Genomic DNA, 56,910 nt, shown 5'->3' on the forward strand with positions numbered 1-56,910 from the left:
CCGGGACACACCAACGCGCCGTTCAGGTGCCGACGGCATGAGGAGCAGTAGTCCATCTGGGTCTTCCTGGTTGACTGCGCCGTCGGCCTCGCTCGGCCCCGGCCTGGTCCCGCTCGTACAGGGGATCGAGCGGCCAGCAACGCTAGCGAGGCTTTCGAGATGCTGTATGTAGCTTGTGTGATGCTCCTGCATGGATTTCGACTGGGTCGTGACAGTTGCAAGCGCACACCTTCACGATGGTGTTGATCTTGCGGTCATCTCTGCACACTGTCGGGACGGGACGACCACTGAGACCCCACCGGGACCAGCCGAGTCGTTTGCTGTGACAAATCTGCGGGTCTGCGCGCAGAAGTACGCGGTAAGTGCGTGGAGTGCGGATTCCGGATCGAGTGTGCCGCTCCACCGGACCGAGGGGGAGGCGCGTGACAGCAGTCAGGTACCGAAGGTTGCGGCATTCCGGGGCGCGCCGGCAGGAATTCACCGACGCGGTGGCTGGCGCGCGCAACGGGAACGAGGAAGACTTCAGGACCCTCTACCGCACGCTGCACCCCGCGCTGCTGGGCTACCTGACCGCCCGGCTGGGAAGCAGCGAGGCAGCCGAGGAGGCGGCCTCTGCGGTATGGCGGGAGATCGCCAACGGAGTGTTCTCCTTCCACGGCGACGGAACCGACTTCCGCATCTGGGCCGCGTCCCTCACCCGAAGGCAGACAGCGCACTGCCCGCGGCCGGACCGCGCCGATGCTCACGCGGGCAGTCCCGATGACGTGTGGCGCCCACTGTCTGCCCTGCCTCCGGACTTGGCGGATGCGCTGCTGCTGCGCCAGGTCGTCGGTCTGGACGACACGGCAGCCGCGCAGGTCCTCAGCACCACCGCCGAGTCCGTGCAGGCCGCAAGCCAGCGCGCCCGGTGGCTCGTGGCCGACTGCCTCGCTTCCCGCCCCACGCCCGGCGACCCCCGCACGGAGTGGGCGTGCACGTGGTGCTGACACCCTTCGGCGAGGCCGCGCCCTCGCCGAGGGGTGTGACATGCGCGGCACCTGTGGCGCTGAAAAACGTGGGCCCTCCGACCGGCCGGCGACGTCCCCCGCGCCTGCCCCCTGCGCCGGGCGGCGTCTGCGCGTCATCAGGATCTCTGTACGCTGGGCGTCTGCTTGGGCAATCGCGTTGATACCGGCAGATTCCAGGGCAGGACGACTGCCTTGTTGCCGGGTCGAAGGGGGATGTGGTCGTGCTGGTGGCGGATCGGTATCGCCTGGACTCCGCGCTGGGACGCGGCGCGATGGGCGAGGTGTGGCGTGCCACCGACGAGACCCTGGGCCGGGACGTGGCGGTGAAGCTGCTGCGCACGGACGAAGCCGCGGAGACGGACGGCGAGCGCTTCCGGCAGGAGGCGCAGACCGCGGCCCGGCTCAACCATCCCCACGTGGTCAGCGTCTACGACTTCGGCTCCCACTACGGGCAGCTCTACTTGGTCATGGAACTGGTCGACGGCTGGAGCCTGGCCCAGGAACGGTCCCTGCGCGGCATCCTGGACGCGCAGGAGACGGCGAGGATCGGAGCGCAGATGGCCGCGGGCCTGGCCGCCGCGCACCGCCAGGGCGTGATCCACCGGGACATCAAGCCCGCCAACGTGATGCTGACGGCCGACCGCGCCGTGAAGATCGCCGACTTCGGGATCGCCCGCTTCGCCGACGACGCCGCCGCCACGCTGACCGCCACCGGGGCGATCCTCGGCACGAGCGCCTACCTGGCGCCCGAGCGCGCCCTGGGCCGGCCCGCCCAGCCCGCCTCGGACATGTACGCGCTGGGCTGCGTGCTGTACGAACTGCTCACCGGCCGCCCCCCCCCCGTTCACCGGCGACACCACCCTGGCCGTGGTTCATCAGCACGTCGACGCCGCGCCCGTCCCGCCCTCCCGGCTGCGCCCCGAGACACCCGGGCCGATCGACGACTACATCCTCGGTCTGCTGGCGAAGGACCCGGCGCAACGCCCCACCGCCGACCAGGCCGCCGCCTGGCTGGCCAACCCACCCGAGCACACACCCTGGGCCCCGCACGACGAGCCCGGCACGGTCGCCATGCCGGTGCCCCCTCCCGCGGCACGTCCCCCGCGCGCCGAAGGCCACCGCACGGCACGGCCGCGTCCTGGCAGGCGCTCCGGAGCCTCACCCAGAGTGCTGCTCGCCGCCGGCGGCATCGTCTTGTTCGCCGTGTCGACGCTCATCGGGACGGCACTGGCATCGGGTGACGAGGGCGGCACCGCTCCTGCCCCCGCCGGCACCCCACCCTCCACGTCCTCCTCACCGGCTGCCGAGCCCACCACACCTGCGCCCGTCACCCCTGCGTCCTCCTCACCGTCAGTCGACGCGGAACAGGCGCGGAGAGAGGCGAAAGCGCAGCGCAAGGCGGCCGAGGAGGAACGCAGGCGACTTGAGGAAGAGCGCCAGGAGAAGCAGGAAGAGGACGACGACTGAGCACTCTGTTCGTGACTTTCAAACGGCGGGACCGGTTCTAGGTTCCGCGTGGGCTCTTGTGCCCGCCCTCGCCCTGCGCGGCCTTGAGGTCGGCGAGGAGTTCGGCCTGGCCGGCCAGGACTCCGGAGAGGATGGTGCGGGCGATCCGGAGCAGTTCCGCGACGTGCGGGCTGGTCAGCGAGTAGTACACGGTCGAGCCCTCCTTGCGGGTCACGACCAGGTTCGCCCGGCGCAGCACCGCGAGCTGCTGGGAGAGGTGGGCGGGTTCGATGCCCACCTCGGGCAGCATCTCGGCGACCGCGTGCTCGCGCTCGCTCAGCAGCTCCAGGACCCGGATGCGGGCCGGGTGACCGAGGGTCTTGAAGAACTCGGCCTTCAGTTGGTACAGCGGCGTACTCACCTTGCCGCCTCCCCCGAACAGCGCGGCCCCGTCGGCCCGCCCTCGGCCCCTCGCATCCACCCATTCGTCAAGAACATGCGGCCCATCTTCGCCTGTGGCTCCGGCGGCACCGAATCCGCACCGGGAATTCGGCAGAGGGCTCAGTTCACGGCCTTCGCCACGAGCTCCCCGATTCGTGCCTCGTCCGCGGCCGTGAGGCGGGTGAGGGCGAAGGCGGTCGGCCACATGGTGCCCTCGTCGAGGTCGGCGGAGTCGTTGAAGCCGAAGGTCGCGTACCGGGCGTTGAACTTCTGCGCGCTCTGGAAGAAACAGACGACCTTGCCGTTCTTGGCGTAGGCGGGCATGCCGTACCAGAGCTTCGGCGCGAGCTCGGGGGCGTGGGCCTTGACGACGGCGTGGATGCGCTCGGCCATGACCCGGTCCGAGTCCCGCATCTCGGCGATCTTCGCGACCACGGCTGCCTCGTCCTGGGCGGCCTTGTCGGCGCGCGATCCGCGGCGGGCGGACGCCTTGACCTCCTGGGCGCGCTCCTTCATCGCGGCGCGCTCCTCGTCCGTCCACTGCTCGGACGTCGTGGTGTTCTTCGTGGACTGCTGTGCCTTCGTCATGGCAGGTTCCTTCCGGGGGTGTACGTCGTCGGGGTGGGGCTCTGTCGGGTCGTGGCGCCGAGCCGGTTCAGCAGATTGGTGACGCCGGTCATCAGGACGATCGCGGCGAGCCGGGTCTCGTCGTAGTGGGTGGCGGCCCTGTCCCAGATCTCATCGCTGACGGCGTCGGGACGGTCGGCCATCCGGGTGGCGGCCTCGGCCAGCTCCAGGGCCGCCCGCTGCGCGGGGGTGAAGTACGGGGTGTCCCGCCAGGCGGCGAGGGCGAGCAGCCGTTGGTCGCTCACTCCGGCCTCGCGGGCCGTCCGGGCGCCTTCGTCGACGTCGGCCGCGCACCCGTTTATCTGGCTGATCCTCAGGTGCACCAGCTCCAGCGTCTGAATGTCCACGCCCGCGGAGTGCACGGCCTTGAGGATCTCCTGGAGGGGCTGGGCCGCGTCGGACAGGACGACGGTGGGGTTCCGCATACGGGGCCGCACTGCGCTCTCCTTCGCTTCCGGTTCGGTGCCCCGTTCCGTCGGGGCGTGACTCCATGACAGCCCGGCCCGGCTGCCCGGGCCATGGCGATGGGACGGCCTGGGACAGCGGAACAGGCCTTGACCTGCGGCGACCGCGCTGGGAAGACTTCTTTCGCCGTGGGACGGAAAGACGGGGGACAACGATGGACGCGTCCAAGGCTGATCCACAGGAGGAGCTGGCGGCCCGGCTGCGCATGCTCCAGGAGCTCTCCGGGCTCGGCGTACGGGCCCTCGCGCGGGACGCCGGGCTGAGCTCCTCCTCGCTGTCGCGCTACCTCAACGGCCAAACGATGCCGCCCTGGCCCGCGGTGGTCGCGCTCTGCCGCCTCGTCAAGCGCGACCCCCGGCCGCTGCGCCCGCTGTGGGAGCGGACCTCCAACCCGCTGCCGGCACCCCCGAAGAGCAGCCGCTTGGCCCGGCCTGCGCCCCGGAACGATCTGCCGCGTGACGTGCCCGACTTCACCGGGCGCGAGGAGGCGCTGGCCGCCGTGTTCGCGGCGGTCGACAGCCATCGGGCGGTCTCCGTCGACGGCATGGCGGGCGTCGGCAAGACCTCCCTGGCCGTGCACGCGGCGCACCGGCTCGCCGCCGACTTCCCGGATGCTCAGCTCTATGTGGATCTGCACGGGTTCACCGAGGGCCGGCCCCCGCTGGACCCCGACTCGGCGCTGCGGATGCTGCTCGGCGCGCTGGACGTCCCCTCCGAGCGGGTTCCGCAGGAGGGTCTTGAGCAACTGGCCGCCTGCTGGCGGGCGGAGCTGGCCGGGCGGCGCGTCGTCGTGGTCCTCGACAACGCCGTCGACGCGGAACAGGTCCGCCCGCTGCTGCCCGGCGCCGGCGCGTCCGTCGCCCTGATCACCAGCCGCAACCGCCTGCTCGGCCTGGACGAGGTGCCCCCGGTCTCGCTCGATGTGCTGAGCGCCGAGGAGAGCGCGCAACTGCTGGCCCGGGCCAGCGGCGACCCGGGCGGCCCGGAGGGCAGGCTGGCCCGCGATCCGGACTCTGCCGCCGAGGTACTGCGGCTGTGCGGAAGGCTGCCGCTGGCCCTGCGTCTCGCCGGGGCCCGGCTGCGGCACCGGCCGGGCTGGACCGTGGGCATCCTGGTCGAGCGGCTGGCCGAGGGCACGGACGAGTTCGACACCGCGTTCGCCATGTCGGTACGGCAGTTGGACCGGCGGCATGCCCGGCTGTTCCGGATGCTGGGGCTGCTGCCCGGGGAGTCCTTCGACGAGTACCTGGTGGCGGCGCTGGCGGAGGTTCCGGTGCGCGGCGCCCGGGCGATGCTGGAGGACCTGGTCGACGCGCACCTCGTCCAGCAGCCGACGCCGGGCGGCTACCGCCTGCACGACCTGGTGCATCAGCACGCGCGCCGGGCCTCGGCCGACCAGGACCCGGCGGCCGAGCGGGAACGGGCCCTGGTCCGGGTGCTGGACTACTACGTCCACGCGGCGGCCGCCGCCGACGCCGCGATGCCGTTCGTCTCCCCCGCCCGCCCGGTCTCGGCGGGCCCCGCCCCGGCGGAACTGCCCCGGTTCGCGGACAAGAACGCGGCGATGAGCTGGCTCGCCTCGCACTACGGCGACCTCATCGCCGCGTTCGAGACGGCTGCCACCATCGGCGCCGACGTCCATGTGTGCGAGCTGCCGCGGTTCCTGCGGGCGTACTTCGCGCGCCGCTGCGGCACGACGCATCTCAACGTCCTCTTCGAACGGTCGCTGGCCGCCGCCGAGCGCCTCGGCGACCCGCTGCTGGTGGCGGAGGCGTACAGCGATCTGGGCTTCGCGCGCTACAACGCGGGCCGGGCGGCGGAGGCCACCGAGGCCTACGAGGCGGCCGCAGCGCGGGTGGCCGAGGCGGGGGACGCCCGGGTGGAGGCCGAGCTGACCCTGCGCCGCGGCTACCTCGGCTGGGACGCCGGGCAGGTCGAGGAGCCGCTGGAACTCTTCCGGCTGGCGGGGAAGTTGTACGCGAACGCCCACTGCCCCGAGGGCTCGGCCCACGCCGCCGCCTCGGAGGCCTGGGCCCTGCTGCAACTGGGCCACCGCGAGGAGGCGGCGCGGCTGGCCCGGGAGGTGCTGGACGTTCCGCACTCCGACCCCGCGTGGCCGCCCGCGCTGACGGCCCGGATCACCCTCGGCGTGGCCCTGGCCCGCGAGACCCCCGACGAGGCGGCGGAACACCTGCGCCGGGCACTGGAGTCGGCCCGCGAGGACGGGCATCTGCACAACCAGGCCTGGTGCCTGAACTGCCTGGGCGTCGCGCTGCGGCAGATGGGCCGCTACGACGAGGCCCTGGCCGGCCACAGGGCGGCGTTCGCACTCCTCGACGAACTCTTCGAGGAGCACTGGAAGATCCATTTCCTCAACGGCTACGCCGAGACCTGCCGCCTCGCGGGCCTGCCCGACGAGGCCCTACGACTGCACCGGCGGGCCCTGGAACTGGGCCCGAGGCTGGGCAACCGGCACGAGGAGGCGCTGGCGCACGAAGGCATCGCGGAGTTGCTGGACGAGACGGACCCGGCAGGTGCCGCCGAGCATCGCGCCGCGGGCAGGGCCCTGCTTCAGGGACTCGCGAACTGACTACCGTGCCGCCGTCGTCTCGGACTCGGCGGGTGTGTCGCGTCGGGGCCGTCCCAGGAGGGCCGCCGCGACCACCGCTCCGACCACGGCCGTCGCCGCGCAGACCCAGAAGGAGACGGCCAGGGCGTCCGTGAACCCGTCGAAGGCGGCCTCGCGCAGCCGGTCGGACAGGGGCGGGTCCAGTCGGGCGGCCACCGCGGCGGCACCGGCGACCGAGTCCGAGGCGACCTGGCCCGCCTCGCCGCCGAGTCGGTCGGTGACCGAGGAGACGCGGTCGTCGTGGACGGAATCGTGAAGGACACCGCCGTCGCCACCGAAGTGACGCCCGTGAAGAGGTGGTCGCGGAACAGTCCCAGGTCGATCAGCGGCTGGGCCGTGCGGGCCTCCCCTGCGAATTCGAGCCTGCAGGGGCCGCCGAGCATCGAGCCGCGGGCAGACCTGGGCGTCGCGCTACGGCAGATGGGCCTGACATCCCAATTCAGCCAGCGGCCGGAAAACCATCGATAAACCGGGAATGAAAGGCGTCGACCGACCCACTATACACCGGATGTATACACTCCATGTATAGTCTCGGCATGCCTTCTCCGACCAAGAAGATGAAGAAAACGGGGGCCGCGTTCCTCGCCGCCATGACCTTGTCCGCCGCCCTGGCGCTGACGGGGTGCACACGTCTCGACACCACCTCGCCTGCCGACGCCCGCGCCGGCGCCGCCATCGACGTCCAGGCCCGGGCGGCCGGAACCGTCGACTGCGAGGAGGTCAAGTGCATAGCGCTGACCTTCGACGCCGGGCCGAGCGAGAACTCGCCGCGGCTGCTGGACATCCTGAAGGAGGAACAGGTCCCGGCGACCTTCTTCCTGCTCGGCAAGCGGCACATCGAGAAGTACCCGGAGCTCGTGAAGCGGATGGCGGACGAGGGGCACGAGGTGGCCAGCCACACCTGGGACCACAAGATCCTCACCGAGCTCGGACCGGAGGAGATACGCGAGGAGTTGGAGCGGCCGAACAAGGAGATAGAGCGCCTGACAGGGCGTCGCCCGACGCTCATGCGCCCGCCCCAGGGCCGTACGAACGACACCGTGCACAAGATCTGCCGTGAGCTGGGGGTCGCGGAGGTGCTGTGGAGCGTGACCGCGAAGGACTACAAGACCAATGACTCGGCCCTGATCCACCAGCGGGTCCTCGAACAGTCGTCGAGGGACGGGATCATCCTGCTGCACGACATCTATCCGGGCACGGTGCCCGCGGTGCCCGGCATCATCAAGGCCCTCAAGAAGCAGGGGTATGTGTTCGTGACCGTGCCGCAGTTGCTCGCCCCGGGGAAGGCCGAGCCCGGGAAGGTCTACCGGCCCTGAGAGCCTGAGTCACCAGGTGGGCCAGGTGTGTGAGCCGTATACGAGCACGCGGTTGAGCAGGCCGGATTCCCTAGGATCGTACGGTGGTCAACTTTCAGCTCGAACGCACGGCGCCGCTCTCCCCCGACGAGGCCTGGCGCCGCCTGACCGAGTGGCCCCGCCATGGGGACGTGGTCCCGCTGACCCGCGTCACCGTGGTCACGCCCGGGCCGAACCGGGAGGGCACGGTCTTCGTGGCGCGTTCGGGCCTCGGTCCGCTCGCCTTCGACGACCGGATGGAGGTCACCGTGTGGCGTCCACCCGCCGAGGACACCCCTGGTCTGTGCCGACTGGAGAAGCGGGGGCGGGTGGTGTTCGGTTGGGCGGAGATCGAGGTGCGCCCGGGTCCGGGCGGGCGGGCGCGTGTGGTGTGGCGCGAGGAGCTGCGGGTCCGGCTGCTTCCGCGGCTCTTCGACGGGCCGCTGCGGACGGCGGCGCGGTATGTCTTCGGGCGGGCGGTGAACCGCCTGCTGCGCCGGGCTTGAGACCTGCCTGACAGACTGGGCGTCATGATCTCAAACCAAGCCGCGGGACCGGCAGTTGACGAGGTCGAGTCGCTCGCGGCGGACGCGCTGCGCTGGCTGCTCGCACAGGCGCGGGACGTCGGGGACGGCGGCCTCGGCTGGCCCGTGCGTCCCTCCGACGAGGCGCCGGACCCGATGTTCTACAACGGCACGGCCGGGGTCGTCCCGGTGCTGCTGGAGGCGTGGCGGTTCTTCGACGACGACGCCTACGCCGACACCGCCCTGCGCGCGGCCCATGGTCTCGCCGCCGCCGTCGAGGACACGGAGGACTGCTCCCTGTACTTCGGGCTCACCGGCATGGCGCTAGCGCTGCGGGCCGTCGACGAAGAACTGGGCGACCGTGCCGCCGCTGCCGCCGCGGACCGGGCCATGGCTCTCGTGCGGTCACGTTTCGACGGGACGCGCTGGGGCGAGCTGTTCGAGCTGATGGGCGGCAACGCCGGGATCGGCCTCGGCGCGCTGGTGCTCGGCGACACGGAGTTCGCCGTACGGGCCGTGGAGCCGTATCTCGACGCGGCGGAGCCCACCCCGGCGGGCGTGCGGTGGGCCTTCCGGCCCGGTGTGACCGGGCGGATGCATCACCTCTCGCACGGCACGCTCGGCATCGTTCCGGCGCTGGCCGCGATCGGGGTCGCGTCCGGCCGCGCGGACCTCGTCGAGCTGGCGCTTGCGGGTGCTGCGGACGTCGTCTCCCGGGACGAGGCGGGGCCCGACGGCTTCCTGGTCCCGCACTCCGACCCGCGGCACGGCGGTGAGCGGGCCGCACGCTACAACTACGGCTGGTGCCACGGCCCGGCCGGTGACGCCCAGGTGTTCCGGCTGCTGCGGGACGCCCTCGACGACTCCGCCTGGTCGGCGCTGGCCGACCGCTGCTGGCACACCGTCACCCGCTCCGGGCTGCCGGCGCGGCTGAGCCCCGGTTTCTGGGACAACAACGGCCGCTGCTGCGGCACGGCCGGCGTCCTGGCCCTCGCCTGCGACCGGATCGCCGAGCAGGACGACGCCCCGGACTTCGCCGGGATCCTGGTCACGGACCTCGCCGCGCGGGCCACCCGGGACGCGGACGGCGCCCGCTGGTCGAACGTGGAGCACCGGGCCACCCCGAGCGAGCTGGAACCGGAGACCGGCTGGGCGATGGGCAACGCGGGCATCGCGCGTGAACTGCTGCGCTGGGTACGGCTGAGCCGGGGCGGCGCCCCGGACTACGCCTTCGCCTGGCCCGATCAGCCCGCAGTGCGGTGGGACGTCGCTCAGGCCACCGAGCCGATGCGCCCGGCCGGTACGAAGGCCTCGTCGTGATGGATCGGTGTGTGGGCGCCGGTCAGTGACACCCCGCTGCCGCCACGGCGGCTCGCGACGATCTCGGAGGCGATCGACAGGGCGGTCTCCTCGGGCGTACGGGCGCCGAGGTCGAGGCCGATCGGGGACCTCAGGCGCGTCAGCTCCAGCTCGGTGACGCCGACTTCGCGCAGGCGTTCGTTACGGTCCAGGTGGGTGCGGCGCGAGCCCATCGCGCCGACGTAGGCGACGGGCAGGCGCAGGGCGAGCCGGAGCAGGGGTACGTCGAACTTGGCATCGTGGGTGAGCACGCACAGGACCGTGCGGGCGTCGACCTGGGTGCGCTCCAGGTACTGGTGCGGCCACTCGACGACGATCTCGTCGGCCTCGGGGAAGCGGGCCTTGGTCGCGAAGACGGGCCGGGCGTCGCACACCGTCACGCGGTAGCCCAGGAACTTGCCGATCCGCACCAGCGCCGACGCGAAGTCGATCGCGCCGAAGACGATCATCCGGGGCGGCGGCACCGAGGACTCGACCAGCACCGTGAGCGGTGCTCCGCAGCGAGAGCCCTGCTCTCCGATCTCCAGGGTGCCGGTGCGCCCGGCGTCCAGGAAGGCGCCCGTCTCGGCGGCGACCGTGCGGTCCAGCTCGGGATGGGCGCCGAAGCCGCCGTCGTAGGAGCCGTCGGGGCGTACGACGAGCGCACGGCCCGTCAGTTCCCGCGGTCCGGAGACGATCCGCGCGACCGCCGCCGTCTCCCCACGTGCGGCGGCGGCCAGCGCCGCCATGATCACCGGGCGGGCCGGATCGGCGGCCCGTACCGGGGTGACCAGGATGTCGATGACGCCACCGCAGGTCAGGCCCACGGCGAAGGCGTCCTCGTCGCTGTAGCCGAAGCGCTCCAGGACGGTTTCGCCGTCCACCAGCGCCTGTTGGCACAGCTCGTACACCGCGCCCTCCACACAGCCGCCGGAGACCGAGCCGATCGCCGTGCCCTCGGTGTCCACCGCGAGCGCGGCGCCGGGTCGGCGGGGCGCGCTGCCGCCGACCGCGACCACGGTCGCCACGGCGAAGTCACGCCCCTGCTCGACCCACCGGTGCAGCTCTTCGGCGATGTCCAGCATCTCTCGGTCTCCTTAAGGCAGTTGTGTGGAGGGCTCTCGGCTAGTGCACGCCGAGCCAGCTCTCGATCGGGTTGAGGGCGAAGAACACCAGGAAGATCACCGTCAGGGCCCACATGAACGCCCCGATCTCGCGGACCTTGCCCTGGGCGGTCTTGATGGCGACGTACGAGATGACGCCGGCCGCGACGCCCGCGGTGATGGAGTAGGTGAACGGCATGATCACGACGGTCAGGAAGACCGGGATCGCGGTGGCGCGGTTGCCCCAGTCCACGTGCCGGGCGTTCATCATCATCATGGCGCCGATGACGACCAGGGCCGCCGCCGCGACCTCGCCGGGCACGATCGCCGTGAGCGGGGTGAAGAAGAGACAGGCCGCGAAGAACAGACCGGTGACGACCGAGGACAGGCCCGTACGGGCGCCCTCGCCGACGCCGGTCGCCGATTCGACGAAGACGGTCTGGCCGGAGGCGCCGGAGACGCCGCCGATCGCGCCGCCCGCGCCGTCGATGAACAGCGCCTTGGACAGGCCCGGCATCCGGCCCTTGTCGTCGGCGAGCCTGGCCTCGGTGCCGACGCCGATGATCGTGGCCATCGCGTCGAAGAACCCGGCGAGCACCAGCGTGAACACGATCATGCCGACCGTCATCGCGCCGACCTCGCCCCAGCCGCCGAACTCGACGTCACCGAAGATCGAGAAGTCCGGCATGGACACCGCGCTGCCCTGCAGCTCGGGAGCGCCGCTCGCCCACTGCTTGGGGTCGATGACGTCGAACGCGTTGAGGGCGACGGCCAGTACGGTGCCGCCGACGATGCCGATCAGAATCGCGCCGGGGACGCCACGGGCCTGGAGCATGAAGATGGCCAGCAGGGTCGCGGCGAACAACAGCACGGGCCAGCCGGCCAGTTCGCCCGTAGGTCCGAGGGTGACCGGGGTGCCCTCGCCCTGGTGCACGAAGCCGGCCTTGTAGAAGCCGATCAGGGCGATGAACAGGCCGATGCCCATGGTGATCGCGTGCTTGAGCGCGAGCGGGATCGCGTTCATGATCATCTCGCGCAGGCCGGTGACGACCAGCAGCATGATGACCACGCCGTACATCACGCACATGCCCATGGCCTGCGGCCAGGTCATCTGCGGGGCGACCTGCGAGGCGAGGACGCCGGAGACGGAGAGGCCGGCGGCGAGGGCGAGCGGCACCTTGCCGAAGAAGCCCATCAGCAGCGTGGTGAAGGCCGCCGCGAACGCGGTCGCGGTGATCAGGGCCTTCTGGGCGAGCGTGTCCCCTGCCGCGTCCTTGCCGGACAGGATCAGGGGGTTGAGCAGGAGGATGTACGCCATCGCCATGAAGGTAGTGACGCCGCCGCGCACTTCGCGCGCGACCGTGGAGCCTCGCTTGGATATGTGAAAGTACCGGTCGAGCCAAGACCGTCCGGCCGGGACGAGGGTGCCTTCACCCGCGTCTTCGGCGACGGTCTTCGGCTCCAGTGACTGCTGGGTCATGTGGGCCTACTCCCAAGGTTCACAGGGGCACCCGTATGGGGAACCGCAGGCGCGGCTACGGGATTTGGGAAGGTGCTTCGGCCGCACGACCCGGGGGACGGCCCGAGACGAACGATCTGGTTACTCCGGGCGGCGCGGCGAAGTGTGACGTTCCCGGTGCCGCCCGGAGGGACTTGCGGTATTTCGCTACGCCTGACCGGTGAGGTGTTCCGGTCGTACCGGCGTCCTGTTCAGCTCCAGTCCCGTCGCGTTGCGGATCGCCGCGAGGACGGCCGGAGTCGAGGACAGCGTGGGGGCCTCGCCGATGCCGCGGAGCCCGTATGGGGCGTGCTCGTCGGCGAGTTCGAGCACGTCGACCGGGATGATCGGCGTGTCGAGAATCGTGGGAAGCAGATAGTCCGTGAAGGACGGGTTCCTGACCTTCGCGGTCTTGGGATCGACGACGATCTCCTCCATCACCGCGATGCCCATGCCCTGCAGAGTGCCGCCCTGGATCTGGCCGAGGACGGACAGCGGGTTGAGGGCCTTGCCGACGTCCTGGGCGCAGGCCAGCTCGATGACCTTGACCAGGCCGAGCTCGGTGTCGACCTCGACGACCGCGCGGTGCGCCGCGAAGGAGTACTGGACGTGGCCGTTGCCCTGGCCGGTGCGCAGGTCGAAGGCCTCGGTCGGCCGGTGCCGCCACTCCTCCTCGACCTCGACGGACTCGTTCTCCAGCACGTCCACCAGGTCGGCGAGGACCTCGCCGCCATCGGTGACGACCTTGCCGCCCTCCAGAAGCAGCTCCGCCGTCGCCCAAGCCGGGTGGTAGGAGCCGAACTTGCGGCGCCCGATCTCCAGGACCCGCTCGCGCACCAGCTCGCAGGCGTTCTTCACGGCGCCGCCGGTGACGTACGTCTGACGCGAGGCCGACGTGGAACCCGCCGAGCCCACCTGCGTATCCGCCGGGTGAATGGTCACCTGGGTGACGCCCAGCTCGGTGCGGGCGATCTGCGCGTGGACGGTGACACCGCCCTGGCCCACCTCCGCCATCGCGGTGTGCACGGTCGCGACGGGCTCGCCGCCCACGACCTCCATGCGCACCTTGGCGGTGGAGTAGTCGTCGAAGCCCTCGGAGAAGCCGACGTTCTTGATGCCGACCGCGTAGCCGATCCCGCGCACGACGCCTTCACCGTGCGTGGTGTTGGACAGACCGCCGGGCAGCTGGCGTACGTCCGCGCCCTCGCTGGACTCCCACTGACGCTCCGGAGGGAGCGGCATCGCCTTGACGCGGCGCAGGAGTTCGGCGACCGGGGCCGGAGAGTCGACGGGCTGGCCCGTCGGCATGATGGTGCCCTGCTCCATGGCGTTGAGCTGCCGGAACTCCACCGGGTCCATGCCCAGCTTCGCCGCCAGCTTGTCCATCTGCGCCTCGTAGGCGAAGCACGCCTGGACCGCGCCGAAGCCGCGCATGGCGCCGCAGGGCGGGTTGTTGGTGTAGAGGGCGATGGCCTCGATGTCGACGTCGTCGATGACGTACGGACCGACGGACAGGGACGAGGCGTTGCCGACCACCGCCGGGGAGGCGGAGGCGTAGGCGCCGCCGTCCAGGACGATCCGGCACTTCATGTGCGTGATCTTGCCGTCCTTGGTGGCGCCGTGCTCGTAGTAGAGCTTCGCCGGGTGGCGGTGGACGTGTCCGAAGAAGGACTCGAAGCGGTTGTAGACGATCTTGACGGGCTTGCCGGTGCGCAGCGCCAGCAGACAGGCGTGGATCTGCATCGACAGGTCCTCGCGGCCGCCGAACGCGCCGCCGACGCCGGCCAGCGTCATGCGCACCTTCTTCTCGGGCAGGCCGAGGACGGGCGCGATCTGGCGCAGGTCGGAGTGAAGCCACTGGGTGGCGATGTAGAGGTGGACGCCGCCGTCCTCCTCCGGCACGGCGAGGCCGGACTCCGGGCCGAGGAAGGCCTGGTCCTGCATGCCGAAGGTGTACTCGCCCCTGACGATGACGTCGGCCTTCCTGGCGGCCTCGTCGGCGTTGCCGCGGACGATCGGCTGGCGGTGCACGATGTTCGGGTGCGGGACGTGGCCGGCGTGGTGGTCGTCGCGGCCCTCGTGGACGAGGATCGCGTCCGGCGCGGTCGCGGAGGCCTCATCAGTGATGACCGGCAGGTCGCGGTACTCGACGTGGATCTTCGCGGCGGCGCGGCGCGCGGTCTCCGGGTGGTCGGCGGCGACGATCGCCACCGGCTCGCCGTGGTGACGTACCTTGCCGTGGGCGAGAACCGGGGTGTCCTGGATCTCCAGGCCGTAGTTCTTCACCTCGGTGGGCAGGTCGTCGTAGGTCATGACGGCGTAGACGCCGGGCATGGCGAGGGCTTCGCTCGTGTCGATGGACACGATCTCGGCGTGGGCGACCGTCGATCTCAGGATCTGGCCCCAGAGCATGTCCTCGTGCCACATGTCGGACGAGTACGCGAACTCGCCGGTGACCTTGAGGGTGCCGTCCGGGCGGAGCGTGGACTCACCGATGCCGCCCTTGGTCTGGGACCCCTGGGTGATCTTCGTGGGAGTGCCGGTGGGGGCACCGCCCGCTTGAGCGAATTCGAAAGTGGGGGAGGGCATCGGGCTCAGACCGCCTCTCCCTGCCGGGCGGCCGCGAGGCGGACCGCGTCCATGATCTTCTCGTAGCCGGTGCAGCGGCACAGGTTGCCCGAGAGCGCCTCGCGGATGTCCGCGTCGCTCGGGTTGGGGTTGCGCTCCAGCATCTCGTCGGCCGCGACCAGCAGACCCGGGGTGCAGAAGCCGCACTGGACGGCGCCGGCGTCGATGAACGCCTGCTGGATCGGAGAGAGCGCTGCGCGCGGGGATGAGCCGGTGCCCTCGCCGGTCTGCGAGTCCTGGCCCTCGGCGGTGCCGCAGGCACCCGTACCGCAGGAACGCTGCTTGGCGAAGTCCGCGAGCCCCTCGACGGTCACGACCTCACGGCCCTCGACCTGACCGGCGGCGACCAGACAGGAACACACCGGGACGCCGTCGAGGCGGACCGTGCAGGAACCGCACTCGCCCTGCTCACAGGCGTTCTTGGAACCGGGAAGGCCCAGCCGCTCGCGCAGCACGTACAGCAGGGACTCGCCCTCCCACACGTCGTCGGCTTCCTGCGGACGTCCGTTGACAGTGAAGTTGACACGCATCAGGCGACTCCCTCCGTGTGGGCGGCGGTGCCGCGGTAGGACTCCCAGGTCCAGGTCAGCGTGCGGCGTGCCATGATGCCGACGGCGTGGCGGCGGTAGCTCGCGGTACCCCGGACGTCGTCGATCGGGTTGCAGGCGGCGGAGCACAGGTCCGCGAACTGCTTGGCTACCGACGGGGTGATGATCTCGCCGTTGTCCCAGAAGCCGCCCTCTTCCAGCGCGGCGTTCAGGAACTCCTCGGCGGCCTTGGCCCGCACGGGCGTGGGCGCGGCCGAGCCGATGCCGGTACGCACGGTCCGCGTCCCGGGGTGCAGCGCGAGCCCGAAGGCGCACACGGCGATGACCATGGCGTTGCGCGTGCCCACCTTCGAGAACTGCTGGGGCCCGTCCGCCTTGTCGATGTGCACCGCGCGGATCAGCTCGTCGGGCGCGAGCGCGTTGCGCTTCACGCCGGTGTAGAACTCGTCGATCGGGATACGGCGGCTGCCGCGCACCGACTCGACCTCGACCTCGGCACCGGCCGCGAGGAGCGCGGGGTGGGCGTCGCCGGCCGGGGAGGCGGTGCCGAGGTTGCCGCCGACGCCGCCGCGGTTACGGATCTGCGGGGAGGCGACCGTGTGCGAGGCGAGGGCGAGACCCGGCAGCTCGGCGCGCAGGTTCTCCATGATCTGGGTGTACGGGACGGAGGCGCCGAGCCGCACACTCTCCTCGCCGACCTCCCACTCGTAGAGGTCGCCGATGCGGTTGAGGTCCAGGAGGTACTCGGGCCGGCGGTGGTCGAAGTTGATCTCGACCATCACATCGGTGCCACCCGCAATCGGCACAGCGGTGGGGTGCTCGGCCTTCGCGGCGAGCGCCTCCTCCCAGCTGGCGGGGCGAAGGAAGTCCATGACCGGCTCTCTTCTTCGTCTCGTGGGTCGTACAGATTGAGCCAATCCGTGTGCGGCGGGCCCGGCTCGTTCATGTGCTGTTAACGCGGAGTGAGGTCAGTACACAGCGCCGTCCTCCACCGGGGTCAGTCACGGAAACCATGAAGGAGTTGGCTGGCCAGGCCGGTCATCTTGTAGATTCGTATGAACGGAGGTCATCAGTAACCTCCTGGTTTTCCTCTGGAAACGTGCGACGCACACCACGTGACCTGGGACACAGCCGAAACGCGACCCACGCGTCGGCGAGCATGGCTCACCGGCCCGCCGGACGGACCCGGGACCTCAACCATCCACCTAGATCCATCGTAGATTTCGAGACAAAGAACGGCGGCGACGAGAATGCGGCTGCGCGCACTGCTCGACACGGACGCGCTGGGCCTCAAGCTGCTCGGCGGCGAAGAGGAGCTCGACCGCACCGTCCGTGGCGTGATGACCACGGATCTGCGGGACCCCAGCCGCTATCTGTCGGGCGGCGAGCTGGTGCTCACGGGCCTGGCCTGGCGCCGGGACGCCGACGACTCGGAGCCGTTCGTACGGATCCTCGCGCAGGCCGGGGTGGCCGCCCTCGCGGCCGGTGAGGCCGAGCTCGGCGATGTCCCCGAGGACCTGGTCCTGGCCTGCGCCCGGCACCGCCTGCCGCTGTTCGCCGTGCACGAGTCGGTGGCCTTCGCGACGGTCACCGAGCATGTCGTACGGCAGGTCTCCGGCGAGCGCGCGGGGGACCTCGCGGCGGTCGTGGACCGGCACCGCCGCATGATGACCTCGGGCCCGGCGGGCGGCGGCCCGGACGTCGTCCTCGACCTCCTGGGCTCGGACCTGGATCTGCGCGCCTGGGTGCTCTCCCCCACCGGACGGCTGATCGCCGGTTCGAAGGTCGGCGGCCCGGCCCTGCCCGCCGACATGTGCGCCGAGCTCGCCGCCGAGCATCTGGCGGCAGCCCGCACCGGCCGACGCGGCCCGCACCGGGTCACGCTCGACTCCGCGCCGTACTCCCTGTTCCCGATCCGCAGCACCGGCCGCTCCCCGCAGGCCTCGCGGGATGTGCGCGAGACGGTGCTGTCGGACTGGCTGCTGGCCGTGGAGGCGGACGCCGGGGACTGGCCCGAGGAGCGGCTCGACCTGCTCCAGGGCGTCACCCAGCTGATCGCGGTCGAGCGGGACCGCCGGGACGCGGCCCGCACGGTGCGCCGCCGTCTCGCGCAGGAGGTCCTGGAGCTGGTCCAGACGGGCGCCGCGCCCGCCGAGATCGCCGCCCGCCTCAGGGTGGCCGCGCCGGTCCTGCTGCCCGGTCTGGGCGCGGCCCCGCACTGGCAGGTCGTGGTGGCCCGCGTCGAATGGGAGGGCGGCGAGGTGGAGGGCGGTCCGGTGGCCCAGTCGCTGCTGGAGGAGATCCTGGTCGACCCGCTGACCACGGGCCCGGAGCCCTCGGACCGTATCGCGGTGGCGCACACGGGCGACGAGGCCATCGCGCTGGTCCCGCTGCCCGCGGTGTCGTCCGAGCACGACGGCTCGGAGGAGGGCATCCTCGCCGACCGTCTCCTGGAGTCGGTCCGGGACCCGCTCTCGGCCGGCCTCGACGGCGACGGCCGGGTCACGCTCGGCGTCAGCGCGGCGGTGCACTCCGCGGAGGGACTGCGCGGGGCGCTGGAGGAGGCGCGGCACGCCCGAAGAGTGGCGGCGGCGCGACCGGGGCGGGTGTGCGCGGCGGGCCACCAGGAGCTGGCCTCGCACGTGCTGCTGCTGCCGTTCGTCCCGGACGACGTCCGCCGGGCCTTCACCGCACGCCTGTTGGACCCGCTGCGGGACTACGACCGCCGCCACCGGGCCGAGTTGATCCCGACGCTGGAGGCGTTCCTGGACTGCGACGGCTCGTGGACGCGCTGTGCGACCCGGCTGCACCTCCACGTCAACACACTGCGCTACCGGGTGGGGAGAATCGAGCAGTTGACGAGCCGGGACCTGTCCCGGCTCGAGGACAAGCTCGATTTCTTCCTGGCGTTGCGGATGAGCTGAGGTCATCACGGGCATGCTTCGACCGGGGCCGCTGTCCCACGACTTTGTGAAATCCTTCACCTACCCCCTTGGCCTGCGTGGGCCGCAGATGCTGAAATGCGGCCACCACTCAAAGCTCAAGGGCGTGCTCGGGGAGGGCAACGTGGCGCATACCGCCATGTCTGGTAACGGAACGACCGCCGGTGACGATCCACTCCAGACCGCGGTATGGCGGCTGCGCTCGCGGGCCTGCTGGGCCGACGCGGCGGCGCTGCTACGGCCGGACACTCCCGCGGCGTCCCTGCAACGGGCGTCGCTGCTGGTGGAGCGGTGTCTGTACACCGAGCAGGGCTGGGAGGACGCGGAGGACGCGCTGCGTACGGCGGAGGCCGTGGCGCACAGCGACGAGGAGCGGGGGGCGGCCGCTTGTGAACGCGGGCAACTTGCCTATGCGGCCACGCTGCACACGGTCCGGGACCGGGCGGACGAGGCGCGGGCGGCGCTGGGGCGGGCGGCGGCGCTGATCCCTCCGGGGGCGCCGGGCCGGGCACTGCTGGACTTCCGCCGGGGGCTGCTGGCGGAGAACCTGGCGCACTCCCCGCAGGCGGCACGGGCGGCCTACCGCCGGGCGCACGCGGCGGCGACGGCCCATGCGGATCCGCTGCTGCTGTCCTTCACCTGGCGCCATCTGGCCGGACTGGCGCTGCGGGACGGCGAGTTGGCGGAGGCACGGCACGGCTTCGCGGAGTCCCTGCGGATCCGGGAGGAGTTGGGCTACCTGGTCGGCACGGCCCCCGCGCTGGCATCGCTGGCGGACGCGGAGCCGGAACCGGAGGCCTCCCGTCTGCGAGAGGAAGCGCGCCGCCTGTTCCGGCTGCTGGGCGGCGTACCGACGTGGCTCGCCCGGCACTTGGCGCAGGGACCGCCGGCCACGGGAGCGGCGACGGCGTGAACCAGGGGGCCTACGAGGCCCCCGTGAAGTGCTCCCCCACCAAGGCCCGGACCACTTCCAGGTCCCGGGCGATCAGTGCGTCCAGCAGCGCCGTGTGCTCGGCCGCGTCCGCGATGAGGTCCGCGCGGCCGCGGCCGGGCTGGGCGCCCACCAGGGGCCACTGGGAGCGGCGGTGCAGGTCCTCGGCGATGTGGACCAGTTGTTCGTTGCCGGACAGCGACAGCACCGCCGCGTGGAAGGCACGGTCCGATTCGGCGTACGTCGCCCGGCAGCCGCTGGAGGCGGCCCGTACCGTCGCCTCCGCCAGCGGGCGCAGGGCGGCCCAGCGTTCGGGCGGAACCGTTCGCACCAGGCGCAGCATCACCGGGACCTCGATCAGGGCGCGCACCTCGGCCAGTTCCGCCAGTTCACGGGCGCCGCGCTCCACCACCCGGAAGCCCCGGTTCGGTACGACCTCCACGGCGCCTTCGAGGGCCAGTTGCTGCATGGCCTCACGGACCGGGGTCGCGGAGACACCGAAGCGTTCGCCGAGCACGGGAGCCGAGTAGACCTCGCCGGGGGCCAACTCCCCCGTCACCAGCGCCGTACGGAGTGCGTCGAGGATCTGACCGCGCACCGAGGAACGCTGGACGGCCGCCCGAGGGCGTGGAATCGGCGTTTCGCTGTGGGTGTGTTCGCCGCGGACCCGGGCCACCTCCGCGGCGCCGGGCTGGGCCGGCACCCTGGCCTCGCCCCGGAGCTGCGAAACCCCCGGTATCTCGGCGGCCCGCGCCTCGGCGGAGCCCTGCGCACCCTGGTTCACGGGCTCCTCCTGCGGACGTGTCGGTCTTGGGGTCATTACGGCGGGTTGTTACTCGTCCGTCAAGCACCATAAGCGCACAGGGCGTCAGTTCAAATCCAATCGATCTTGGGTAAGGTAAGGCTTACCTGAAAACCGCACTGAATCGGGAGTCCCGTATGCCTGTGCCCCGTTCGGCCACCACGGACGCGTACATACGGCTCACCGAGGTCCTCCCGTCACTCGCGGTGACCGAACTCGGCCCCACGGACCCCACCCCCAGCGGCCCCGGCTGGGTCTCCGCGGCCGAGCTCGCCGCCGGAGGCACCCCCCTCGACGCCTTCCTGGCCTGGGACGACGAGCAGGTCCAGCGCGACTACGACCAGCGGGCCCGCCCGGACGTCACCGCCGGCTTCGGCCTGCACCGCTACACCTGGCCCGCCTGCCTCCTGATCACCGCCCCCTGGTTCCTGCACCGCCGCGTCCCCCGCCTCCCCGTGACGCATGTCTCCTACGACCGCACGGCACCCGGCCTCCCCATCGGCCGGATGGCGGTCCGCCCGACCGCCGGCTTCGCCTGTCTGCCCGGCGACCCGGCGGCCGACCTCCCCGGCGCCCGCGTGGTCCCCGACGAGGAGGCCCTGCGCGCCGAGGTCCGCAGCGCCGTCGCCGAGCACCTCGAACCCGTCCTCGCCGGCTTCGGGCCGCGTATGCGCCGCCGCGGGCGCGCCCTGTGGGGCATGGTGACCGACGAGATCGTCGAGAGCCTGTGGTACGTCGCCCAGCTCCTCGGCGAGGAGGAGCGCGCGATGCGCGAGCTGGAGCTGCTGCTGCCGGGCTCGACCAAGCCGTACGCCGGTTCCGCCGCCTTCCGCGTGCTGACGGGACCGGACGGCGAGCCGCTGGCCACCCGGGAGCGGGTGAGCTGCTGCATGTTCTACACCCTGCGCCCCGAGGACGCCTGCGCCACCTGCCCGCGCACCTGCGAGGCCGAGCGCGTCAGCAAGCCGCTGGCGACGGCGAGTTGAGCCACGCGCGCGGGCACGAGCACTCCGCGCACTCCCGTAGGATCGACCCCAGGGGACCGCCCGCACGGTTACAGGGGTTTCACAACTTCCTCACTCGTCGCAGGAACTTTCCGTGGAACCGCCCGTACGGGTAGTCTTATTCGAACTCAACTCCCGCCCCTCAAGCGGCAGTTCGAGCAGAACGCCGCCCTGGGCATCCCCTTGCACCTCCTTGGCGGCCTCTTGCCCCGAAACCCCCTGAGGGCCGGAGGGATTGGGCCACTATGGCGGGCGTTACGCCCTATCCCAATGCAAGGGACCCCAGATGAGACTGACCGACATATCGCTGAACTGGCTGCTTCCGGGCGCCGTACTGCTCCTGGGCACGCTGGCGGCGGTGGCGGTGCTCGCGCGCGGAAAGCGCTCCTCGGGGAAGGACACGAGTGCCGACGACTCGTGGGAGCGCAGCGAAGAGCGCCGCAGGCGCAAGGAGGCCATATACGGCACGGTCTCCTATGTGCTCCTGTTCTGCTGTGCCGCGGTGGCCGCGGCGCTCTCCTTCCATGGCCTGGTCGGATTCGGCGAGCAGAACCTCGGCCTCACGAACGGCTGGCAGTACCTGGTCCCGTTCGGCCTGGACGGGGCGGCGATGTTCTGCTCCGTGCTCGCGGTGCGCGAGGCGAGCCACGGTGACGCGGCACTCGGCTCCCGGATACTCGTATGGACGTTCGCGTTCGCCGCGGCCTGGTTCAACTGGGTGCACGCGCCCAGGGGTATCGGCCACGACGGCGCCCCGCACTTCTTCGCCGGCATGTCCCTGTCCGCGGCGGTGCTCTTCGACCGGGCGCTGAAGCAGACCCGCCGGGCCGCCCTGCGCGAGCAGGGTCTGGTGCCGAGGCCGCTGCCGCAGATCCGTATCGTCCGCTGGCTGCGGGCGCCCCGGGAGACCTACAAGGCCTGGTCCCTCATGCTCCTGGAGGGTGTGCGCAGCCTGGACGAGGCGGTCGAGGAAGTGCGCGAGGACAAGATCAAGAAGGACGAGCAGCGACTGCGGCGGCGCGACCAGCAGCGCGTGGAGCGCGCTCAGCTGAAGGCGATCAGCCGCGGCCACCGCGGGCTCGTCGGCCGTGGCGGCGGACGGCAGGTGGAGGTCGAGGTGCAGGCGGTGGAGCGCGGCTCCGACCGGGTCACCGCGGAGCCTGCCATATCGTCGCCGGAGCAGCTGCCCGTACGTACGCGTCCCTCACTTCAGCCCGTACGCAAAGGTTCTGACCCGGTGACGGTCGATCTCACCGCGGAGGACGACACCATGGCCCTGCCGCGCCTGGACTCCCTGGAGCGCAAGCTCAAGGACCTGGAGCAGCAGTTCGGCTGAAAACCGCTCTCCTCGGACGAACCACGGGAGGGGGTACGGCGTCAGGTCGTACCCCCTCCCGTCGTCATGCGGCCTCCGCGTCCAGTTCGAACCACACCGCCTTGCCCACCCCGTGCGGCCGTACGCCCCACGCGTCCGCCAGGGACTCCACCAGCACCAGGCCCCTGCCGTGCGTACCGTCGTCGGCGTTCGGTACGCACATCCTGGGCCTGCGGGCCACGAAGTCCCGTACCTCCACCCGCAGTCCGCTCGGTCCCACGGTCGCGGTGAGGACCGCGTCGTGGTCGGTGTGGACCAGGGCGTTGGTGACGAGCTCGCTGGTCAGCAGCTCCGCTATCTCGGATCGTCCGGGCCTGCCCCAGTGCTGTAAGAGCTTCCTCAGTTCCCTGCGTGTCTCGGGCACCGCCCTGAGGTCGGCGCGCCCGAGCCTGCGCCTGAGACGGCTCGTCGGCGCCGGTTCTCCGGTCCCGTCGGCCCTGTCCCCCGTCGTGTCCGTCGAGAAGGCCCCGATCGCGATGGGACCGCCCCCTCGTACCTGCCTCTTCATGACCCCCGCCCCCGTGCCGATGTCGTTCCCCTCCTGCTCGAACACGTTCACGGGAACCATGCCCCGTCGGGCACGCGACAGTCATGTCGAATCGTCAACGACCAGGCGTTCGGCCACGAAGGGGTCACACCGGGGTGAACGGCGGGGTGCCGACGCGCCGAAGCGGACCTCTCGGGCGGCACGGGACGAGGACACATCGGCCGAACTGTCCACCACCGCCTGCCGATCCGGCCGTACGCGACCCCTAAGGCCGGGGCACGTTGCGGAGGTTGGAGCGAGCCATCTGGAGCATGCGGCCCACTCCGCCGTCGAGGACGATCTTCGAGGCGGACAGGGCGAAGCCGGTGACCATCTCGGCGCTGATCTTCGGCGGGATGGACAGGGCGTTGGGGTCGGTGACGATGTCGACGAGGGCCGGGCCCTTGTGCTCGAAGGCGTCCTTCAGGGCCCCCGCGAGCTGCTTGGGCTTCTCCACGCGTACGCCGTAGGCACCGCAGGCCTGGGCGACGGCCGCGAAGTCGGGGTTCTTGTTCGTGATGCCGTACGACGGCAGTCCTGCGACCAGCATCTCCAACTCGACCATGCTGAGCGAGGAGTTGTTGAAGAGGACCACCTTCACGGGCAGATCGTGCTGCACCAGTGTGAGGAAGTCGCCCATCAGCATGGAGAATCCGCCGTCGCCGGACATCGACACCACCTGACGGCGACGGTCGGTGAACTGGGCGCCGATCGCCATGGGCAGCGCGTTCGCCATCGAACCGTGGGAGAAGGAGCCGATGACCCGGCGGCGGCCGTTCGGGGTGATGTAACGGGCGGCCCAGACGTTGCACATACCGGTGTCTACCGTGAACACCGCGTCCTCGGCGGCGAGTTCGTCCAGCACCGAGGCGACGTACTCGGGGTGGATCGGGACGTGCTTCTCGACCTTCCTGGTGTACGCCTTGACGACGCCCTCCAGCGCGTCGGCGTGCTTCTTGAGCATCTTGTCGAGGAAGCGCCGGTTCTCCTTGATCCGCACCCGGGGGATGAGACAGCGCAGGGTCTCGCGTACGTCGCCCCACACGGCCAGGTCCAACTTGGAGCGGCGGCCGAGGTGTTCGGGCCGGACGTCGACCTGGGCGATCTTGACGTCGTCGGGCAGGAAGGCGTTATACGGGAAGTCGGTGCCGAGCAGGATCAGCAGATCGCACTCGTGGGTGGCCTCGTAGGCGGCGCCGTAGCCGAGGAGACCGCTCATGCCGACGTCGAACTTGTTGTCGTACTGGATGTGTTCCTTCCCCCGCAGGGCGTGCCCCACCGGGGACTTGATCTTCTCCGCGAACTCCATGACCTCCGCGTGCGCGCCCGCCGTGCCGCTGCCGCAGAACAGGGTGACCTTGTCGGCCGCGTCGATCATCCGGACGAGCCGGTCGATCTCCTCGTCGCCGGGGCGGACCGTGGGCCGGGTGGTGACGAGGGCGGTCTCGACGGGCTTGTCGGGGGCGGGCTGGTCGGCGATGTCGCCGGGCAGGGAGACCACGCTGACGCCGGAGCGGCCGACCGCGTGCTGGATGGCGGTCTGGAGCAGCCGGGGCATCTGCTTGGGGCTGGAGATCAGCTCGCTGTAGTGGCTGCACTCGCCGAACAGCTGGTCCGGATGGGTCTCCTGGAAATAGCCGAGGCCGATCTCGCTGGAGGGGATGTGTGAGGCGAGCGCGAGGACGGGGGCCATGGAGCGGTGGGCGTCGTAGAGGCCGTTGATCAGGTGCAGGTTGCCGGGTCCGCAGGAGCCCGCGCAGGCCGTCAGCTTGCCCGTGATCTGGGCCTCCGCGCCGGCGGCGAAGGCGGCGGTCTCCTCGTGCCGTACGTGCACCCAGTCGATGCCGGAGTTACGGCGTACGGCGTCCACGACGGGGTTGAGGCTGTCGCCGACGACGCCGTAGAGGCGCTCGACCCCGGCGCGGACGAGGATGTCGACGAACTGCTCCGCGACGTTCTGCTTGGCCATGGCTGCGGTCTGCCCCTTCGGTCTCCTTCGATTCCTCCGGGTTCCATTGGAGGCACAGGGCCGCGCGGTTCGCTCGGTCAGGTCTCCCAGACGGCGGCGGCCGTACGGTCGTCGGCGTAGCCCTTGACCCGGATCTGGGTGTCGGCGAGGAACGCGGCGAGGCCGGGCGGGGTGGGGCCGGACCATCGGCCGGTCAGGTGGCGGGCGAGTTCTGCCTCGCCGCGCAGGGGTTCGGCGAGACCTCCGCTGCACATCAGAAGCGTGTCACCCGGACGGGCGACCGAGGCACGGAAGCGGAAGTGCTCGCGGGGTGGTTCCGGGGCGGGCTCGTAGGGGCTCGGGGGCGTGGGGATGCCCAGGTCCATGGTGAGCCGGTCGCCCTCGGGGGTCTCGGACGGCATCGAGCCGAACCCCACGACGGGCTCGCCGACGACGTCCGTGACCCGCGGCTCGATGTCCTGCCACTCGCCGTCCCTGAGCCGGAACAGACCGCCGGCGCCGACGCCGAAGAAGACGCGGGTACGGCACTCGGGGTCGGCGGGCAGGAGGAGGCAGCGCAGGGTGGCCGCATACTCCTCCGGGTCGACGCCCTGTTCGGCGGCGCTGGCGCGGAGCTTGCCGAGGCTGCGGTCGGTCAGACGGTGCAGGCCTGATTTGAGGTCGCCTCGGCGGGCGGCGCGGATGTCCTCGGCGAGGCGCTCGTGACTGCGGCCGACGGCCCGTCCGATCCAGTGGCAGGCCTCGGCGGCGGCGCGGTGGGCGCCGGGGGTGGCCCGGGCGCCGGTGGCCATGGCGACGAGGACGAGGGCGGCGTCGCCGGTGCCGAAGCGGGCGGTCAGGAGGGAGTCGCGGCGGGGTTCACCCCGGTAGCGGGCGGAGTCGCCTCGCACGGAGACGGCACGGAGGGTGCAGGCGCCGTAGTGGGCGCCGTCGAGGACGGTGTCGGCGACGAGGTCGTCCAGGTCGTCGGGGTCGGCGGGTGGGAGGGCGGTGGGTTCGGCTTCGTAGGTCGGGGGGCCGGAGCCCACGTAGTCGACGGTGGGTGCGGGAACGGCTTCCGTCCGCTGCTCGGGGATCGGGGCGGGTGCCGGGGGGTCGGTCGCGCTGTCAGGCGTGGGCGGGGCGCCGTCCGCGGGCTGGGCGGACAGCGTCTTCTTCAGCGTGGTCGACGCCGAGGCGAACCTGTCGTCCAGAGAATCCGGCGCCGCCGAAGGCCCTGTGTCCTCTGTCGTCTCGTCGTACAGCTGCATCCACCAGTCGTCCTCCCGACCGGTGGGCCTTCCCCCCTGCTGGCTCATGCCCCTAATTGTCCACCGCATGGGCCGTATGAAAACGGGGCATCCCGAAAATCGAGTGAAGGGTAGAACGCGGATGCGATACCCGGAAAACCCGTACGCCTACGAGCGCGGCCGGGTGGGCCGGGAACGCTGACCTGCGGGCCCATCCTGGCTCCGGCACTCTGGTCAGATGGGAGTGTGGGATCTCCTGCTGGTCGGCACGGTCATCCTGCTCGGCCTGTGCGGAGTGCTGGTGCCCGGCGTACCGGGGTCGTGGCTGGTGTGGGCCGCGATCATGTGGTGGGCGCTGAAGGACCCGCGGGCGGTGGCGTGGTGGCTGCTGGTCGGGGCGACCGTCGCCCTGTTCCTCTCCCAGGTGGTCCGCTGGGCCCTGCCGCCCCGGCGGCTGCGCGCGAGCGGCGCCACCCGCCGGATGGGCGTGTACGCCGGAGCGGGGGCGTTACTCGGCTTCTTCCTGATTCCCGTGGTCGGTGCGATCCCCGGTTTCATGGCCGGCATCTACCTGGAGGAACGCCTCCGCCTGGGCCGGCACGCCGAGGCGAGGGCGGCCCTGCGCACGGCGATGCGCTCGGGCGGCTCCAGCGTGCTGGCCGAGCTGTTCACCTGTCTGCTGATCGCGGGGGCGTGGCTGGGCCTGGTGATCTGGGGGTAGGGCCGCGGACCTAGGCCGACGTCCCGATGTGCGGGGCGGGCCGCCGTGCTTGGGTGACCGTATGACCGAATTCAGCGAGGCGGAGCGGGCGTACCTGAAGACCCAGCGACTGGGCCGGCTGGCCACCGTCGACCCGCACGGACAGCCGCAGGCGAACCCCGTCGGCTTCTTCCCCCAGGAGGACGGGACGATCCTGATCGGCGGCATGGAGATGGGCCGGACCAAGAAGTGGCGCAATCTCCAGCGGAACCCCCTGGTCGCCCTGGTCGTGGACGACCTCGTGAGCGTACGGCCGTGGAAGGTGCGCGGGGTCGACATCCGCGGCGAGGCGGAGCTGCTCACAGGGCCGCACGGGCTGGGCCCGCACTTCAGCGAGGAGGTGATCCGCATCCATCCGCGGCGGATCCACAGCTGGGGTCTGGAGGGCTAGAGGGCGCTCTCAAGCGTCAGCAGGGCCGTCTTGCGCTCCAGGCCGCCGGCGTAGCCGGTCAGGGAGCCGTCCGCGCCGATCACCCGGTGGCAGGGGCGGACGATCAGCAGCGGGTTGGCGCCGATCGCGCCGCCGACGGCACGGACGGCCGCCCGGGAGGCGCCGATCCGCGCGGCGATCTCGCCGTACGTCGTGGTCCCGCCGTACGGCACGGTGTCGAGGGCATCCCACACCTTCGTGCGGAATTCGGTGCCCTCGGCGCGCAGCGGCAGCCGGAACTCCTTCAGCTCCCCCACGAAGTAGGCGGCGAGCTGCTCCTCGGCGTCCCGGAAGGCGCCGGGCTCGTGCCGCCAGCCCTCCTGGACGCTCCGGCCGCCCTTCTGACCGGGCACGGACAGCGAGGTGAGAGCACCGCTCTCCGGGTCCGCGGTGAGCAGAAGGGGCCCGACGGGGCTGTCGAGGCTCGTCCACAGCGTGCTCATGATCATGACTCCAACTCCCCTGCTGTGCGCAGGTGTCGCAGGGCGTACGAGCGCCAGGGGCGCCAGCTGTCGGGGACGTCGACGCCGGGCGGCGCGACGTCCGGGTCGCCGAGGGCACGGGTGCGCACCACGGCGACGGTACGGGCATCGAGGCCGGGCAGGGCGAGCAGCGCCCGCTCGGCGTCGTCCCGGTCGGCGCCCGCGTCCAGGCGTACTGCGCCGTCGGCGAGGGCTGCGGTGAGCGCGCCCAGGATGCCGTGCGGCTCGGCCTCGGCGAGGACGGCCGGTTCCGGGAAGAGGTGGGTGAGACTCCCGCAGGGCGCGTCCAGCGTCTTGCCGTACCGGCGCACCAGCCGCTCGGCACCGGCGGGGCCCACAAGCGCGCGTACGGCGAGTTCCTCTGGGTCGGCGGCGCCGGGCGACCTGAGTCCGGGGCGGGCGGCGACCAGCGGGGCGAGCCGTGCGTCGGCGCCGAGCCGCCCGTCCACGGCGTAGGGGTCGGCGTCCAGGTCGAACAGGCGGCGCAGTCGCTGGACGGCGGTGGTGAGGTCGCGGGGGTCGGTCAGATGCAGACGGGCGTCGAGCCAGCCGCCGGGATGGGTACCGGTGTCGGCTCTGCTGACGCCGGGCCGCTCGTCGACGGCGACGATGCCCGTGCCGTGCGGCAGGCGGAGGGTACGGCGGTAGGTGCGCCGGCCGTGAGCGCCGCTCACCTGCTCCACGCCGGGCACGGCCTCGGCCTGGAGCAGATCGAAGACGGCGCCGGACTGGTAGGGGCCGCGGTGGGCGAGCCGTAGCGGGATCCCGGCGGTCGGGGTGCCGCGGCGCCGGAGGGATCGGGCGGCCGCGGCGCGCAACTCGCTCGGCGTCTGCGCGTACACCGTCCGGATGGTGTCGTTGAACTGCCGCACGCTGGCGAACCCGGACGCGAAGGCGATCTCGGTGATCGGCAGCTCGGTGGTCTGGCACAGGACGCGAGCGGTGTGCGCCCGCTGGGCGCGGGCCAGCGCGACGGGGCCCGCGCCGAGTTCGCCGGTCAGCTGGCGTTGCACCTGCCGGGGGCTGTAGCCGAGCCGGGTGGCGAGCCCGGCGACGCCCTCCCGGTCGACCACGCCGTCGCCGATCAGCCGCATGGCCCGGCCGACGACGTCCGCACGGACGTTCCACTCGGCCGAGCCCGGCGCGGCGTCCGGCCGACACCGCCGGCAGGCCCGGAATCCCGAGCCCTGCGCGGCGGCGGCGGTCGCGAAGAAGCGGACGTTACGGCGTTTCGGGGTGACGGCGGGGCAACTGGGCCGGCAGTAGATGCCGGTGGTCTCGACGGCGAAGAAGAACTCCCCGTCGAACCGGGCGTCCCGGCTGCGTACGGCTTCGTACCTGGTGTCTTCGTCCATCACGCGTTCCAGTGTGGGCGAGGGCCAGGGACGGGGCCAGCGGGATTCGGACATGGCATCCCACCCGGCCTGCGCCCACGCTCAGCGCCAGCCGTTGCGCTTCGCCTCCATCGCCGCCCTTCCCTCCGCCCCCTTCCGCTTCCAGTCCCGTCGGATCTCCGCCCGAAGACGCGCGTCCGTCTTGGCGACGATCCGCTGGTTCTCCCGCATCAGCTTCCGATAGCTGTCGAGCCGCCGCTCGGGAAGTTCCCCGGAGTCGATGGCGGCGAGGACAGCGCACCCCGGCTCGGTCTCGTGCGCGCAGTCGTGGAAGCGGCAGCGCGCGGACAGTTCCTCGATCTCCGAGAAGACCTGCCCGACGCCGCTCTCCGCGTCCCACAGCCCGACGCCCCGCAGCCCGGGCGTGTCGATCAGGACTCCGCCGCCCGGCAGGGCAAGCAGATTGCGTGTGGTCGTGGTGTGCCGTCCCTTGCCGTCGATGTCGCGCGTGGCCTGGACGTCCATGATCTCCGCCCCGAGCAGCGCGTTCGCGAGGGTCGACTTGCCCGCGCCGGACTGCCCGAGCAGTACGGACGTACCGCCGCCGACGACCGCGGTGAGGACGTCGAGCCCCTCGTCGAGATGGGCGCTGACGGTCAGCACCGGCACACCCGGCGCCGTCGTCTCGACGTCCTGAACGAGATGCGAGAGCGTCACCGCGTCCGGCACGAGGTCCGCCTTGGTGAGCACGACCACGGGCTGCGCCCCCGATTCCCAGGCGAGCGCCAGGAACCGTTCGATACGGCCGAGATCGAGTTCGACGGCCAGCGACACGGCGACGACGGCGTGGTCGACGTTGGCCGCGAGGATCTGCCCCTCGGACCGCTGGGAGGAGGTGGAGCGCACGAAGGCGGTACGGCGCGGCAGATACGTCCGTACATAGCGCGGGTTGCCTCCGGGTTCCACGGCGACCCAGTCACCGGTGCACACGACCCGCATCGGGTCGTCGGGGGTGACGAAGGCGGTGTCGGCGCGCAGCACTCCGTCGGCGGTGACGACGTCGCACTGCCCGCGGTCGACACGGATGACGCGCCCGGCGATCAGTCCTTCGGCGTCGTAGGGGGCGAACTCGTCCGCCCAGGCGTCGTCCCAGCCGTAAGGGACGAGCGAGGAGAAAGCAGAGCTGGAAGTCAAGGGTGACCCTTCACAAGGGCGGCCCCCGGCACGCGTCGCTGGACGCGAGGAGAGAGTGGGTTCAGCCGGTGGCCACGGAGGTGGACTTGATGGATTCCTGGATGCGGGCAGCGCCCATCGCAACGACAGCCATCGGTCGACACCTCCTCGTCCACTCTCGTCGGTTCACACGTCATCGGTGTGATGCGCCGTCACTTTAGCTCTGCCGTGCGGCGGCGCGTCAACGTATTTTCCGGTTCAGTCCGTGCCGCATTCCCGCCCGTTGAGCGCGAAGTCGTGCGCCGGGGAGTTCTTGCCCTGCCAGGAGGCGAGGAAGCCGAAGGTCAGGGTGCCCTCGGCGGGGACGGTCTTGTTGTAGTCGGCGGCGGTCGCCGTGACTCGGGAGCCGTTCTGGGTGAAGCTCGCGTCCCACATCTGGCCGACGTGCTGGCCGTCGCGGAAGGACCAGGCGACGCGCCAGGTGTCCAGGGGCTGTTGGGTGGTGACGGTGACGGTGGCCTGGAAGCCGTCGGGCCACTGGTTGACCAGGTCGTAGCGGACCCGGCAGCCGGCCGGGGCGCTGGTCTCGGGGGCGGCGCCGCCGCTGCCCGCGGTGGTGGTGGAGGTGCCCTGGGGTTCCGGGTCGGGGTCCTTGCTCTCCGGGGTGCGCTCGACGGCACTGGCGGAGGGCCGCGCGGACTCGCTCGCGGAGGAGTCCTCGACCGACGGTTCGAAGGACGGGCCGGGGTCGTCCGCCACCGGCTGACGGTCGCCGGAGTCGCCCGCAGTGTCGTCGCCGGAGCCGGAGCCGCCGAACGGCATCATCGACACGGCGAGCGCCAGCAGCGACACCAGTACGGCCGCGACGAGCAGCCCGCCGCGCACCGCCTTCGCCTTCTGCGCGGCGGGGTCGGTGTCCGCGTCCTCGGGGACCGGTGTGCCGAAGCGCCCGGCGCCGAGGCGGACCTCGGCGGCGCGACGGCGGCGCTCCAGGTAGGCGAGGCCGCCCCAGCCGATGGCCCCGCCGGCGAGGGCGGCGGGCAGTCCGACGCCGTTCAGCCGCAGACAGGCGGCGGCCTCGGCGCAGTCGACACAGGTGGCGAGGTGGCGGGAGAGGTCGTCCGGGGTCTCCGCGACGGGCGAGCGGGTCACCGCGTCGAGCAGCCGGATGTAACCGCGGCACTCGGTGGCCTTGGGCGCGTCGAGGTGGTTGCGGTGGCAGCGGTCCCGGAACAGGCCCCGCACCTGGGCGAGTTCGTCGGAGACGGTGGCCGGGTCGAGGCCGAGCCGACGGGCCACGACGGACAGCGGCAGCGCCTCCACCTCGGCCAGCCACAGCAGTTCGGCGTCGGGCTGCTGCATGTCGCGCAGTCCGCGCAGGGCGAGCGGGCGGCCCTGCGGCGGTCCGGCGTAGCGGGCGGCCTTGTCGGAGTTGAGCCACAGACGCAGATCGGGGTCGAGCCGGTTGCCACGGCCGGCGACCTCCCAGTCGGCGGCCGTGGTGCGTACGGCGGTCAACAGCAGGGGTATCCGGGGCAGTCGGGGCGAGCGGCGGCCGGCGTATCGGGTGCCGTGCGAGTCGGCGGCGCGGACCTCGCGCATGCCGGTCGAGAACGCCTCCGTGGCCAGCTCCGTGGCCGCGGTGGAGCCGGCCGTGCACAGGTCGGCGTACGAGAGCACGGCGTCCCAGCACTCGGAGAACAGCGCGGCCTCGGTGGCGTCCTGGGGGGTCGGCAGGTCGGGCATGGGTCTCCTGCATCCACAAGCGAGGTCAACTCACCATATTGGCAATGGAGTTGGGGGGAACCTCGCGGCAGAACACGAGCCTTTCACGTCTTCGACACAACTGACAAGCGCGCTATTCAAATGTCACGAACACCCGTCCGGCCCCTCGACTCCGAGGAGTTGTACGGATCCCGGTCGCCTCCTGCTCAACTCCCGTCACACAATGCTCGGCTGCTCCGCGGGCAGGCTGTCCATGAAGGAGCTCACCGAGAACACCGCGCGGCCGGGTCCCGGCGGGCCGTAGCCGGGAGGCGAGGAGAGTCCGAAGTCCTCCATCGTCTGACGGTAGGCCTGGAGCAGCCGGATGTGGTACTCCAGCGGCGCGCCCTGCGGGTTGGCCTTGCCGAGCGGGGTCGTGGGCTCCGGGCACCAGGTGGTGAAGCGGGGCGTGATGCCGTGCGACATGAAGAAGCGCAGGCCCTCGGTCGTCGACTCGATCGCCTCGTCGACCGTCGTGAAGCCGAAGGGCTCCGCCATCTCCACGCCCGCCACGAAGTTGGGGATCACATTGCGCGCCCCGAACACCTCCGCCGAGTCCAGGATCCGCTTGTGCCACTCGTCGCGGCCGACGTAGCGCTCCTTGCCGGGGCAGTACAGCTCGAAGAGCCGGCGGTCCCACACCTCGTAGTTGGGGTGGTAGATCTGCACGCCGTAGTCCTTGAACCGCTGCACGTCGTCGCGCGGCAGCGCCTGGGCGACGACCTTGCCGATCCAGCGGCCGGGGAAGCGCTCCTCGATGGCCTTGGCGTACCGGCCGTAGAAGTCGGCCTCGTCCCGCCCGCCGACGGTCTTGGTGATCGCGCCGCCCGTCAACGTGTACGCGGTGGACGCCTTCGCGGTGTCGTACCGGTCGATGATCTCCAGGGCTTCGAGGACCTCCTCGACGTCCTTGACCCCCGTGTACGGCCGCCCGGCCGCCTTGTGCTGGCGCCAGTTGTGGTTGATGTCGCAGTACTGGCACTCCTCCTTGGCGCCGAAGTACTGGCAGACGCGGAAGACGGTGAGGTAGATCAGATAGCCCCACTGGATGGTCGGGGCGACCTCCATGACGGACTTCCCGCTGGCGAGGGTGTGCCGGTAGTACTCGGGCATCGGCGGAACACCGACGTCCGAGATCCGCTTTCCGTCCAGATAGAGACCGAGCATGCCGTCCTCGTCGGCGGCCACGCGGTAGGGCGAGGACGGGTTCACCCGGACGGAGACCACGGTCCGGCGCAGATCGTACGGGCCGCCGGTGAGGATGATCTCCTCCGGGGGCCGGCGCAGCGCGGCCTCGCCCAGCTCGGGCAGGGTGCCGTGGTCGAAGGAGAAGATGAAGTACGACTTCGGCTTGACCTCGCCGGACTCGTTGTCGCTCAGCGCGGACGGGTCGAAGGCGACACCGCCGCGGAGCAGGTCCTCCTTGAAGACGGCCTCCCGCGGCACATGCGGAAAGCGCTCCATCAGATCCTCGACCAGCGCGGTACGGCTGCCCATCCCGTGTCTCCTCCCGGCTCAGGCGTTCGACTCCTCACGGTATGCCCCCGCCTGCGCGTGATCCGTGCCGGGTCCCCTCGTGCCGTAGATCTGCCCCATATCTTGCACTTTGTCCTACGGTTCGGGCGGCCGGATGAGAGGCTCGGCGCACACGCACTCTCCGGGAGGGACGACGGATGACGGAGACGGTCACCAACTGGGCCGGCAACATCACCTACACCGCCAAGGAACTGCACCGCCCGCACTCGCTCGACGCGCTCAGGGCCCTGGTGGCCGAAAGCGCCCGGGTGCGGGTGCTGGGCAGCGGGCACTCCTTCAACGAGATCGCCGAGCCGGGACCCGAGGGCGTGCTGCTGTCGCTGGCCGAGCTGCCTTCCCGGGTCGACGTCGACACGGCCGCCCGGACCGTGCGGGCCGGTGGCGGCGTGCGGTATGCGGAGCTGGCGCGGGTGGTGCACGGGCACCGTCTCGCGCTGCCCAACATGGCGTCGCTGCCGCACATCTCGGTGGCCGGATCCGTCGCCACCGGCACCCACGGCTCGGGGGTGACCAACGGCTCGCTGGCCGCGCCCGTGCGCGAGGTGGAGCTGGTGACGGCGGACGGGGAGACGCTGCTGATCGGGCGCGAGGACGCCCGGTTCGGCGGGGCGGTGACCTCACTCGGTGCGCTCGGAGTCGTCACCGCGCTCACCCTGGCTCTGGAGCCGGCCTTCGAGGTCGAGCAGCATGTCTTCACCGAACTCCCTCTGGAGCGGCTGGAGTTCGAGACGATCGCCGCGATGGCGTACAGCGTCAGCCTGTTCACCGACTGGGCCGCGCCGGGCTTCCGGCAGGTGTGGCTGAAGCGGCGCACCGACCAACCGCTGCCCGGCTTCCCCTGGGCGGCGCCCGCGACGGAGAAGATGCACCCGGTACCGGGCATGCCCGCCGTCAACTGCACCGACCAGTTCGGGGTCCCGGGGCCCTGGCACGAGCGACTTCCGCACTTCCGGGCGGAGTTCACCCCGAGCAGCGGCGCCGAGCTCCAGTCCGAGTACCTGCTGCCCCGGCCGTACGCCATGGATGCGCTGCGCGCGCTGGACGCGATCCGTACGACGGTGGCGCCGGTGCTCCAAACCTGCGAGGTGCGGACGGTGGCCGCCGACGAGCAGTGGCTGAGTCCGTCGTACGGCCGTGAGACGGTGGCGCTGCACTTCACCTGGGTCGAGGACACGGCGGCCGTGCTTCCGGTGGTGCGGCGGGTGGAGGAGGCGTTGGAGGGTCTTGAGGCCCGGCCGCACTGGGGGAAGGTGTTCACCATGCCGGCCGAGGTGCTGCGCGAGCGGTATCCGCGGATCGGTGACTTCCGGGAGCTGGCGCAGTCGCTCGACCCGGGCGGCAAGTTCGCGAACGCGTACGTGCGCGACTTTATAAACCCCCTTTCCTAACCCCTTGTCGAAAGTCCCTCGCAGCCCATAGCCTTGCGCCGCGCCGGTGCCGCTGTCGACCCGGCCTGCGAGAAGGGACGGGGGGCAACTCCGGTGAAGCGCACATCACGTGACATCCGCACCGCGAACCGCTACGAGGTGCTGCGCCAGATCATCGCCGCGTCGCCCACCTCCCGGCAGGAGCTGGCGGCCGCCACCGGGCTGAGCCTCGCCACGATCGCCACGCTCGTCGGGGAGCTGCTCGACCTCCGGATGATCACCGAGGTCGGCTTCGAGGACTCGGCGGGCGGGCGGCCGCGCGGGCTGGTCGCGGTCAACGCGTCGGGGGGCGCGTTGATCGGCGTCGACATCGCGGAGACGTACGTCCATGTCGAGCTGTTCGACCTCGGGCTGAACGTCCTGGCCCGCGCCGAGGAGGACGTCCGCCCCGGCGAGAGCCTCCCCGAGCAGGTGGTCAGCCATGTCACCGCCGCCGTCGGCTCGGTGGTCACGCAGGCCGGGGTCGAGGGCGCGCGGGTGCTCGGCGTGGGGGTGAGCGTGCCGGGGCAGGTCGACCGGGCCACCGGCACCTCGGAGTACGCGCCCAACTGGGACTGGCACGAGGTGCCGCTGCTCGACCTGCTCACCGAGCACATCGCCTACCCCCTGTATCTGGACAACCCGCTGCGCGCCTCCGCGGTGGCAGAGCTGTGGTTCGGGGCCGCGCGCGGGCGCGGGGACGCCGTGGTGGTCAACCTCGGGACCGGCGTGGGCGCCGGGCTCATCCTGGGGAGCGCGCTGCACCGGGGTGTCAGCAACAGCGCCGGCGAGTGGGGCCACACCACGATCGTCCTGGACGGCAGGCTGTGCCGCTGCGGAAAGCACGGCTGCGTGGAGGCGTATGTCGGCGCGTCCGGAATCATGCTGACCCTGCGGGAGTTGAGCCCCGACAGCACGCTGCTGCACCCGGAGGACCAGACGGCCACCATCGCCGCGCTGGCCCGGGGGGTGCGGGCCAACGACCCGGTGGCGCTCAAGGTGGTCCGCGACACCGTCCGTTACCTCGGTACCGGCATCGCCGACCTGGTCAATCTGTTCAACCCCGAAGTGGTCGTGCTCAGCAGCTGGGTCGCGACCGCACTCGGCGAGCCCCTGGTCGCCGAGGTGCGCGAGGCCGTCGCCCGGCACGCGCTGCCGCGGCCGATGGCCGCCACCGAGATCGTCCTCTCCCCCATCCCGACCGACCCGGTGTGCCTGGGCGCGGCGACGTTCGCGCTGGAAGGGGCACTTCAGTCGGTCGGGCAGAGGAATGCACGACCGAGCACCACCAACGCAAGGAGCCGTACCGCACCACCTTCATGACGACGGAAGGGATGCACGTGACTCACCCCCACCCGAGACGACCGGCTCTCCTGACAGCGGCAGCCGCACTCGCTGTCGCCGGTCCGCTCATATCCGCCCCGCCCGCTTCGGCCGCGACCCCCGTGGCGGCCGAGATCTCCCCGTACGCCGCGCAGACCATTGACGACATCGGTGCCTCCGGCGCCTGGTGGGTCAACGACCTGAAGAACTTCGACCCGAAGGTGCAGGCCCGGGTCGCCGAGCTGCTGTTCTCCTCGGACGGCCTGGACCTCAGCAACTACCGCTACAACATCGGCGGTGGCGGTACGGCGGTCACCACCCCGTCCCGCGCCCCGGAGGACTTCCGTAACGACGACGGAAGTTACGACTGGTCCAAGGACGAGGGCGGCCGCACCTTCCTCGCCTACGCCGCGAAGTACGGCGTCGAGGACCTGGTCGCCTTCGTCAACAGCGCGCCGGCCGAGTGGAAGACCAACGGCAAGAGCTGTGGCGGCCATCTGAAGGCGGAGAACGAACAGGACTTCGCGAAGTACATCGCCGACGTCACCGACCACTTCGCGAAGCTGGGCCAGGAGTTCGACTACATCAGCCCCTTCAACGAGCCCACCAACAGCTTCGACTCCTGCGGTCAGGAGGGCATGCTCGTCGACGTCCCGCAGCGCGACGACATCGTGCGGGCCCTCGGCGCGGAGCAGGAGGCGCGCGGGCAGCGGACCGGCATCATCGCCGACGAGTCCACCAGCACGGTGAAGTTCAACGACGAGGTCCCGCAGTGGATCTCGCAGCCGGGCACGGCGCAGTACGTCGACAAGCTGGCCCACCACACCTACGACAACCCCAGCGACGCCAACCGCGCCAAGGTCTACGAGACCTCGAAGAAGGTCGGCATCGAGTCCTGGTCGACGGAGATCTGCTGCTTCGGCAAGGGCGGCACGGGCTGGGCTCAGGAGTACGACCCGAGCATCGACGGCGGTCTGAACCTGTCCCGGATCATCCACAAGGACTTCGCGGTCGCCCATGACTCGGCTTTCCACTGGTGGGTGGCCCTGTCCGAGATGATCGGCACCGACCCGTACGCGAGGAACGACTCGGGCTGGAACGACGGTCTGATCTACTACGACCCGAACTACGCCACCAACGGCAACCAGACCCTGTACTTCACCAAGCGGTACTACGCGCTCGGCCAGTACAGCAAGTTCGTCAAGCCCGGCTCGGTCGCGCACAACGTGACCGGAGTTCCCGACGGCGTCGAGGTCAGCGCCTACGACCGGAAGGGCAAGTGGGTCGTGGTGGTCAACAACCACAACGCGACGGACACTTCGCTGGATCTGCACTTCAACAGCGACACCCAGCTCAGGGCGACCCAGGCCGTGCGGACGTCGGCCACCGAGGACTGGGCGCACGTTGCCAAGCCGTCGGTGAGCGGCGGCACGGTGTCGGCATCGCTGCCGGCGCGGTCCATCACGACCTACGTCCTCGACCAGAAGGGCGGGGGCAGTTCGGCCGTCACGGGCGCCTGGCAGGGCAAGCAGTCCGGGAAGTGCCTGACGGCGGCGGTGACGATCAGCACCTGCACGGGCGAGGACGCGCAGAAGTGGTCGTACGACGAGAAGGGCGCGCTCAAGGGCGCGGGCGGCTATCTGACCGCCGGGAGTTCGGGGCTCACCACGAGCGCCGAGTTCACCGGAGACGCCTCCCAGCGCTGGCTTCTGAACTCCAACGGACAGATCGTCAGCGAGGCTTCGGGCCGGTGTCTGGACGTCGGCGGACAGGCGACCGCGGACGGCAGCAAGGTGGGTCTGTGGACCTGTAACGGCGGGACCAACCAAGCATGGTTCCGACAGTAACCAGTAACGCCTGAAGGGGAGTTGCGGGCCGCTGGTGCGGCGGCCCGCACTCCGTCACGTCCGGAATTACGAACGCTATGCAACGCTTCGAACAGACTTCGTCCAACCCCTTGCCGAAGCCTTAGCCGAAGGTTAACGTCCCGCACCGCAAGCCGCAGCCGCACGAGAGACAAGGACGTCAGCATGTCGGCAATGAGGAACAGCAACTGGGACCGCCGCACCGTTCTGCGCGCCGCCATGGGCCTGGCCGCCGCCGGCGGCCTCGCCGCGTGCGGCGGCAACAACGGCCGTGGCGGGGGCTCGGGTTCGGGCAAGAACCTGGTGCAGTACTTCCACGCGTACGGCGAGCAGGGCACCGAGCAGGCGATCAAGCGGTACGCGAAGGCGTACAAGGACGCCAACGTGAGCACGCAGTGGATCACCGGCGAGAACTTCGAGAGCAAGCTGTTCTCGGCGCTGCTGACGGACAAGGCCCCGGACCTGTTCGAGTTCCACCCGCAGATCCAGCTCATCCGCAGCGGACAGGTGGCGGACCTGACCGACATCATCGACCCGGTCAAGGACGACTTCAACCAGGCCGACATCGCCTCGCACACGGTCGACGGGAAGATATACGGCGTCCGGATGATCGACGACCCGCAGTTCTTCTTCTACCGCAAGTCGCTGCTGGAGAAGGCGAACGTCGAGGTGCCGCAGACCCTTGACGAGCTGATCGAGGCCGCGGCCAAGCTCACCACGGACAAGGTCAAGGGACTCTTCCTCGGCAACGAACTGGACCCGATCGCCCGCCCGTTGATCTGGGCGGCCGGGGCAGACACCCTCGACGAGAAGAACGAGATCGCCTACCACACCGACGGGGTCAGGGAGGGCCTGGTCAAGCTGCGGAAGCTGTTCACCAGCGGCGACCTCCTCCTCGGCGCCCCGACCGACTTCTGGGACCCCTCCGCGCTCAACCAGGGTCTGACCGCGATCCAGTGGTGCGGCATGTGGGCGATGCCTGCGATGCAGGAGGCGCTCGGCGACGACCTCGGGATCTTCCCGTTCCCGAAGGTCACGGACACCGGCAAGCCCTCGGTCTACAACGGCGGCTGGTCGATGTTCGTCAACGCCAAGAGCAAGAACGTCGAGGCGGCCAAGGAGTACGTGAAGTGGCTGTGGATCGACCAGAAGGAGTACCAGGAGGACTGGTCGCTCTCCTACGGCTTCCACATCCCGCCGCGCACCTCGCTCGCCGAGTCCGCCGACAAACTGAAGTCGGGGCTGCCCGCCGAGGGCGTCAAGCTCTTCAACGAGTACGGGCACTTCGACAACATCGGCTTCACCCAGGCCATGCTCGACGCGGTCGAGGACGTCCTCGGCGACTGCGTCCGTGACAACGGTGACCCGGAGGCCGCGCTCGACAAGGCCGACGGCAAGGTCAACCGTGAACTGAAGAAGCTCTTCGGATAGGCCGTCGGACGGGTATCCACGACATGTCGACCATCACCAGGAGCGGTGTCTCGCGCCCCGCTCCGGCCAAAGCCCCGAGGGGCCGGTCGCGGCGGGGGCTGCGGGGCAACCCCACCGCCAACTTCTGGCTCTTCACCGGCCCGTTCCTGATCGGGCTGGCCCTCTTCGTCTACGTCCCGATCGGCTGGAGCCTCTGGCTCTCCTTCTTCGACGCCCGCTTCACGGTCACACCGAGCGAGTTCATCGGCTTCGAGAACTACCAGTACATGCTGACGAACGACGACTTCGTCGGCTCGCTCATCACCTTCACCGTCTTCGCCGCCTTCATCGTGCCCACCACCTGGGCGTTCTCGCTGTCCCTCGCCCTGCTGGTGAACCGGCTGCGGTTCATGCAGGCGTTCTTCCGGTCGGTCTTCTTCCTGCCGACCGCGGTGAGCTACGTCGCCGCCGCGCTCATCTGGAAGATGTCGATCTTCAGCGGTGTCCGCTTCGGCCTGATGAACACCGTCCTCGGCTGGTTCGGCGCCGACGGCATCGCCTGGCTGGCCAGCCCCGACCCGCCCTGGTACTGGCTGGTCCTCGTCACCGTGCGCCTCTGGCTCCAGGCCGGGTTCTTCATGATCCTGTTCCTGGCGGCGCTCCAGAACATCCCGCAGGAGCTGTACGAGGCCGCCGCCATCGACGGGGCCAAGCGGGGCCGGCAGACCTTCTGGTACATCACCCTGCCCCAGCTGCGCGCCACCTCGACGGCCGTGATCCTGCTGCTCCTGGTGCAGGCGTACCAGGCCTTCGACGAGTTCTTCAACCTGCTGTCGAACGCCACCTGGGGCCGTCCCCCGCTGGTCGAGCTGTACTACATCGCCCTCGGCGAGAACCAGGACTACGGAGCCGGCAGCGCGGGCGCGATGATCCTGACGCTGTTGATCTGTGTCGTGACCCTGCTCCAGGGCAAGTTCTTGGGCTTCGGAAGGGGGGATGAGTCCAAGTGACCACCACCGCACCTCAGTTGAAGACACCGGCCACGCCGCGCCGGGCCCGGCGCCACGGCGTGATGGGCTCGGCCGGGCTCTATCTCGCCACCTCCGTGGCCGCCTTCCTCTTCCTCGTCCCCTTCTATCTGATCGTCCGCAACGCCCTGATGACGGACCGGGAGATCACCGGCGAGGAGTGGAAGTTCTTCCCCACCGACATCCAGTGGGGCAACATCACCGAGCCGTTCGACGACACCTCGGTGGACTTCGCCCGCTCCCTGTGGAACTCGGCGCTCGTCGGCACCCTGCACACCGTCGGCACCCTGCTGGTCTGCTCGCTCGCCGGCTACGGCCTGGCCCGCATCCCCTACCGGCATGCGAACAAGGTCTTCTACGCCGTTCTGGTGACCCTGATGGTGCCGACCGCGGTCACCTTCGTACCCAGCTTCGTGCTGGTCTCGTCGCTGGGCTGGGTGGACACCTACCGGGGCCTGATCATCCCCGGCCTGTTCAGTGGTTTCACCTGCTTCCTGTTCCGGCAGTACTTCCTTGGGTTCCCCAAGGAGCTGGAGGAGGCGGCGCGCGTGGACGGGCTCGGCTACTGGGGCGCGTACTGGCGTGTCGTGGTGCCGAACTCGCTGAACTTCTTCGCGGCCATGGCCACGATCACCTTCATCAGCGGCTGGAACTCCTTCCTGTGGCCGCTGGTCATCGGCCAGGACCCCAGCGCCTGGACGGTCCAGGTGGCGCTCTCCTCGTACATGACCAACCAGACCGTCAACTTCCACCTGATCTTCATGGCCACCGCCATTTCCATCCTGCCCCTGGTGTTCGTCTTCCTCTTCCTCCAGCGCTGGCTCGTGCAGGGGATCGCACAGACCGGCATCAAGGGCTGACGCCCACGCATCCGAGACATGGAGACCGATGTCTTTCCGCAACACCACCTACGTCGAGGACGTCTCACCGGGCAGCGGGGCCCTGCCGCCTCGCGCCTGGTATGCGTCCTCCGACGCCAAGTCCCTCTCACTCAACGGAAGTTGGCGGTTCCGACTGTCGCCGACGGCGGACGCCGAGGACGACTCCTTCGCCGCCGAGGGGTACGACGCCGAAGACTGGGCCTCGGTCACGGTCCCGGGCCACTGGGTCCTCCAGGGCCATGGCGCGTTCGGGGCGCCGATCTACACCAACCACCTCTACCCCTTCCCGGTGGACCCGCCGTACGTCCCGACGGACAACCCCACCGGCGACCATCTGCGCGTCTTCGACCTGCCCGAGGACTGGCCCGGCGCCGGCGACGCCGTGCTGCGCTTCGACGGCGTGGAGTCCTGCGCCCGGGTCTGGCTGAACGGCACCGAGCTCGGCGAGTTCAAGGGCTCCCGACTGCCGCACGAGTTCGCGGTCGGGCGCCTGCTGAGGCCGGGCGGCAATGTGCTGGCCGTCCGGGTCCACCAGTGGTCCGCGGGCTCGTATCTGGAGGATCAGGACCAGTGGTGGCTGCCCGGCATCTTCCGGGATGTCACCCTGCTGCACCGCCCGGCGGGCGCGGTGGGCGACTTCTTCGTGCACGCGTCCTACGACCATGTCACCGGCGAGGGCACGCTTCGGGTGGAGTCCGAGGTCGAGGGTCGGGTGACGGTACCCGCCTTGGGGATCGATGTCGCGACGGGCGAGTCGGTGACGGTCCCGGTGGAGCCGTGGAGCGCCGAGATCCCGCGACTGTACGACGGTGAGCTGGCCACGCTCGGCGAGCGGGTCCCGCTGCGCATCGGCTTCCGTACAGTCCTGTTGGAAGACGGCCTGATCAAGGTCAACGGCAAGGCGATCCTGTTCAAGGGCGTCAACCGGCACGAGTGGCACCCGGAGAAGGGCCGTGCGCTGGGCCTCGCGACCATGCGCGAGGACGTCCTGCTGATGAAGCGGCACAACCTCAACGCGGTCCGCACCTCCCACTACCCGCCGCACCCCGCCTTCCTCGACCTCTGCGACGAACTGGGCCTGTGGGTCATCGACGAGTGCGACCTGGAGACCCACGGCTTCACCGAGCAGGACTGGCGCGACAACCCCGTCGACGACGACCGCTGGACCCCGGCCCTGCTGGACCGCGCGGCCAGGATGGTCGAGCGGGACAAGAACCACCCGTCGGTCGTCTTCTGGTCGCTGGGCAACGAGGCCGGCACCGGACGCGGTCTGACCGCGATGGCCGAGTGGATCCACGGCCGCGACCCCGACCGCCTGGTCCACTACGAGGGCGACTGGGACTGCCGGAACACGGATGTGTACTCGCGGATGTACGCCTTCCACGACGAGGTCGAGAAGATCGGGCGCGGGCTCGACGGCGGCACCCACAAGCGGCGTGAACTCCCCTTCATCCAGTGCGAATACGCCCACGCCATGGGCAACGGCCCCGGTGGACTCGCCGACTATCAGGAGCTGTTCGAGCGGTACGACCGGCTCCAGGGCGGCTTCGTCTGGGAGTGGATCGACCACGGGATCAAGCACCCCGATCTCGGTTACGCCTACGGCGGCGACTTCGGCGAGGAGCTGCACGACGGCAACTTCGTCTGCGACGGGCTGATCTTCCCGGACCGTCGCCCCTCCCCCGGTCTGGTCGAGTACAAGAAGGTGATCGAGCCGGTCCGCATCGAGGGCGACGGCGCGGACGGCACCGTACGCGTGGTCAACAAGTACGACTTCGCCGACCTGTCGGCGCTCGCGTTCGAGTGGTCGTACCAGGTGGACGGCGAGACCGTCGAGGCGGGCGCGCTGTCGGTGCCGGCGTTGGCGCCGGGCGAGTCGGCCGACGTGAAGCTGCCCGAGCCGCCCGCCCACGGCCGGGACGGCGAGGCGCAGTGGACCGTACGCGCGCTGCTGGCCGCCGACACCGTGTGGGCGTCGAAGGACCACGAGGTGGCGTGGGCCCAGCTCCCGGTGACCGAGCGGATCAAGCCGTCCGTCGCGGCGAGCGACCGCCCGACCGCGAGCGAGCGCCTGATCTGTCTCGGCCCCGCCTCCTTCGACGCCCGTACCGGCGCGCTGAAGACCATCGGCGGCGTCGAGGTGACCGCTCCCCGCCTGGACGTGTGGCGGGCGCCCACCGACAACGACGACGGCGCGGAGTGGCAGTCGGACACCCGCTACGGGTTGCTGTGGCGCAAGTTCGGCCTGCACCGCATGCACCACCGCCTGGACGCCGTCGAGTTGGGCGAGAGCGCGCTCACCGTGCGCACCCGGGTGGCACCCGCCGCCTGGGAGATCGGCCTGAGCACGGTCTACCGCTGGACCTCCGACGGGAACCGGCTGAAGCTGACCGTGTCGGTGACGCCGGAGGGCGACTGGACAGTGCCGCTGCCCCGGCTCGGCATCCGGTTCGGGCTCGCCGAGGCGGACGCGGTGAGGTGGTTCGGTGGCGGACCGGGTGAGGCGTACCCGGATTCGCAGTCGGCGTCGATGCTGGGCCGTTGGCACTCCACCGTGGACGAGCTCCAGACCCCGTACGTCCGCCCGCAGGAGAACGGCGCCCGCGCCGACGTCCGTTGGGTGGAACTCGGCGGTCTGCGCATCGAGGGCGACCCGGAGTTCTGGTTCACGGCGCGCCGCTGGACAAGCGAACACCTGGACGCGGCCCGACACCTCACCGACCTGACGCCGGGCGACCGTGTCTGGGTCAACCTGGACCACGGCCAGCACGGCATCGGCTCCCAGTCCTGCGGCCCGGGCCCGCTCCCGCAGTACCTCCTGCGGGCGGAGCCGGCGGAGTTCTCGTTCGTGTTCTCGGAGGTCCGCTGAAGGAAGCGGGCGCCACGGGAGACGACCTCTGCCCCGGGCGTCGTGTGGTCCCGGCCGGCCGCGCCGCTGCCGGGACCGCAGGACGTCGAAGCGCAGGAATCGCCGGTCCCGCCACAGCGACCGTCCGGCCGCGACGGTGCCGCTCACGCGGGCGGACCGTCGGAGGCCTCCGGCAGCGCGTACCCGAGCAGCCGGACGCCCCTGGCGCCGTCCGGTACCTCGGCCGGATCCCGCGTCGCACAGGGCGCGACCAGCGCCTCGAACGCGTCCTTGAACGCGACCGGTTCCTCGGGGGTGACGACGACGCGGGTGTTGTTGGAACCCGTGACCCGGGCCCATTCGGGTTCGAGCTCGGGCGCGGTCCCGGTCAGTCGGCGCATCGGGAGTTCGGCGGTGCGGGCGAACATCTCCGCCGCCGGCACCAGGGCGGCCGCCCGGCCCTCGTCGTCCTCGGGCACCTCCACCCGGAAGCCCCGCGCCACCGCTGTTTCTCAGTCAGTCACGCTCGCTGGGGTGTGAGGCCTCAACACCGTGGTCGCGGGCGTACGCAGCCAGGATCTGTGGCCGACGGCCTTCTGTGTGCAGGAAGCGTTCGTCGAGGACGGCGGCGAGGTCGTCGAGGGCGGCGGCGAGTACGGCGGAGGCGATGCGGGCGGCCGGGTGCCGGGACTGCCTCGTCCGGTCGGCGAGTTCGGCGGCGTAGCCGATGTTCGGGGCGAGTGCGGTGTCGCCTGTGCCGTCGTGGAAGTAGTAGGACTCGGGGTACTGGGCGAAGTCGACGCTGACGCGGGCGAAGTCGGCGGCCAGTGTGTCCAGCACCGTCGCTCCCGCGTCGGAGTTGAGCTCCTCGTCGGTCAGTCCGGCGCACCGCAGATGGCAGATGCGCAGGGCCAGCGTCCGGCGGCGGGCGAGGGCGGGGAAGATGCCGAGGACCCAGGAGACCGTGGCGGTCAGCAGCGCGAAACCGACCAGCGACTCCAGGGGGGCCACGACCCGCAGCCAGGCCTCCGCCGGGGCGATGTCGCCGAGGCCGAGGGTGCCCACGATGACGAGGGAGATGTAGAGGGCGTCCACCGGCCGGGAGTGCTCGGCCGGCTCCAGCGTGCTGGAGAAGACGAAACCCTCCGGCATGTGCGGCCAGTAGATCACCGCCCAGCCCAGGGCCACTCCGCAGGTCCACATCGCCACCACGCACGCCATGCCGAGCGGTCCGGCGACTCCCGCGGCCCGTCGGCGGGGGCTGGTGCGGGCGGAGAGCCGCCACAGCGCCGTTATGACGATCCTGCTCAGCCCTCCGTGGCGGGTCGGGTGCCACAGCGTGTGGAACACGTCCCGCAGGATGACCATGACCACCACCGCGCCGACCAGCGAGATCCATCCGGTCATGCGTCCTCCTCAGCCGCACCGGTACCGGCTCCAGCATGCGGCCGACCGGAGACCGGGCCGAGTACATCCGCCCGGTGTCCGGGTGGGGAGGGTGACAGGTGGACCAATCAGTGATCCGCGCAGCACGGCGTCGGATCCGGTACCTCGAACGGGACCAGGACACCGCCCACCGCGGGCATCGCGGACAGCACCAGGGTGCCCGACTGCCAGTGGGGGCGGACATGGTCCCGGGTCAGGAGCCGGGTCCCCGGGTCCGGGGGCTCCGCGGCGCCCAGGACCGTCACCCTGTCGATCGCGGAGCGGCCGAGCAGCTCCGCGATCGTCAGCGTGCCGGTGAGCGCCGCGGAGCCGGGGTACGCCACCGCTCGCCCGACCGCGTCCGGCAGCCCGGCCGTCACCTCGTGACCCTGGCCGGTGAGCGCCTCCCGGGCGGTGCGCAGGAGGGGCTCGGACGGCAGCGTGAAGGACAGCGCGACGCGTGGCCGGTCGTCGCGCACCAGATGCGTGCAGCCGAACATGCCCTCGGGGAGGGCGAGTTCGGCCGCCAGCTTCAGGAGCAGATGATCGGCCGCGCGCAGATCCCTCAGGTCCGGGTCGACGGTGAGGGCGTACCCCGGTGTCACGACGGCAGGACCCACACCGGGTTGGAGTAGAACCACAGGTCCACCCACGGGTCGGCGTCACCGACGACGTCGATGGCCGGGCCCGCCGGGTCGACCGCCGCGCCCATCGCGCCGACGGCGGACCGGTTGCCGTCGGTGCCGCGCAGCCGGACGTACAACGGCCGGTCCACACGGCCGAGTTCGTACGTCAGGCGCACGGTGCCGGACGCCTTGTTCACCTCGTACGACTTGACGACCTTGGCGGTCGGCGCCGCGAAGGTGTCCTTGTCCGCCGCCGCGCCCGTCACATCGCCCTGGATGACGTCGACGCGCGCCAGCTTCGGCAGGAAGCCCGCCCAGTTGGGGCCGCCGGCCAGCGCGATGTCCACGCTCAGCGTGACCTGCGTGCCCTTCTGCACATGCAGCGCCCCGCCCAGCGTGGCCCAGCGGCTGCCGCCGGAGACACGGACGTCGAGGCCGCTGATGAGCCGGCCGTGGTCGACCCAGATCCGGCCGGCCCGGATGCCGTCCATGACGGCGGCGTAGGAGAAGCCGTCGGCGCCGACGTGGGTACGGCTGTACTGGCCGGGCCAGTAGTCGCCCTGGGTGATGTCGATCTTGCCGCCGTAGACCGGGTCCTCGTAGCGGCCGTTGGCGTTGAAGTCGCTGTTCGGGCCGCGGACGGCGGTGTCGGCGTACACCTGGTGGGAGTCGGAGTTGGCGGTGATCCACCACGGCTTGCCCTCGGCGAGGAGGCTGTCCCACAGCCCGCCGACGGTCGCGGTCATCCAGTCGAAGCCGCCCCAGGTGCGGTAGCTCTCCGGCGGGTACCCGGCGAAGGAGTTGGCGCTCGGGTTGTTGTCGTAGATTCCGCGGGCGCGGGCCATGCCGAGCGGGGCGGGGATACCGGCGGCCTGGTGGCCGGGGGCGCCCTCGAAGCCGACGGCGATCTGCCGGTCCGCGCCGGTCGCGTCACGCCAGCCGCGGATCTCGTGCGGGGAGTCGACACCGCGCCGCGCCGGGTGGTTGGCGAGCATCAGCGCGTCCTTGACCTTGCGCCGCTGCACCTGCTCCGCGAGGAAGTTCAGGCCCGCGATGGCGAGGGCCTCGTTGGCGGGCGTGGAGTCGGAGGCGCCCTTGACGCTGCCGTCGTAGTCCGTCTCGAACTGCTTGAGGACGGAGACCTCGTTCCTGCCCGGGTGGACGAAGACCGTGCCGTGCTCGGCGGCCGGGATGTTCCACTCCAGGCCCTGGAAGACGAGGGTGTCCTCGTAGGCGGCCCGGGCCTCCTGGATGTCCGGGTTGACCTTCTCGACGCCGATCTTGGCGTGGGTGGCGCTGCCGTGGTCGGTGATAACCAGCCAGTCCATGCCGTGCTTGGCGCCCTGGCGGACCTGGTCGACGACCCGGTACTTGCCGTCGCTGCTGTACTGGGTGTGGATGTGGTGGTCACCGGCCAGCCACAGGAAGCCGTCGGTCCTGCGCCCGGCGGGGGCCGCCGCGGCGGGCGTCGTCTGGGAGGCGAGGACGCCGCCGGCGGCCAGGCCCGCGCCGAGCAGGCCCGCGCGGCGCAGCAGCGAGCGGCGCGACTGCTGCTCGGGGGTGAGCGCCTCGTCGGGGACGTCGACGTCGAAGGCGGCGGGCAGCGCCGTCACCTCCGCGTGGTCGTGGTCGTGTCCGTGGTGATGGTGGTGGTGATGCACGTGTGCGTGACCGTGTCCCATGACGCCTCCCGGTTGCCGCTGCCTTCCGCGGCTGCCTTCTACGGCGCGAACCGCGCCGCGTGTGGAGGATCAAGGCGAAACGTGAACGTTGAACAAGCGGTGCGTGGACGGCGAGTGCCCCGCACACGGCGGATCGCCACGCCTCTCACGGTTTCCCCAACGTACCTTGCACGTCACACCAGTTGACATCGAACCTGAGCTCCGTTCACCTTCACCCTTGGGTATCCGCCCGCTCCCCCACCCGACGGAGACACCCCCACCATGAGACGAGTCCTCGGCACCCTCGCGGCCGCCGCGCTGGCCCTGACCGGCCTCACCGCCACCGGCGCCGCCCCCGCGACGGCCGCCACCTCCAGCTCCTTCGACGTGCTGACCTACAACATCGCGGGCCTGCCCCTCGGCCTCGGCGACAGCGACCCGGAGACCAACACCCCGCTGATCGGTCAGCTCCTCGGCCCGTACGACATCGTCAATGTGCAGGAGGACTTCAACTACCACGCCTCCCTGTACGCCAACGACACCCACCCGTACCGCACGGCGACGAGTGGCGGCGCGGGCATCGGCGACGGCCTGAACACCCTCTCCGACTACTCCTTCGAGGACTTCGAGCGGGTGAAGTGGAACAACTGCACCGGCACCAACTGCCTCACCCCGAAGGGCTTCTCGCTGGCCCGGGTCCGCCTCGCCGAGGGCGTCTTCGTGGACCTGTACAACGTCCACACCAATGCCGACTCCGACGACGCCGCCCTCGCCGCCCGCCGCGCCAACATCGAGCAGCTGTCGGACTTCATCCAGGCCAACTCCGCCGGCAACGCCGTGATCGTCATGGGCGACACCAACACGCGGTACACGCGCGCGGGCGACAACATCCGCACGCTGCTGTCGGAGAACGGCCTGAAGGACCCGTGGGTCGACCTGGTCAAGGGCGGAACCGCGCCCGCGCAGGGCAGCGACGCCCTGGTCTGCGACGCGGCCGCGCCGACGAACGACTGCGAGGTGGTCGACAAGGTCCTCTACCGGGGCAGCGACCTCGTGTCCCTGAACGCCACCCGCTACCACAACGAGTGGGCGTCCTTCCTCCGCAGCGACGGCGAGCACCTCTCCGACCACTTCCCGCACACGGTCGGCTTCTCCTACACCCTCGACTCGTCCCTCAGGGCGAGCGACTTCTTCGGCGGTCCGCACGGCACGGCGTTCAACGACGCCGACGATCTCCCGGCCACCGTCTCTCCCCGCACCCTCACCCTGCGCGGCGCCTCCCGCCTGGACGCCGTGTCGCTCACGCACGACGGCGGTACGACGCTGGCCCACGGCGGCACGGGCGGCACCGCCACCTCCCTGACCCTGGCCTCCGGGGAGCACCTCACCTCAGTGAAGCTGACGCGGGGTCAGAAGGACGGCCGTACCAGGATCTTCTCGGCCGCCTTCACCACGGACAGGGGCCGGAGCCTGTCGGCCGGTACGGCGACCTCCGACACGAAGACCTTCACCGCCCCGTCCGGCTGGCAGATCGTCGGCTTCACGGGACGGTCGGGCGCCGAGATCGACAAGCTGGGCGTGCTGTACGCGCCGATCGGCTGAGGCCTTAGGGGGCCGGGGCCGAGGCACCGGCCCCCTCATTCGCTGTGCAGCACCTCGGCGACGGTCAGCCGCGCCGCCCGCCTCGCCGGTACGAGCGCTCCCAGCACCGCGATGGCGATCCCCACGAGGGCCAGTCCGGCCAGCGCCGGGGCCTGCCAGACGTCCGTCATGTACGCGGGCAGCGTGATGTCCACCGCGTCCGCCATCCGCGGTACGACCAGGTCGTACCCGACGATCCCGAGCGGCACCCCCAGCAGGGAGCCGAGCGCTCCGAGCACCGCCATCGAGGTCACCGTCATCACCGTGACCTGGGCCGGGGTCATACCGATGGACTTCAGCATGCCCAAGTCCCTCCGGCGGTCACGGGTGTTGAGGACGACCGTGTTGAACACACCGAGAGCGGCGACGAGGGCGAGCATCAGGGTGAGCGCGGTGGCGGAGCCGACGACGGTCTGGGTGACGGAGTTGGAGCCGGACAGGGACGGCGACACTCCTGGGTCGGCTGCGCGCACGGCTCGCGCGTAGGCGTCCTGGTGGGCCCCGTCGCGGAGCTTGACGTGGTAGGCGATGGGTTCCTCGTCCGGTGCCAGTGCGGTGAGCGTCGGCCAATCGGCGATGATCAGCCGCGCGTTGCTCTCCATCGCCTCCCCGACGACGTGCACCCGCTCGCTGCGCTCGCCCCGCTCCAGGCGGAGACTGTCGCCGACGCGCAGCCCGTTCTGGCGCAGGAAGGCGGATCCGGCGACGATCTCGCCCCTCGCCCGGGTCCAACGGCCCTCGGTCAGCACGCTGTCGAGCCGCGGCCGGTCACCCCGGCGCCCTTCGAGCACCACCTCGTGCGAGGAACCCGCCATCCGGACGTCGACATCCACCCGCGCCGTGACTTCACGGGCACCGGGCAACTCCGCGAGCAGCGCATGGAGTTCGTGGTCCCCGTGCTTCGGCCTGATCTCCTTGCCGTTCTTGACGTTGCCGACGTACACGGTGACTTGGTACGCGTCCCGACCGGCGTTCCCGAACCGGTCCATCGTGGTGGCGAGGCCCGTCGCGAAGGTCACCGTCGCCGCCCCCAGGACCACGGCGGCCAGTGTGAGCACACTGCGCCCCGGGCGGGCGAACGGCAGTCCCATCCCGAGGCTCACCGCCCGTGGCAGCCCGCTGCCCGCGAGCCGGCGCTGGATGCCGAGGGCCCGTCCGGCACGCGGCGCGCTGCCCGCGCTGATCGCCCGTGCGGCGGACATACGGTGGGCGCGCAGCGCCGGGGCGAGCGCGGCGAGGACGCACACGGCGGGCATGCCGAGCAGGGCGAGGAGGTTCACCCAGGCGGCGATGGAGACGCTGCCGTGGAGCATCCCGGCGTCGGGTCCGGAGAACACGAACTCGAAGAACGGCCGCGCCAGCAGATTGCCCAGGGCCGTGCCCAGCGCACAGCCGAGGAAGGCCGGGACCGAGATCATCGTGAGGTAGACCGCGACGACCTGCCCCGGCGTGAACCCGAGCGCCTTGAGCACCCCGATGTGCCGGAAGCCGGAGATCACGGCGCCGCTGACGACATTGGCGATGATCAGCACGGCCACCGCGATCCCGAGGACACCGAAGGCCATCAGATAGGGCGTGTACGCCCGCGCCGAACTGCTCACCCGGTCCTTGAGGGTGAGATACGACCAGGAGGCGGTCAGCGCGTCGGCGGGGAGTTCCTCGGTCACGGCGTCGAGCCCATCGCGCAGCCGCTCCTCGGAGGAGGCGTCGGCGAAGCGGAACAGCAGCTGTGCGGTCGTAGGGCTGAGGGCTTCTGCCTGTTCGGGGGTGACCCAGGCGTCGGCGGTGCGGCTGAGGTCGAAGGCGAATCCGACGATGGTGAGGGTGGGGCCCGAGGGGACCTGGATCGTCTTGCCGAGGTCGTCCGGGGCCCAGTCCGCATCGCGGTTGAGGACGACCTCGCCGGGCCCGGTGACCCAGCGCCCCGACCACACCTCCAGCCGGTCCACCGGCGCGTCGGGCTCGGCCCGCCCCACGACCGTGATCTCGCCGCCGAGGCCGAAGTTCATGGAATCCTGGGGCAGTTCGACCGAGGCCTGGGCGAAGGGCCCGGCGACGGCCTCGACTCCGGGCTGCCGGGCGGCCCGCCGAAGCTCGGCGTCCGACACCGCACCGGTGTCGAAGGCGGCCACGACATGGGGGCCGCGCTGCTTGCCGAAGGCCTTGTCGAAAGGGGCGGAGGCGGCGTCGACCAGGCCGAGGGCCACTACCAGCGCCGCCGTCGAGGTCAGCGTGACCAGCGCGATCACGACGGTCTGGAGTCTGCGCCGCCGTACCGCCGCGCGGGCGGTACGCCACACCGCCCTCATGCGGACGGCTCCAGGGTGTGCTCGCCGGTGACCCGGCCGTCGGCGAACTCGACGATGCGGCCGGCGCAGCGGCGGGCGAGGTGTTCGTCGTGGGTGACCAGGATCAGCGTCTGGCCGATCTGGTTGAGGTCGATCAGCAGGTCCATCACCTGTTCCCCGGACCGGCTGTCCAGGGCGCCGGTCGGCTCGTCGGCCAGCAGCAGGGCGGGGCGGTTCATCAACGCCCGTGCCACGGCGACGCGTTGGCGTTCGCCGCCGCTGAGCACCGCCGGGTAGGCGTTTCGGCGGTCGGCGATGCCGAGCTCGTCGAAGAGTTCCAGGGCGCGCCGGCGGGCCTGCCGGGCCGGGGTGCCGGTCAACTGGGCGGCCAGGGCGACATTGTCGAGCGCCGAGAGGTCGTCGATGAGATTGAAGAACTGGAAGATCATGCCGATCCGGCGCCGCCGGTACAGGGCGAGCCCCTTCTCGGAGAGCTCCCCCACGCTCTCGCCGTGCACCTCGACCGTGCCGGCGGTCGGCCGGTCGAGCCCCGCGATCATGTTGAGCAGGGTGGACTTGCCGCACCCCGAGGGCCCCATGACGGCGACGGCCTCCCCCGCCCCGATCCGCAGCGACACCCCGTCCAACGCCGTCGTCTCGCCGTACTCCTTGCGCACACCGTCGAGTCGTACGACGGCCCCGCTCTCCTCAGTGACCATGCCCAGGACGCTACGGCGGACCGGCGGCGCGGACATCCCTCCCGGGATGGCACCTCGGCCGGCGCCTCATCCTGGGGATGCAGCCGCTGCATCCCCAGGCCGATGCGCGTGTGCCGACCGTCTGCCAAGGTGAACCCGTGTGGGAGTCGACAGCACTGGTCGCGGCGTGCGCCGCCGTGGTGTGCCTGGCGGTGGCGCTGGTGCGGACCCGACGGCGTTGGCAGGCGGCTGTGGGGGAGCGGGGATGGCTGCTCGAACGGGAGCGGGAGAACGCGGCACGTGCCGCGGTCGCGGCCGAACGGGACCGTATCGCCCGCGAGTTGCACGACATCGTGAGTCACAACGTCAGCCTCATGGTGGTGCAGGCCGGGGCGGCACGGGAGGTACTGGGCACCATGCCGGACGAGGCGGCGACGGCGCTGCGCGCGGTGGAGGACGCGGGGCGCGGCGCGATGACGGACCTGCGGCATCTGCTGGGCGTACTGGCACCGTCGCAGGACGGCGAGGACGTCCTGACCCCGCAGCCGGGACTCGACCGGCTCGGCACCCTCGTCGACCGGGTCTCCTTCGCCGGACTGCCGGTGGAGGTACGGATCTCCGGCGAGGCGCGCCCGCTGCCGCGGGGGGTGGACGTGACGGCGTACCGGATCGTCCAGGAGGCCCTGACCAACGCCCTGAGGCACGGCGAGGGCGGCAAGGCCGAGGTCACCGTGCGGTACGCGGATCACGCCCTGCGCGTGGAGGTCCTCAGCACCGGGCCGAGCGTCCTGACCGGGGACGCCCCGCCGCGGGTGGCACGGCAGGGGACGGGGCGCGGGCTGCTGGGGCTGCGGGAGCGGGTCGCGGTGTACGGCGGTGATCTGGACGCCCGCCGGCGGATCGGCGGTGGTTACCGGGTCCGGGCGCGCATTCCGCTGGACCGCCCGTGACGGCGCCCCGGGTGCTGGTCGTCGACGACCAGACGCTGATCCGGACCGGTTTCCGGCTGATCCTGACCGCGCGCGGCATCGAGGTGGTGGGCGAGGCGGCGGACGGCGGGGAGGCGGTGTCGCTGGCGCGCGAGCTGGCGCCGGACGTGGTGCTGATGGACATCCGGATGCCGACGATGGACGGCCTGGAGGCAACCCGCCGGATCCTCCAACGCGCGCCGTCCTGCCGGGTGTTGATGCTGACGACGTTCGACCTGGACCACTACGTCTATACGGCCCTGTCGATCGGGGCGAGCGGCTTCCTGCTGAAGGACGTGACACCCGATCACCTGGCGGCGGCGGTACGACTGGTGAACACCGGCGACGCCCTCCTGGCCCCGTCCATCACCCGCCGCCTGGTGGAACGCTTCGCGCAGACCTCTGCCGCACCCACCACCCCGCCCGCGTCCCTGGAGGCCCTCACCCCTCGCGAGCTGGAGGTGCTGACGCTGCTGGGCCGCGGCCTGTCCAATACGGAGCTGGCGGCGCATCTGACCCTGAGCGAGGCGACGGTGAAGTCGCATGTGGCCCGTATCTTCGCGAAGTTGGCACTGCGCGACCGGGCGCAGGCGGTGGTGCTGGCGTACGAGACGGGCCTGGTGAAGCCGGGAGCGAATGACCGAGATTCCTAGACTCCCTAGGTTATAGGCTAGGGCTCACAGGAAGGGAGGTCACCCCATGCCCCGAGTGGGTCTCACCGCCGACCGCATCACCTCGGCCGCCGCGGACCTGGCCGACGAGGTCGGCTTCGAGAAGGTCAGTCTGTCGGCTCTGGCGCGGCACTTCGGTGTGAAGGACGCGAGCCTGTACTCGCACATCAGGAACCTTCAGGACCTCAGGACACGGATCGCGCTGCTCGCGGGCGGGGAGATGATCGACCGGATCGCCATGGCGGTCGCGGGCCGGGCGGGCAAGGACGCGCTGAAGGCATTCGCGGACGCCTACCGGGAGTACGCCCTGGACCACCCGGGCAGATACGCGGCGACCCAGATCAGCGTGGACCAGGTCCTGGTGACGGACACCCCCGCCCTGCGCCGCACCGCCGAGATCACCTACGGCATGCTCCGCGCCTACGGCCTGGAAGAACCCGACCTGACCGACGCGGTACGCCTGCTGCGCAGCACCTTCCACGGCTACTGCGCCCTGGAGTCCGCGGGCGCCTTCGGCGCACCCAGGGACGTACGCCGCTCCTGGGACCGGGCGGTCGAGGCGCTGCATGTGGCACTGGAACACTGGCCGAAGCAGGAGAGGACCGATGGCGGGTCTTCAAAGTTGAGCAGTGCGGAGATGTCCCCGGGCTCGGCGGGTGATGTCGCAGCGCATCCGTAGGCGCTGGTTGTCCGCGTTGCGGAAGCCGAACGCGATGCCGGCGACGAGCTTGATCACGCGGTTGACGCCCTCGCTCTTGGCATTGCTGTGCCCGGTGTCGATGAACGCTCCGATCTCCGGCCACCAACGGTCGACGGCGGTGGCGAGCTGCCTGACCTCGGGGATGTCGGAGTCCGCGCACCAGGTAAGTAGGCGTTCAGGCTTCGAAGCGCAACATCATCGCGTCGTACACAGGCGCGTCGGGAAACGGCCGCACCTCGCCGAACCACTCGTAGCCCCACTCCTCGTACAAGGCTCGCACCTTCGGGTGGTCCCGCTCGACAAGTAGCGTCACCCGCTCCTCGTGGCGGCCGCGCAACAGCGCGTCATGGATCTGTCGCGCCGCGCCCGTGCCGCGGACCTTGCCCACGACCATCAGTTCCGACAGCGTGAACGTGCGGCTGCCGGTCTCCTCGGTCGCGCCCTCGGACACTGCGGTGCGCAGGCCGTTCCACCATCGGGTAGTCGGCTGCAGGGTGCAGCCGTACGCGTACCCGACCGGGGTGTCGTCGAGGTAGCCGACGACCGCAGCGAACCCGGGGACCTCCGTGTTCCAGCCGAGCCGTTCATCGAACCGGGCCACCGAGTGGAAGTCCTCGCCGAGCCGGTCGGCGTAAATCTCGGCGTACACGTCGAGCAGCTGCGGCCGGATGTCTCCGAGTCCTGCCGCGTCCCTGCGCTCCAGCCGTAGCCCGTCCACGCCTCACGCTCCCGTCCGCCTCGTTCGTTCCAGGAAGTCCGCCGCCTCGGGGACGCTGCCCGCGTAGCGACGCATCTGCTGCCTCAGGTCACTCAGCCGTCCTCGTACCCGGTCGCTGTGCACCCGCTCCGCCATGGTGGCCGCCTGCCCCGCCTCGTCGGCGGCATGCTCGACGTCTCCGCCGTCGAGGAGGGCCTGTGCCCGCTGCAGCGTGTAGTAGACGCGGTTGCGTGCGAAGCCCGCCTCCAGCATGCCGAGCGCGTCTGCCGTCAGTTGCTGCGCCCGCCCGTACTTCCCCAGGGCGTGGTGCGCGGCGCCGGCGAGGCCGGTGAGCTCGGCGGGGGTGAGGAACGACAGCCACGCCGCAGGCTCGCCGCTGGCGCGCCCGTACGACGTCTCGGCGCGGGACAGGGACCGCTCGGCGCGCACCCGCTCGCCGACGCGGGCATGGCCGACAGCCTGGCGGCAGTGCAGCAACGCCATGAGCCGCGGATCCGTCTTGGCCTGGCGGGTTTCGACGGCCGCGCGGCCGATCCGCAGCGCCTCCTGGTCGCGGTCGCGGAGACGCGCCTGCATCGCCAGATTCGACCACACCCGGGCCTGCAGTTGGCCGTCCCCGGCGAGCATGCCCGCCTGCAGCGCCTCGTTGTACAGGCCGGTCGCAGTCGCCTGCCGTCCGGCGTCGTAAGCGAACCACCCCGCCGAGGCGGCGAGATCGCCCGTGGCGGCGTACAGGGCGCGCTCGACGCGCTCGCCGTAGGTGCAGTGGTTGAGCGCGTGGTGAACCTGCTGCAGGGCCTGCACGGCGACCTCGTGCAGGGCGCCCCCACCGAGCGCGTGGTCGTAGCCATACAGGGCGGGGACGATCGCGCGGATCCGTTCGACGTCACCAGTACCGAGGCGGCCAG

General features: G+C 71.0%; 51 protein-coding genes (1 of these 51 only partly in view). 24 read left to right on the plus strand and 27 right to left on the minus strand.

What is annotated here, in order from left to right:
* The first annotated feature begins 422 nt into the window (after nucleotides 1-422).
* The 3 genes from H4N64_RS34780 (at nucleotide 423) to H4N64_RS45825 (ending at nucleotide 2,474) form a co-directional block, all read left to right on the plus strand.
* Nucleotides 423-986, plus strand: a complete 564-nt coding sequence (locus tag H4N64_RS34780) for a sigma factor (protein ID WP_186286522.1) — start codon at nucleotides 423-425, stop codon at nucleotides 984-986.
* A gap of 242 nt (nucleotides 987-1,228) precedes the next feature.
* Nucleotides 1,229-2,248, plus strand: a complete 1,020-nt coding sequence (locus H4N64_RS34785; RefSeq protein WP_336246884.1) for a serine/threonine-protein kinase — start codon at nucleotides 1,229-1,231, stop codon at nucleotides 2,246-2,248.
* A complete protein-coding gene (locus H4N64_RS45825) occupies nucleotides 2,211-2,474 on the plus strand; it encodes a hypothetical protein (RefSeq protein WP_260860155.1) in 264 nt (87 codons plus the stop codon). The genes H4N64_RS34785 and H4N64_RS45825 overlap by 38 nt, the downstream gene beginning before the upstream one ends.
* A 37-nt stretch (nucleotides 2,475-2,511) precedes the next feature.
* Here the strand turns inward: H4N64_RS45825 and H4N64_RS34790 are convergent, their stop codons facing one another.
* The 3 genes from H4N64_RS34790 to H4N64_RS34800 form a co-directional block, all read right to left on the minus strand.
* Nucleotides 2,512-2,874 carry a metalloregulator ArsR/SmtB family transcription factor gene (locus H4N64_RS34790; protein WP_186286523.1) on the minus strand — a complete coding sequence of 121 codons (363 nt, stop codon included), beginning with the start codon at nucleotides 2,872-2,874 and terminating at the stop codon, nucleotides 2,512-2,514.
* Between the two features lie 140 nt (nucleotides 2,875-3,014).
* Nucleotides 3,015-3,482, minus strand: coding sequence for an iron chaperone (locus tag H4N64_RS34795; protein ID WP_186286524.1), 468 nt, complete (start codon nucleotides 3,480-3,482; stop codon nucleotides 3,015-3,017).
* Complete coding sequence (locus tag H4N64_RS34800; protein ID WP_186286525.1) at nucleotides 3,479-3,958, minus strand: carboxymuconolactone decarboxylase family protein; 480 nt, start codon at nucleotides 3,956-3,958, stop codon at nucleotides 3,479-3,481. The genes H4N64_RS34795 and H4N64_RS34800 overlap by 4 nt, the downstream gene beginning before the upstream one ends.
* Nucleotides 3,959-4,140: 182 nt before the next feature.
* Here H4N64_RS34800 and H4N64_RS34805 point away from each other — a divergent pair, with 182 nt between their 5' ends.
* Nucleotides 4,141-6,576, plus strand: coding sequence for an ATP-binding protein (locus H4N64_RS34805; protein ID WP_186286526.1), 2,436 nt, complete (start codon nucleotides 4,141-4,143; stop codon nucleotides 6,574-6,576).
* Here H4N64_RS34805 and H4N64_RS34810 read toward each other — a convergent pair whose 3' ends face one another.
* Nucleotides 6,577-6,771, minus strand: coding sequence for a hypothetical protein (locus H4N64_RS34810; RefSeq protein ID WP_186286527.1), 195 nt, complete (start codon nucleotides 6,769-6,771; stop codon nucleotides 6,577-6,579). It lies immediately after the preceding gene.
* Between the two features lie 380 nt (nucleotides 6,772-7,151).
* On the opposite strand from H4N64_RS34810, the gene H4N64_RS34815 reads away from it, so the two are divergent.
* From H4N64_RS34815 to H4N64_RS34825, 3 genes are all read left to right on the plus strand, one after another.
* A complete protein-coding gene (locus tag H4N64_RS34815) occupies nucleotides 7,152-7,931 on the plus strand; it encodes a polysaccharide deacetylase family protein (RefSeq protein WP_260860156.1) in 780 nt (259 codons plus the stop codon).
* A gap of 83 nt (nucleotides 7,932-8,014) precedes the next feature.
* Nucleotides 8,015-8,455: an SRPBCC family protein gene (locus H4N64_RS34820; protein WP_186286529.1), complete on the plus strand. Its 441-nt coding sequence runs from the start codon at nucleotides 8,015-8,017 to the stop codon at nucleotides 8,453-8,455.
* A 24-nt stretch (nucleotides 8,456-8,479) separates the two neighbouring features.
* On the plus strand, nucleotides 8,480-9,793 hold the full coding sequence (locus H4N64_RS34825; RefSeq protein WP_186286530.1) for a lanthionine synthetase LanC family protein: 1,314 nt from the start codon (nucleotides 8,480-8,482) through the stop codon (nucleotides 9,791-9,793).
* Here H4N64_RS34825 and H4N64_RS34830 read toward each other — a convergent pair.
* The 5 genes from H4N64_RS34830 to H4N64_RS34850 all read right to left on the minus strand — a co-directional run bounded on the left by H4N64_RS34830 (nucleotide 9,745) and on the right by H4N64_RS34850 (nucleotide 16,460).
* Nucleotides 9,745-10,896, minus strand: coding sequence for an XdhC family protein (locus H4N64_RS34830; RefSeq protein WP_186286531.1), 1,152 nt, complete (start codon nucleotides 10,894-10,896; stop codon nucleotides 9,745-9,747). The genes H4N64_RS34825 and H4N64_RS34830 overlap by 49 nt on opposite strands.
* A 40-nt stretch (nucleotides 10,897-10,936) precedes the next feature.
* On the minus strand, nucleotides 10,937-12,394 hold the full coding sequence (locus tag H4N64_RS34835; RefSeq protein WP_186286532.1) for an NCS2 family permease: 1,458 nt from the start codon (nucleotides 12,392-12,394) through the stop codon (nucleotides 10,937-10,939).
* Between the two features lie 186 nt (nucleotides 12,395-12,580).
* The gene (locus H4N64_RS34840; protein WP_186286533.1) at nucleotides 12,581-15,001 is read right to left on the minus strand and encodes a xanthine dehydrogenase family protein molybdopterin-binding subunit; all 2,421 of its coding nucleotides are present in this window, start codon (nucleotides 14,999-15,001) and stop codon (nucleotides 12,581-12,583) included.
* Between the two features lie 5 nt (nucleotides 15,002-15,006).
* Nucleotides 15,007-15,570 carry a (2Fe-2S)-binding protein gene (locus H4N64_RS34845; RefSeq protein WP_186286534.1) on the minus strand — a complete coding sequence of 188 codons (564 nt, stop codon included), beginning with the start codon at nucleotides 15,568-15,570 and terminating at the stop codon, nucleotides 15,007-15,009.
* Nucleotides 15,570-16,460 (minus strand): FAD binding domain-containing protein, encoded by an 891-nt coding sequence (locus H4N64_RS34850; protein WP_186286535.1) that lies wholly within the window; start codon nucleotides 16,458-16,460, stop codon nucleotides 15,570-15,572. Before H4N64_RS34850 ends, H4N64_RS34845 begins: the two co-directional genes overlap by 1 nt.
* Nucleotides 16,461-16,838: 378 nt before the next feature.
* Here H4N64_RS34850 and H4N64_RS34855 point away from each other — a divergent pair, with 378 nt between their 5' ends.
* Both H4N64_RS34855 and H4N64_RS34860 read left to right on the plus strand, forming a co-directional pair.
* A complete protein-coding gene (locus H4N64_RS34855) occupies nucleotides 16,839-18,512 on the plus strand; it encodes a PucR family transcriptional regulator (RefSeq protein WP_186286536.1) in 1,674 nt (557 codons plus the stop codon).
* A gap of 157 nt (nucleotides 18,513-18,669) precedes the next feature.
* Complete coding sequence (locus H4N64_RS34860) at nucleotides 18,670-19,443, plus strand: hypothetical protein (RefSeq protein WP_186286537.1); 774 nt, start codon at nucleotides 18,670-18,672, stop codon at nucleotides 19,441-19,443.
* 10 nt (nucleotides 19,444-19,453) lie between these two features.
* Here H4N64_RS34860 and H4N64_RS34865 read toward each other — a convergent pair whose 3' ends face one another.
* Nucleotides 19,454-20,245, minus strand: a complete 792-nt coding sequence (locus H4N64_RS34865; protein WP_186286538.1) for an FCD domain-containing protein — start codon at nucleotides 20,243-20,245, stop codon at nucleotides 19,454-19,456.
* A 155-nt stretch (nucleotides 20,246-20,400) separates the two neighbouring features.
* Between H4N64_RS34865 and H4N64_RS34870 the strand changes: the two genes are divergently transcribed.
* Together H4N64_RS34870 and H4N64_RS34875 are read left to right on the plus strand one after the other, a co-directional pair.
* Entirely contained in the window at nucleotides 20,401-21,249 is an 849-nt protein-coding gene (locus H4N64_RS34870) for a (2Fe-2S)-binding protein (protein WP_186286539.1), read from the plus strand.
* A 304-nt stretch (nucleotides 21,250-21,553) separates the two neighbouring features.
* The gene (locus H4N64_RS34875) at nucleotides 21,554-22,603 is read left to right on the plus strand and encodes a DUF2637 domain-containing protein (protein WP_186286540.1); all 1,050 of its coding nucleotides are present in this window, start codon (nucleotides 21,554-21,556) and stop codon (nucleotides 22,601-22,603) included.
* A 64-nt stretch (nucleotides 22,604-22,667) separates the two neighbouring features.
* On the opposite strand, the gene H4N64_RS34880 is transcribed toward H4N64_RS34875, so the two are convergent.
* From H4N64_RS34880 to H4N64_RS34890, 3 genes are all read right to left on the minus strand, one after another.
* Nucleotides 22,668-23,150, minus strand: a complete 483-nt coding sequence (locus H4N64_RS34880) for an ATP-binding protein (protein WP_186286566.1) — start codon at nucleotides 23,148-23,150, stop codon at nucleotides 22,668-22,670.
* A 244-nt stretch (nucleotides 23,151-23,394) separates the two neighbouring features.
* A complete protein-coding gene (locus H4N64_RS34885) occupies nucleotides 23,395-25,137 on the minus strand; it encodes a pyruvate dehydrogenase (protein ID WP_186286541.1) in 1,743 nt (580 codons plus the stop codon).
* 77 nt (nucleotides 25,138-25,214) lie between these two features.
* On the minus strand, nucleotides 25,215-26,435 hold the full coding sequence (locus tag H4N64_RS34890; protein ID WP_186286542.1) for a PP2C family serine/threonine-protein phosphatase: 1,221 nt from the start codon (nucleotides 26,433-26,435) through the stop codon (nucleotides 25,215-25,217).
* Nucleotides 26,436-26,604: 169 nt separating this feature from the next.
* Here H4N64_RS34890 and H4N64_RS34895 point away from each other — a divergent pair, with 169 nt between their 5' ends.
* Both H4N64_RS34895 and H4N64_RS34900 read left to right on the plus strand, forming a co-directional pair.
* Complete coding sequence (locus tag H4N64_RS34895; RefSeq protein WP_186286543.1) at nucleotides 26,605-27,087, plus strand: DUF456 domain-containing protein; 483 nt, start codon at nucleotides 26,605-26,607, stop codon at nucleotides 27,085-27,087.
* A 61-nt stretch (nucleotides 27,088-27,148) separates the two neighbouring features.
* On the plus strand, nucleotides 27,149-27,517 hold the full coding sequence (locus H4N64_RS34900; RefSeq protein WP_186286544.1) for a PPOX class F420-dependent oxidoreductase: 369 nt from the start codon (nucleotides 27,149-27,151) through the stop codon (nucleotides 27,515-27,517).
* Here the strand turns inward: H4N64_RS34900 and H4N64_RS34905 are convergent.
* From H4N64_RS34905 to H4N64_RS34925, 5 genes are all read right to left on the minus strand, one after another.
* Nucleotides 27,514-27,999, minus strand: coding sequence for a methylated-DNA--[protein]-cysteine S-methyltransferase (locus tag H4N64_RS34905; protein WP_186286567.1), 486 nt, complete (start codon nucleotides 27,997-27,999; stop codon nucleotides 27,514-27,516). The genes H4N64_RS34900 and H4N64_RS34905 overlap by 4 nt on opposite strands.
* A gap of 2 nt (nucleotides 28,000-28,001) precedes the next feature.
* Entirely contained in the window at nucleotides 28,002-29,393 is a 1,392-nt protein-coding gene (locus H4N64_RS34910) for a DNA-3-methyladenine glycosylase 2 family protein (protein ID WP_186286568.1), read from the minus strand.
* An 81-nt stretch (nucleotides 29,394-29,474) separates the two neighbouring features.
* Nucleotides 29,475-30,566, minus strand: coding sequence for a ribosome small subunit-dependent GTPase A (rsgA, locus tag H4N64_RS34915; protein ID WP_186286545.1), 1,092 nt, complete (start codon nucleotides 30,564-30,566; stop codon nucleotides 29,475-29,477).
* 237 nt (nucleotides 30,567-30,803) lie between these two features.
* A complete protein-coding gene (locus tag H4N64_RS34920; protein ID WP_186286546.1) occupies nucleotides 30,804-32,291 on the minus strand; it encodes a cellulose-binding domain-containing protein in 1,488 nt (495 codons plus the stop codon).
* 195 nt (nucleotides 32,292-32,486) lie between these two features.
* A complete protein-coding gene (locus H4N64_RS34925) occupies nucleotides 32,487-33,806 on the minus strand; it encodes a radical SAM protein (RefSeq protein WP_186286547.1) in 1,320 nt (439 codons plus the stop codon).
* A gap of 176 nt (nucleotides 33,807-33,982) precedes the next feature.
* On the opposite strand from H4N64_RS34925, the gene H4N64_RS34930 reads away from it, so the two are divergent.
* The 7 genes from H4N64_RS34930 to H4N64_RS34960 all read left to right on the plus strand — a co-directional run bounded on the left by H4N64_RS34930 (nucleotide 33,983) and on the right by H4N64_RS34960 (nucleotide 44,627).
* Nucleotides 33,983-35,233 (plus strand): D-arabinono-1,4-lactone oxidase, encoded by a 1,251-nt coding sequence (locus H4N64_RS34930; protein ID WP_186286548.1) that lies wholly within the window; start codon nucleotides 33,983-33,985, stop codon nucleotides 35,231-35,233.
* 93 nt (nucleotides 35,234-35,326) lie between these two features.
* On the plus strand, nucleotides 35,327-36,574 hold the full coding sequence (locus H4N64_RS34935; protein WP_186286549.1) for an ROK family protein: 1,248 nt from the start codon (nucleotides 35,327-35,329) through the stop codon (nucleotides 36,572-36,574).
* An 11-nt stretch (nucleotides 36,575-36,585) separates the two neighbouring features.
* Nucleotides 36,586-38,421, plus strand: coding sequence for a glycoside hydrolase (locus tag H4N64_RS34940; protein WP_186286550.1), 1,836 nt, complete (start codon nucleotides 36,586-36,588; stop codon nucleotides 38,419-38,421).
* A gap of 183 nt (nucleotides 38,422-38,604) precedes the next feature.
* Complete coding sequence (locus H4N64_RS34945; protein WP_186286551.1) at nucleotides 38,605-39,870, plus strand: ABC transporter substrate-binding protein; 1,266 nt, start codon at nucleotides 38,605-38,607, stop codon at nucleotides 39,868-39,870.
* A gap of 23 nt (nucleotides 39,871-39,893) precedes the next feature.
* On the plus strand, nucleotides 39,894-40,859 hold the full coding sequence (locus H4N64_RS34950) for a carbohydrate ABC transporter permease (RefSeq protein ID WP_186286552.1): 966 nt from the start codon (nucleotides 39,894-39,896) through the stop codon (nucleotides 40,857-40,859).
* Nucleotides 40,856-41,737, plus strand: coding sequence for an ABC transporter permease subunit (locus tag H4N64_RS34955; RefSeq protein WP_186286553.1), 882 nt, complete (start codon nucleotides 40,856-40,858; stop codon nucleotides 41,735-41,737). Before H4N64_RS34950 ends, H4N64_RS34955 begins: the two co-directional genes overlap by 4 nt.
* A gap of 28 nt (nucleotides 41,738-41,765) precedes the next feature.
* On the plus strand, nucleotides 41,766-44,627 hold the full coding sequence (locus H4N64_RS34960; RefSeq protein ID WP_186286554.1) for a glycoside hydrolase family 2 TIM barrel-domain containing protein: 2,862 nt from the start codon (nucleotides 41,766-41,768) through the stop codon (nucleotides 44,625-44,627).
* Nucleotides 44,628-44,770: 143 nt separating this feature from the next.
* On the opposite strand, the gene H4N64_RS34965 is transcribed toward H4N64_RS34960, so the two are convergent.
* The 4 genes from H4N64_RS34965 to H4N64_RS34980 form a co-directional block, all read right to left on the minus strand.
* Nucleotides 44,771-45,109, minus strand: a complete 339-nt coding sequence (locus tag H4N64_RS34965) for a hypothetical protein (protein WP_186286555.1) — start codon at nucleotides 45,107-45,109, stop codon at nucleotides 44,771-44,773.
* 13 nt (nucleotides 45,110-45,122) lie between these two features.
* Nucleotides 45,123-46,013 (minus strand): potassium channel family protein, encoded by an 891-nt coding sequence (locus H4N64_RS34970; protein ID WP_186286556.1) that lies wholly within the window; start codon nucleotides 46,011-46,013, stop codon nucleotides 45,123-45,125.
* Nucleotides 46,014-46,120: 107 nt separating this feature from the next.
* Entirely contained in the window at nucleotides 46,121-46,636 is a 516-nt protein-coding gene (locus tag H4N64_RS34975; protein WP_186286557.1) for a hypothetical protein, read from the minus strand.
* The gene (locus H4N64_RS34980) at nucleotides 46,633-48,339 is read right to left on the minus strand and encodes a PHP domain-containing protein (RefSeq protein ID WP_186286558.1); all 1,707 of its coding nucleotides are present in this window, start codon (nucleotides 48,337-48,339) and stop codon (nucleotides 46,633-46,635) included. The genes H4N64_RS34975 and H4N64_RS34980 overlap by 4 nt, the downstream gene beginning before the upstream one ends.
* 261 nt (nucleotides 48,340-48,600) lie before the next feature.
* Here H4N64_RS34980 and H4N64_RS34985 point away from each other — a divergent pair, with 261 nt between their 5' ends.
* Nucleotides 48,601-49,920, plus strand: a complete 1,320-nt coding sequence (locus tag H4N64_RS34985) for a jacalin-like lectin (protein ID WP_186286559.1) — start codon at nucleotides 48,601-48,603, stop codon at nucleotides 49,918-49,920.
* 35 nt (nucleotides 49,921-49,955) lie between these two features.
* On the opposite strand, the gene H4N64_RS34990 is transcribed toward H4N64_RS34985, so the two are convergent.
* Together H4N64_RS34990 and H4N64_RS34995 are read right to left on the minus strand one after the other, a co-directional pair.
* Nucleotides 49,956-52,268, minus strand: a complete 2,313-nt coding sequence (locus H4N64_RS34990; protein WP_186286560.1) for an ABC transporter permease — start codon at nucleotides 52,266-52,268, stop codon at nucleotides 49,956-49,958.
* A complete protein-coding gene (locus H4N64_RS34995; RefSeq protein WP_186286561.1) occupies nucleotides 52,265-52,966 on the minus strand; it encodes an ABC transporter ATP-binding protein in 702 nt (233 codons plus the stop codon). Before H4N64_RS34995 ends, H4N64_RS34990 begins: the two co-directional genes overlap by 4 nt.
* Nucleotides 52,967-53,103: 137 nt before the next feature.
* On the opposite strand from H4N64_RS34995, the gene H4N64_RS35000 reads away from it, so the two are divergent.
* The 3 genes from H4N64_RS35000 to H4N64_RS35010 are packed head-to-tail and all read left to right on the plus strand — an operon-like array spanning nucleotide 53,104 to nucleotide 55,263.
* Complete coding sequence (locus tag H4N64_RS35000) at nucleotides 53,104-53,895, plus strand: histidine kinase (protein WP_186286562.1); 792 nt, start codon at nucleotides 53,104-53,106, stop codon at nucleotides 53,893-53,895.
* Complete coding sequence (locus H4N64_RS35005) at nucleotides 53,892-54,566, plus strand: response regulator (RefSeq protein WP_186286563.1); 675 nt, start codon at nucleotides 53,892-53,894, stop codon at nucleotides 54,564-54,566. Before H4N64_RS35000 ends, H4N64_RS35005 begins: the two co-directional genes overlap by 4 nt.
* Nucleotides 54,567-54,612: 46 nt before the next feature.
* Nucleotides 54,613-55,263: a TetR/AcrR family transcriptional regulator gene (locus tag H4N64_RS35010; protein WP_260860157.1), complete on the plus strand. Its 651-nt coding sequence runs from the start codon at nucleotides 54,613-54,615 to the stop codon at nucleotides 55,261-55,263.
* Here the strand turns inward: H4N64_RS35010 and H4N64_RS46970 are convergent.
* The 3 genes in view from H4N64_RS46970 to H4N64_RS35025 are tightly spaced (at most 31 nt apart) and all read right to left on the minus strand, a layout consistent with a single transcriptional unit that may run on beyond the window.
* Nucleotides 55,201-55,428, minus strand: coding sequence for a transposase (locus tag H4N64_RS46970; RefSeq protein WP_186286569.1), 228 nt, complete (start codon nucleotides 55,426-55,428; stop codon nucleotides 55,201-55,203). The two genes, H4N64_RS35010 and H4N64_RS46970, sit on opposite strands and share 63 nt — an antisense overlap.
* A 31-nt stretch (nucleotides 55,429-55,459) precedes the next feature.
* Nucleotides 55,460-56,002, minus strand: a complete 543-nt coding sequence (locus H4N64_RS35020; RefSeq protein ID WP_186286564.1) for a GNAT family N-acetyltransferase — start codon at nucleotides 56,000-56,002, stop codon at nucleotides 55,460-55,462.
* A 3-nt stretch (nucleotides 56,003-56,005) separates the two neighbouring features.
* Nucleotides 56,006-56,910 carry the 3' portion of a hypothetical protein gene (locus H4N64_RS35025; RefSeq protein ID WP_186286565.1) on the minus strand. It continues 373 nt past the right edge of the window, so 905 of the gene's 1,278 nt are visible here — the last part of the coding sequence; its start codon lies beyond the right edge, outside the window — the gene reads right to left on this strand; it ends in the stop codon at nucleotides 56,006-56,008.

The sequence above is a fragment of the Streptomyces cupreus genome, assembly GCF_014257025.1.
Classification (GTDB): Bacteria; Actinomycetota; Actinomycetes; order Streptomycetales; family Streptomycetaceae; genus Streptomyces; species Streptomyces cupreus.

Bases quoted from the DNA above. Each gene is read 5' to 3' on its own strand.
- H4N64_RS34795 (WP_186286524.1), bottom strand. From the start codon at position 3,482: ATGACGAAGGCACAGCAGTCCACGAAGAACACCACGACGTCCGAGCAG.
- H4N64_RS34805 (WP_186286526.1), top strand. From the start codon at position 4,141: ATGGACGCGTCCAAGGCTGATCCACAGGAGGAGCTGGCGGCCCGGCTG.
- H4N64_RS34815 (WP_260860156.1), top strand. From the start codon at position 7,152: ATGCCTTCTCCGACCAAGAAGATGAAGAAAACGGGGGCCGCGTTCCTC.
- H4N64_RS34825 (WP_186286530.1), top strand. From the start codon at position 8,480: ATGATCTCAAACCAAGCCGCGGGACCGGCAGTTGACGAGGTCGAGTCG.
- H4N64_RS34830 (WP_186286531.1), bottom strand. From the start codon at position 10,896: ATGCTGGACATCGCCGAAGAGCTGCACCGGTGGGTCGAGCAGGGGCGT.
- H4N64_RS34835 (WP_186286532.1), bottom strand. From the start codon at position 12,394: ATGACCCAGCAGTCACTGGAGCCGAAGACCGTCGCCGAAGACGCGGGT.
- H4N64_RS34840 (WP_186286533.1), bottom strand. From the start codon at position 15,001: ATGCCCTCCCCCACTTTCGAATTCGCTCAAGCGGGCGGTGCCCCCACC.
- H4N64_RS34845 (WP_186286534.1), bottom strand. From the start codon at position 15,570: ATGCGTGTCAACTTCACTGTCAACGGACGTCCGCAGGAAGCCGACGAC.
- H4N64_RS34850 (WP_186286535.1), bottom strand. From the start codon at position 16,460: ATGGACTTCCTTCGCCCCGCCAGCTGGGAGGAGGCGCTCGCCGCGAAG.
- H4N64_RS34855 (WP_186286536.1), top strand. From the start codon at position 16,839: ATGCGGCTGCGCGCACTGCTCGACACGGACGCGCTGGGCCTCAAGCTG.
- H4N64_RS34860 (WP_186286537.1), top strand. From the start codon at position 18,670: ATGTCTGGTAACGGAACGACCGCCGGTGACGATCCACTCCAGACCGCG.
- H4N64_RS34870 (WP_186286539.1), top strand. From the start codon at position 20,401: ATGCCTGTGCCCCGTTCGGCCACCACGGACGCGTACATACGGCTCACC.
- H4N64_RS34875 (WP_186286540.1), top strand. From the start codon at position 21,554: ATGAGACTGACCGACATATCGCTGAACTGGCTGCTTCCGGGCGCCGTA.
- H4N64_RS34880 (WP_186286566.1), bottom strand. From the start codon at position 23,150: ATGAAGAGGCAGGTACGAGGGGGCGGTCCCATCGCGATCGGGGCCTTC.
- H4N64_RS34885 (WP_186286541.1), bottom strand. From the start codon at position 25,137: ATGGCCAAGCAGAACGTCGCGGAGCAGTTCGTCGACATCCTCGTCCGC.
- H4N64_RS34890 (WP_186286542.1), bottom strand. From the start codon at position 26,435: ATGAGCCAGCAGGGGGGAAGGCCCACCGGTCGGGAGGACGACTGGTGG.
- H4N64_RS34895 (WP_186286543.1), top strand. From the start codon at position 26,605: ATGGGAGTGTGGGATCTCCTGCTGGTCGGCACGGTCATCCTGCTCGGC.
- H4N64_RS34900 (WP_186286544.1), top strand. From the start codon at position 27,149: ATGACCGAATTCAGCGAGGCGGAGCGGGCGTACCTGAAGACCCAGCGA.
- H4N64_RS34905 (WP_186286567.1), bottom strand. From the start codon at position 27,999: ATGAGCACGCTGTGGACGAGCCTCGACAGCCCCGTCGGGCCCCTTCTG.
- H4N64_RS34910 (WP_186286568.1), bottom strand. From the start codon at position 29,393: ATGGACGAAGACACCAGGTACGAAGCCGTACGCAGCCGGGACGCCCGG.
- H4N64_RS34920 (WP_186286546.1), bottom strand. From the start codon at position 32,291: ATGCCCGACCTGCCGACCCCCCAGGACGCCACCGAGGCCGCGCTGTTC.
- H4N64_RS34925 (WP_186286547.1), bottom strand. From the start codon at position 33,806: ATGGGCAGCCGTACCGCGCTGGTCGAGGATCTGATGGAGCGCTTTCCG.
- H4N64_RS34930 (WP_186286548.1), top strand. From the start codon at position 33,983: ATGACGGAGACGGTCACCAACTGGGCCGGCAACATCACCTACACCGCC.
- H4N64_RS34940 (WP_186286550.1), top strand. From the start codon at position 36,586: ATGCACGTGACTCACCCCCACCCGAGACGACCGGCTCTCCTGACAGCG.
- H4N64_RS34945 (WP_186286551.1), top strand. From the start codon at position 38,605: ATGTCGGCAATGAGGAACAGCAACTGGGACCGCCGCACCGTTCTGCGC.
- H4N64_RS34950 (WP_186286552.1), top strand. From the start codon at position 39,894: ATGTCGACCATCACCAGGAGCGGTGTCTCGCGCCCCGCTCCGGCCAAA.
- H4N64_RS34960 (WP_186286554.1), top strand. From the start codon at position 41,766: ATGTCTTTCCGCAACACCACCTACGTCGAGGACGTCTCACCGGGCAGC.
- H4N64_RS34970 (WP_186286556.1), bottom strand. From the start codon at position 46,013: ATGACCGGATGGATCTCGCTGGTCGGCGCGGTGGTGGTCATGGTCATC.
- H4N64_RS34980 (WP_186286558.1), bottom strand. From the start codon at position 48,339: ATGGGACACGGTCACGCACACGTGCATCACCACCACCATCACCACGGA.
- H4N64_RS34985 (WP_186286559.1), top strand. From the start codon at position 48,601: ATGAGACGAGTCCTCGGCACCCTCGCGGCCGCCGCGCTGGCCCTGACC.
- H4N64_RS34990 (WP_186286560.1), bottom strand. From the start codon at position 52,268: ATGAGGGCGGTGTGGCGTACCGCCCGCGCGGCGGTACGGCGGCGCAGA.
- H4N64_RS34995 (WP_186286561.1), bottom strand. From the start codon at position 52,966: ATGGTCACTGAGGAGAGCGGGGCCGTCGTACGACTCGACGGTGTGCGC.
- H4N64_RS35010 (WP_260860157.1), top strand. From the start codon at position 54,613: ATGCCCCGAGTGGGTCTCACCGCCGACCGCATCACCTCGGCCGCCGCG.